The organism is Burkholderia sp. Tr-862, from assembly GCF_011753085.1.
GTDB lineage: Bacteria > Pseudomonadota > Gammaproteobacteria > Burkholderiales > Burkholderiaceae > Burkholderia > Burkholderia ambifaria.
Genome location: NZ_VWWG01000057.1, coordinates 1 through 40,856, shown reverse-complemented (window position 1 = coordinate 40,856; position 40,856 = coordinate 1). Strand labels below are relative to the sequence as shown.

General features: G+C 67.8%; 37 protein-coding genes and 1 pseudogene. 16 read left to right on the top strand and 22 right to left on the bottom strand.

What is annotated here, in order from left to right; genetic code table 11:
* From F3J14_RS17490 to F3J14_RS17475, 4 genes are all read right to left on the bottom strand, one after another.
* A partial coding sequence (locus tag F3J14_RS17490; RefSeq protein WP_166724065.1) for a hypothetical protein occupies nt 1-259 on the bottom strand: 259 nt, incomplete at its 3' end.
* A 42-nt stretch (nt 260-301) separates the two neighbouring features.
* Complete coding sequence (vgrG, locus tag F3J14_RS17485) at nt 302-3,115, bottom strand: type VI secretion system Vgr family protein (RefSeq protein ID WP_247682236.1); 2,814 nt, start codon at nt 3,113-3,115, stop codon at nt 302-304.
* Between the two features lie 134 nt (nt 3,116-3,249).
* Complete coding sequence (locus F3J14_RS17480) at nt 3,250-3,867, bottom strand: glutathione S-transferase family protein (RefSeq protein ID WP_166724064.1); 618 nt, start codon at nt 3,865-3,867, stop codon at nt 3,250-3,252.
* A 96-nt stretch (nt 3,868-3,963) separates the two neighbouring features.
* Complete coding sequence (locus tag F3J14_RS17475) at nt 3,964-4,332, bottom strand: YciI family protein (protein WP_166724063.1); 369 nt, start codon at nt 4,330-4,332, stop codon at nt 3,964-3,966.
* 82 nt (nt 4,333-4,414) lie between these two features.
* Between F3J14_RS17475 and F3J14_RS17470 the strand changes: the two genes are divergently transcribed.
* Nucleotides 4,415-4,882 (top strand): MarR family transcriptional regulator, encoded by a 468-nt coding sequence (locus tag F3J14_RS17470; protein ID WP_166724062.1) that lies wholly within the window; start codon nt 4,415-4,417, stop codon nt 4,880-4,882.
* Nucleotides 4,883-4,912: 30 nt separating this feature from the next.
* On the opposite strand, the gene F3J14_RS17465 is transcribed toward F3J14_RS17470, so the two are convergent.
* A complete protein-coding gene (locus F3J14_RS17465) occupies nt 4,913-5,506 on the bottom strand; it encodes a TetR/AcrR family transcriptional regulator (RefSeq protein ID WP_166724061.1) in 594 nt (197 codons plus the stop codon).
* 119 nt (nt 5,507-5,625) lie between these two features.
* On the opposite strand from F3J14_RS17465, the gene F3J14_RS17460 reads away from it, so the two are divergent.
* Nucleotides 5,626-6,681: a saccharopine dehydrogenase NADP-binding domain-containing protein gene (locus tag F3J14_RS17460; RefSeq protein WP_166724060.1), complete on the top strand. Its 1,056-nt coding sequence runs from the start codon at nt 5,626-5,628 to the stop codon at nt 6,679-6,681.
* Entirely contained in the window at nt 6,668-7,435 is a 768-nt protein-coding gene (locus F3J14_RS17455; protein WP_166724059.1) for an isocitrate lyase/phosphoenolpyruvate mutase family protein, read from the top strand. Before F3J14_RS17460 ends, F3J14_RS17455 begins: the two co-directional genes overlap by 14 nt.
* 144 nt (nt 7,436-7,579) lie before the next feature.
* Here F3J14_RS17455 and F3J14_RS17450 read toward each other — a convergent pair whose 3' ends face one another.
* Nucleotides 7,580-8,791 (bottom strand): MFS transporter, encoded by a 1,212-nt coding sequence (locus F3J14_RS17450; protein WP_166724058.1) that lies wholly within the window; start codon nt 8,789-8,791, stop codon nt 7,580-7,582.
* 70 nt (nt 8,792-8,861) lie between these two features.
* Between F3J14_RS17450 and F3J14_RS17445 the strand changes: the two genes are divergently transcribed.
* Entirely contained in the window at nt 8,862-9,896 is a 1,035-nt protein-coding gene (locus F3J14_RS17445) for an AraC family transcriptional regulator (RefSeq protein WP_166724057.1), read from the top strand.
* Between the two features lie 86 nt (nt 9,897-9,982).
* Here F3J14_RS17445 and F3J14_RS17440 read toward each other — a convergent pair whose 3' ends face one another.
* Nucleotides 9,983-10,150, bottom strand: coding sequence for a hypothetical protein (locus tag F3J14_RS17440; RefSeq protein ID WP_165752471.1), 168 nt, complete (start codon nt 10,148-10,150; stop codon nt 9,983-9,985).
* A gap of 76 nt (nt 10,151-10,226) precedes the next feature.
* Complete coding sequence (locus F3J14_RS17435; RefSeq protein ID WP_166724056.1) at nt 10,227-12,131, bottom strand: DUF3857 and transglutaminase domain-containing protein; 1,905 nt, start codon at nt 12,129-12,131, stop codon at nt 10,227-10,229.
* Between the two features lie 330 nt (nt 12,132-12,461).
* Here F3J14_RS17435 and F3J14_RS17430 point away from each other — a divergent pair, with 330 nt between their 5' ends.
* From F3J14_RS17430 to F3J14_RS17420, 3 genes and pseudogenes are all read left to right on the top strand, one after another.
* A complete protein-coding gene (locus tag F3J14_RS17430) occupies nt 12,462-12,647 on the top strand; it encodes a hypothetical protein (protein ID WP_166724055.1) in 186 nt (61 codons plus the stop codon).
* A 98-nt stretch (nt 12,648-12,745) separates the two neighbouring features.
* Nucleotides 12,746-13,026, top strand: a pseudogene (locus F3J14_RS36210) (hypothetical protein).
* Between the two features lie 45 nt (nt 13,027-13,071).
* Nucleotides 13,072-13,230, top strand: a complete 159-nt coding sequence (locus F3J14_RS17420) for a hypothetical protein (protein ID WP_166724054.1) — start codon at nt 13,072-13,074, stop codon at nt 13,228-13,230.
* Between the two features lie 112 nt (nt 13,231-13,342).
* Here the strand turns inward: F3J14_RS17420 and F3J14_RS17415 are convergent, their stop codons facing one another.
* The 3 genes from F3J14_RS17415 to F3J14_RS17405 all read right to left on the bottom strand — a co-directional run bounded on the left by F3J14_RS17415 (nt 13,343) and on the right by F3J14_RS17405 (nt 16,178).
* Nucleotides 13,343-13,663 (bottom strand): DUF1840 domain-containing protein, encoded by a 321-nt coding sequence (locus F3J14_RS17415; protein WP_166724066.1) that lies wholly within the window; start codon nt 13,661-13,663, stop codon nt 13,343-13,345.
* Between the two features lie 253 nt (nt 13,664-13,916).
* On the bottom strand, nt 13,917-14,102 hold the full coding sequence (locus F3J14_RS17410; protein WP_166724053.1) for a hypothetical protein: 186 nt from the start codon (nt 14,100-14,102) through the stop codon (nt 13,917-13,919).
* Between the two features lie 105 nt (nt 14,103-14,207).
* Nucleotides 14,208-16,178 carry an APC family permease gene (locus tag F3J14_RS17405; RefSeq protein ID WP_166724052.1) on the bottom strand — a complete coding sequence of 657 codons (1,971 nt, stop codon included), beginning with the start codon at nt 16,176-16,178 and terminating at the stop codon, nt 14,208-14,210.
* A gap of 434 nt (nt 16,179-16,612) precedes the next feature.
* On the opposite strand from F3J14_RS17405, the gene F3J14_RS17400 reads away from it, so the two are divergent.
* Entirely contained in the window at nt 16,613-17,476 is an 864-nt protein-coding gene (locus tag F3J14_RS17400; RefSeq protein WP_166724051.1) for a crotonase/enoyl-CoA hydratase family protein, read from the top strand.
* A gap of 54 nt (nt 17,477-17,530) precedes the next feature.
* On the opposite strand, the gene pdeR is transcribed toward F3J14_RS17400, so the two are convergent.
* The 4 genes from pdeR to F3J14_RS17380 form a co-directional block, all read right to left on the bottom strand.
* On the bottom strand, nt 17,531-19,534 hold the full coding sequence (pdeR, locus tag F3J14_RS17395; protein ID WP_166724050.1) for a cyclic di-GMP phosphodiesterase: 2,004 nt from the start codon (nt 19,532-19,534) through the stop codon (nt 17,531-17,533).
* Nucleotides 19,535-20,206: 672 nt separating this feature from the next.
* On the bottom strand, nt 20,207-23,845 hold the full coding sequence (locus tag F3J14_RS17390; RefSeq protein ID WP_166724049.1) for a hydantoinase B/oxoprolinase family protein: 3,639 nt from the start codon (nt 23,843-23,845) through the stop codon (nt 20,207-20,209).
* 118 nt (nt 23,846-23,963) lie between these two features.
* Nucleotides 23,964-25,268, bottom strand: a complete 1,305-nt coding sequence (locus F3J14_RS17385) for an MFS transporter (RefSeq protein ID WP_166724048.1) — start codon at nt 25,266-25,268, stop codon at nt 23,964-23,966.
* Between the two features lie 196 nt (nt 25,269-25,464).
* Nucleotides 25,465-26,238 (bottom strand): putative hydro-lyase, encoded by a 774-nt coding sequence (locus F3J14_RS17380; RefSeq protein ID WP_006749638.1) that lies wholly within the window; start codon nt 26,236-26,238, stop codon nt 25,465-25,467.
* 206 nt (nt 26,239-26,444) lie between these two features.
* On the opposite strand from F3J14_RS17380, the gene F3J14_RS17375 reads away from it, so the two are divergent.
* Nucleotides 26,445-27,377, top strand: coding sequence for a LysR family transcriptional regulator (locus F3J14_RS17375; protein ID WP_006749637.1), 933 nt, complete (start codon nt 26,445-26,447; stop codon nt 27,375-27,377).
* A gap of 44 nt (nt 27,378-27,421) precedes the next feature.
* Here F3J14_RS17375 and F3J14_RS17370 read toward each other — a convergent pair whose 3' ends face one another.
* The 6 genes from F3J14_RS17370 to F3J14_RS17345 form a co-directional block, all read right to left on the bottom strand.
* A complete protein-coding gene (locus F3J14_RS17370; protein WP_166724047.1) occupies nt 27,422-27,748 on the bottom strand; it encodes an antibiotic biosynthesis monooxygenase in 327 nt (108 codons plus the stop codon).
* 65 nt (nt 27,749-27,813) lie between these two features.
* Entirely contained in the window at nt 27,814-28,800 is a 987-nt protein-coding gene (locus tag F3J14_RS17365) for a YkgJ family cysteine cluster protein (RefSeq protein ID WP_166724046.1), read from the bottom strand.
* Nucleotides 28,794-29,603, bottom strand: coding sequence for a MetQ/NlpA family lipoprotein (locus tag F3J14_RS17360; protein WP_166724045.1), 810 nt, complete (start codon nt 29,601-29,603; stop codon nt 28,794-28,796). Before F3J14_RS17360 ends, F3J14_RS17365 begins: the two co-directional genes overlap by 7 nt.
* The gene (locus F3J14_RS17355; RefSeq protein ID WP_166724044.1) at nt 29,600-30,649 is read right to left on the bottom strand and encodes a formylglycine-generating enzyme family protein; all 1,050 of its coding nucleotides are present in this window, start codon (nt 30,647-30,649) and stop codon (nt 29,600-29,602) included. The genes F3J14_RS17360 and F3J14_RS17355 overlap by 4 nt, the downstream gene beginning before the upstream one ends.
* A gap of 10 nt (nt 30,650-30,659) precedes the next feature.
* Nucleotides 30,660-32,609, bottom strand: coding sequence for an arylsulfatase (locus F3J14_RS17350; protein WP_166724043.1), 1,950 nt, complete (start codon nt 32,607-32,609; stop codon nt 30,660-30,662).
* 147 nt (nt 32,610-32,756) lie between these two features.
* A complete protein-coding gene (locus F3J14_RS17345; protein ID WP_166724042.1) occupies nt 32,757-33,476 on the bottom strand; it encodes an SDR family oxidoreductase in 720 nt (239 codons plus the stop codon).
* 262 nt (nt 33,477-33,738) lie between these two features.
* Between F3J14_RS17345 and F3J14_RS17340 the strand changes: the two genes are divergently transcribed.
* The 7 genes from F3J14_RS17340 (at nt 33,739) to F3J14_RS17310 (ending at nt 39,248) form a co-directional block, all read left to right on the top strand.
* A complete protein-coding gene (locus F3J14_RS17340; RefSeq protein ID WP_006749630.1) occupies nt 33,739-34,029 on the top strand; it encodes a co-chaperone GroES in 291 nt (96 codons plus the stop codon).
* A 12-nt stretch (nt 34,030-34,041) separates the two neighbouring features.
* Nucleotides 34,042-35,682, top strand: a complete 1,641-nt coding sequence (gene groL / locus F3J14_RS17335; RefSeq protein WP_166724041.1) for a chaperonin GroEL — start codon at nt 34,042-34,044, stop codon at nt 35,680-35,682.
* Nucleotides 35,683-35,861: 179 nt separating this feature from the next.
* Nucleotides 35,862-36,476: a LysE family transporter gene (locus F3J14_RS17330; protein WP_166724040.1), complete on the top strand. Its 615-nt coding sequence runs from the start codon at nt 35,862-35,864 to the stop codon at nt 36,474-36,476.
* Between the two features lie 529 nt (nt 36,477-37,005).
* Nucleotides 37,006-37,377: a DUF6697 family protein gene (locus F3J14_RS17325; protein ID WP_166724039.1), complete on the top strand. Its 372-nt coding sequence runs from the start codon at nt 37,006-37,008 to the stop codon at nt 37,375-37,377.
* 56 nt (nt 37,378-37,433) lie between these two features.
* Entirely contained in the window at nt 37,434-37,652 is a 219-nt protein-coding gene (locus F3J14_RS17320) for a hypothetical protein (RefSeq protein ID WP_011356211.1), read from the top strand.
* 132 nt (nt 37,653-37,784) lie between these two features.
* The gene (locus F3J14_RS17315; protein WP_166724038.1) at nt 37,785-38,306 is read left to right on the top strand and encodes a PTS sugar transporter subunit IIA; all 522 of its coding nucleotides are present in this window, start codon (nt 37,785-37,787) and stop codon (nt 38,304-38,306) included.
* 48 nt (nt 38,307-38,354) lie between these two features.
* On the top strand, nt 38,355-39,248 hold the full coding sequence (locus F3J14_RS17310; protein WP_166724037.1) for an acetylglutamate kinase: 894 nt from the start codon (nt 38,355-38,357) through the stop codon (nt 39,246-39,248).
* A 57-nt stretch (nt 39,249-39,305) separates the two neighbouring features.
* Here F3J14_RS17310 and F3J14_RS17305 read toward each other — a convergent pair.
* The coding region (locus F3J14_RS17305) for a family 2A encapsulin nanocompartment cargo protein cysteine desulfurase (protein WP_166724036.1) at nt 39,306-40,856 on the bottom strand (1,551 nt) is incomplete at its 5' end.

Sequence of the window (40,856 nt, the reverse complement as noted above, 5' to 3'; positions counted from 1 at the left end):
GCTCGCTGCAGATCCGGTAGATATCGACGCCGACGTCGTACAGCGACATCGCATTGCCGACGAACGGCACCATGTACAGGCACTGCACGAAGATTTCGAGGCCGTGATTGCCGACCGCTTCGGCGTCGGCCGAGATCAGCGTCGGCGACGTCCCGGGCGCGGGAACCGGGCTGACGATGACGCGCCGTGCTTCGGCATTCTGAAGAAGTGCCTTCGGAATCTGGCGCTGAGGGGTGGAAGGTGCGGCGGTTCCGGTCATGGTTGTTATCTGTCTAGAACGGGAAAAAACGCGAAGCGTGAATCAACGCGACACGGTGGTTTTGACGAGCGCAGGCGTGACATCGGATACCGAGGCCGTCGCACGGTTGGCAGCGGCATTCGCAACCGGCCGGCCGACCGGGTCGAGTGCGGCTCGAGCAAGCGCGGCGCCATCGCCTTTCGCGACGCCAGCCGCGGCGCCGGATATTGCCGCCCCGATAGAGGCAGCCGCATCCAGTCCCTGCTTGACTGCGTCGCTTTCCGGCACCGCCGCCGCCATCACTGCCCCGACGAGACTAGGCATCGCCTGGCCGGCATCGCGATCAACCGCCGCAAACAGCGCCGTCCCTTTCGGGTCGACCCACTTGCGCGCCTTGTCCTGAATATCGTGGTCTTCTTCGAGATACTCGACCGCGCCGCCGCCACGCGGCACATTCGCTACCGTGCCCCTGCCGTTGGCATCGAGCCGGCCCTCGCGCCACGAACCGTCCGGAAACGTCACGCGATACGGCGCGTTCCTGACCGGCTCGCCATTCGGGTACGCATGCCAGAGTTGCATGCCCGTTTGTTCCTGCTCCGGCATCAGCGGCAACGCCTGCCTCAGGGTCGCGGATGGCCCGACGCTCAATGGCCCTTTCACCCGGATCTCGCCCGCACTGCCGATCTCGACGATTCCGCCTTCGAGCTTGATATAGGCGCCGCCGCACATCAGCGTCAGCGCCTTCTGCGCATTCAGCGTCACCGCATCCGATGTGCTCGCGATCATCACGCCCTTCAGCGCCGTGAGTTCGAGCGCGTCTGCCTGCGCCTGCACGTCGACCTTGCCAGCGCCCGCGTACAGCTTCATGCCCTGCGCATTCGCATACATCGATACCGCATTGCCGGCCGCGACCGTGAAATTGCCGCCGATCGCCGCATCCGCATTGCCGCCCGTCGTCGTGAACAGATGCCCGCCGGCGGCCAGTTGCATGTGCTCGCCGCTGGTGATCGCCACACCGCGTGGCGCAGACGCGAGCAAAACAGCCGCTTCGAGATCCTTGATCTGCGACTCGAGCAATGCCTGCTGTGCGTCGCATGCGGCCACCGTTGCCCGTGCCTTCTCGACCGCTTCGGCCAGGCTGCGCATGCGGGACTTGGCCGCGTCGAGTTGCTGGCGAGCCGCCGTCATGTCGAAAGCCTGTCCGCCCGCGTTCGACTGGACATCGGCCGTCAGGAACAGCCCCTTGCCCGCACGCAGTACCCCGCGCTCGTCGGTCCTGACCTCGAACCCTTCACCGCGCGTCGCCCTCCGGCTGTCGACGAGATAGCCGAGATTGACCTGAGTCTTGCCGCCGTAGTCCGTCGACAGCTTGATGCCTTCGCGTCCTTTCCGATCCTCGAAACGAAGCTTGTTGTTGGCCCGCGTGCGGATCACGTTGCGCGTATTGAATTCGTCCCGGCTCGTCACCAGGTCGGCCGCCTGACTGTGATGATGCGCGTGCGCGATATAGGGCCGATTTGGATCGCCACCCACGAATGCAACCGCCACCTCCGTATCGACGAGCAGCGGGAAATGGAATCCTGTCTGGTTGTCACCAGCGAACGGTTTGGCAAGCCTGAGCGGCACGGATTCACCACCGGCCGCCCAGTCGTCGAAGTCGAAATCGAATCGTACGGTGTAGAGGCCAGCGCTCGTCAGATGCGCATAGGGCGAAGCATCCGGCACCGTGACGCGCGCCGACAGCGTGCCGGCGATCGCCGGCCAGCGCCGTTCGTCGAGCTTCAGGCGGAACGGCCGGCCACTGGGAATCGCGTCGAACGTGTTGATGTACGACGCATCCCGACCGCCTTCGTGACGCACGGCAATGACGACGATCCCGTGCGGCGCCTCGGCCGGCTTCTCGTCGAGCTTCGCGACGAGCCCCGGTGCGAAATCCACCACCGAACTCGTGCCGGAATACACGACCTGCCACGCAACCGCGGCTTCGTGACGCAACTGCGCTTCGCGCCGGGCTTCGTTGCCGTCCAGGTGATGCGTGCCGAAGACGTAATGCCGGCCCCACGTCGTCGGATCGTCGCGAACGATATTCACTTCGGCATTGAAGCGGTCGTAGGCCTTGTCCGGGTTGTAATCGGCAACCTTGACCGACTGCGGAATTGTTTCGCTCAGCGACTCGAGCGACAGCACGGCTTCGTGACCGGTTTCGAGACCGCTTGCCTCACGATACGGAATCACGACATCCGGACGATACGTATAGGCATCGACGTCGTCGCCGAAATGCAGTTCGTCGCCATGCTGCCCGGCACGGAAAAAGCAGAACAAGCCCGTCTGTTCCATCAGCAACCTGATGTAGTCCCAGTCGGACATCCGGTACTGCATGCGGAACGCGAGACGCGGATAGGCGCGCCGCAGCTTGAAAGAGAACTGATGGGAGCGGAATTCGTGCCGCTTCAGGATCGATTCGATGATCTCCGGCACGGACCGCTGCTGGTAGATGCGTGATGTTTCGACGAGACGCAGGCGAGCGACGAACGGCTCGACAACGATGCGATACGACACGAAATCGCGGGTCTTGCGAATCTGGCCGAATGCGGTGATGCAGCCGGCGAAAGTACGCTGGGCGTCGACGGCGCCGTCCGCTCCTGCCGGCTCGATCGCGAAGATCGCCGGGCGATTGAGATAGTCCGTACGCGCGAGCGGGGCCGGGCTGGTCAGTGTCAGGTCGATTCGATAGGGCTCGCCGAGCCGCTCGTCGAGCGCGAACGACATAATCGACAGGTCCTGCGCCCGAGGCGCCCCCGGCACCTCCAGGAAATACGACTGACGACCGGTTATCCATTGCGCGAGCGCACCCTGTGCACTTCGTTGTCGAGCCATGTTTTTCTCTCAGCCACTGATTTTTTTGTGGAAGCTGAGGGATAAAGGATGGCCACGTTCTCGTCCAGCGAATGGCAACAGTCCGCAACAATGTTCGTGGTCGACCCGGCGCTCAAGCCGGATCAACCACCCGCTCACGCCGCCTTGCGCGCCTCCGCAATCCGCTGCGGCGCCTTCGGCCGCGCATACAACCGTTCGAGATACGCGCGCAGTTGCGGGAACGGTTCGATCAGGTTGCATTCGCTCGCCCAGTCGATCAGATACGCCGTCACGCAATCGGCCACCGTCAGCGTATCGCCGACGATGAATTCACGCCCTTCGAGATGCTTGTCGAGGATCGTAGCCATCGCCTTGAAATCCTCACGCGCCAGTTCGATGTCGGCCGGCGAGCGCTTCTCGGGCGGATAGATGAACGTATGCCGCGTGATGCGCCACAGCGGCTGCTCGAGTTCCGTCACCGCGAACATGATCCATCGATAGGCCTCGGCACGCCGCGCGAGATCGGCCGGCAGCAACGCCTTCTCCGGATACTTGTCCGCGAGATACAGCACGATCGCGGCCGACTCGGGAATCACGAGGTCGCCGTCCACCAGCACGGGCACCTTCCCGGCCGGATTGAGGTGCAGGAATTCGGGCCGCTTATGCTCGCCCGCGAGCAGGTTGACGGACACGAATTCGAAATCCGCGTCCAGTTCCTTCAGCCCCCACAGCGCACGTTGCGTGCGGGCGCCGGCAAATCCGTAAAGCTTCATTGCAGTGTCTCCATCCAGAATGTCGGGAAAGGGTCCCCATGCAGGCCGCGGCGCACCGACGACGCGCGGCACCCTGCATGGTTCATGGTTGATCGTTCACATGCCGGGCACCGCGAGCACCGGCATCACGTCGATCGTGTCGCCGGGGAACAGCGTGAAATGCGGATGGCCTTCGAACAGCGCGGCAGCAGCGTCATGCGATGCGGCGCGCACGACGGTAAAGCCGCTCATCGCATTGGCGGTGTCCGTGACGCCGCCCTTGCCGACGGTCTTAGTCTTGCCGAGCGGCCCGCCGAGCTCGACGATCGCGTCACGATGCCGGTCGACCCACGCATGCCACGCGGCGATCCCTTCCCGCTCCCGTGTGCGCCGCTCCTCCTCCGGTAGCGCCATCCACGCCTTCATGGCCGGGCTCTCCTTGCTGCCGAGGAATACCGCGAGATACAACTGCTGCTGAGCACTCATGCTTCCTCCGTCCGATCGCGGGAACGGCGGGCTGCCACTCCTCGCCCTTGACAAGATAGGTTGATATCAACACAATTGCAACATGGCACGCAATGAAAAGCTTCCTTTCGAAACGACGCTGATGGTGCGCGATTGCTGCCTGTGCCTGCACATGCAGCGCGCGGCGCGCAATCTCGCGCGCATCTTCGACGATGTGCTGCGTCCGCTGGATCTCACCAACGGCCAGTTTTCGCTATTGATGTCGCTGAACCGGCCGAAACCGGCCGCGATGAAATCGGTCGCGTCGCTGCTCGCGATGGATCGCACCACCTTGACCGCCGCGTTGAAACCGCTCGAGCGACGCGGGCTGGTCACGATCGTGCAGAATCCGGACGACAAGCGCAGCCGCCTGCTCGAACTGACGTCGGCCGGCCATCGTCTGCTGGCCGACGCGTTCCCGCTGTGGCAACAGACGCACGCCGAGATCGAACAGCCGTTCGCGGCGGGAGAAGTCGATGTGTTGCGCGATCAGTTGCGCACGCTGTCGGAGGATCCAGCTACGCGCGGCTGAAGCCGCGCGCGGCCCGGCACTACCCGCGCTTCACTTCCTGCCCTTCGCGGGCATCAGCAGTTGCGCGAACTCCTGCAGGAAGCGCACGGGGCCGTGCGCGTGCAGCGCGTGCCCGCTGCTGAGCGCGCCGTCGATGACGGTCGCGAGCCGCAGCGCGTAAGTCTGCGGTTCGTCGATCCCTATCGCGCTCGCCAGTTCCGTCAGCCGGCGCCGCAATTCCTGCTTGTGCGCGACGGCGACCTTGCGGGCCGGATGATTGCCGTCCGCGTACTCCGCGGCGATGTTGATCTGCGGACAGCCGCGATAACCGGGCCGTTCGATGCGCTCGCCGATCCACTGCAACTGCGCATCCAGTTCCTCGCGCGGCGTACGCCGGTACCGCGCGGCCACCGCGTCCCAGTGCGCCCAGAAATCCGCATCCTCGCGCAGCAGAAACGCCTCGATCAGGTCGTCCTTCGTCGCGAAATGCCGATACAGGCTCGTCTTCGCGACGCCCGCCTGTGCGACGATCAAATCCACGCCGACCGCCCGCGTCCCTTCCCGATAGAACAGCGCGCTGGCCGTTTGCAGAATGCGCTCGCGCGTATCGGGCGCGCTCCCCTTCGTGTCTGTTCCCTGTTTCATCCAAGCCCGGCCGCCGAGGGCCGCCTGTCCCGCAAAAGTGCATCCGATGATAGCACCGCGGGGTTGACGACGCTACAGGTCTGTACTATAAAACAAACCGGTCTGTATCGGAGTGGATCATGGACGGTCGAATGACGGTTGCAGTGTATGGCGCCACGGGTCACACCGGGCGGTTTGTCGTCGCCGAACTGGAACGGCGCGGCCTCGGCGCGATGCGCATCGGGCGCGATGCCGCGCGGCTCGCGAAGGGCGGCAACGACGCGGCGCCGTGGCGCGTCGCATCGGTCGACGATCCGGCCGCGCTCGACGCCGCCTTGCGCGGCGCGCACGCGGTGATCAACTGCGCGGGCCCCTACCTCGATACCGCGCTGCCGCTCGCCGATGCGGCGTTGCGCGCCGGTATCCCGTATCTCGACCTGACGGCCGAGCAGCCGTCCGTTCAGACACTGACCGATCAGCGCGACGCCCGCGCACGCGCCGCCGGTGTGACGCTCGTGCCGGCCGCCGCGTTCTACGGCGGCCTGGCCGACCTGCTCGTGACGGCCGTCGTCGACCCGCACCGGCCGATCGAGCGCGTCGACGTCGCGACCGGCCTCGACAGCTGGCATCCGACGCGCGGCACGCGCGTGACCGGCGAGCGCAATCACGCGATCCGGCTGATTCAGCAGGACGGCAAGCCGACCGCGGTGCCGTCGACGGCACGCGAGCGCCGCTGGCCGTTTCCGTCACCGCTCGGCGACGTCGACGTGACACTGCTGCCGTTCTCGGAAGTGATGACACTCGCGCGTCATCTGCGCATCGATACGATCGAGTCCTGGCTCGCGACGCTCGCACTGCGCGATGTCCGCGATGCCGGCACGCCGCCGCCGCAACCGGTCGACGCGCTCGGCCGCTCGGCGCAGCAATTCGTGATGGACGCCGTCGTCGTGCAGAACGGCATCACGCATCGCGCGACCGCGTCGGGACGCGACATCTATGCGGTCAGCGCGCCGATCATCGTCGAGGCGACGGTCCGCCTGCTGAGCGGCCGTACACTGACGTCGGGCGGCGTACGCAGCCTGGGCGAACTGTTCGACGCGCGCGATTTTCTCGCGGCGCTCGACACCATCGACGTATCGTTCGATACGATCACCGATCGGCATTTCAACCGGAGGGACGAGCATGAGTCGCAATAAGAAGGAAAAAGCCGCGTATTTCCGTTCGCTTCATCGCGCGGGCGAGCCGCTCGCGCTGTTCAACGTGTGGGACGCCGGCAGCGCGCGCACGGTGGCCGACGCGGGTGGCGTCGCGCTGGCGACGGGCAGCTGGTCGGTCGCGGTCGCCAACGGGTTCGCCGACGGCGAGCAGATGCCGAAAGCGCTCGTGATGGAAGTGCTCGCGCGGATCGCGCAAGCGACCGACCTGCCCGTCACCGTCGATCTCGAAAGCGGGTACGGCGAGCGGCTGGAAGAGGTGGCCGACACGATCGCGCGCAGCATCGAGGCCGGCGCGATCGGCTGCAATCTGGAGGACAGCTTTCCGGCGACGGGCGAACTGCGCACCGTCGACGACGCGGCCGCGCGTCTCGCGGCGGCCCGGCAGGCGGCCGATCGCGCGGACATCGGCTACTTCATCAACGCGCGCACCGACGTGTTCTTCAAGGCCGCGGCCGACACGCACGACGAACGGCTTCTGGACGACGTGCTGACCCGCGCACGCGCGTACGCGGCGGCGGGCGCCGACGGCCTGTTCGTGCCGGGCCTGCAATCGCCGGCGCTGATTCGCGCGCTGACGGCCGCGTCGCCGCTGCCCGTGAACATCATGCGCGTGGCCGACACGCCGACGCTCGCCGAACTCGCGCAGTACGGCGTTGCGCGCATCAGTCACGGACCGTACCCTTACCTGCAGGCGATGAAGGCGCTTGCGGCGGTGGTGAAGCAAGGCGGCTAGCCGTTGCCCGGGGCGGACCGCGGACGATTACATCCGATGCAATCGCCGTCCCAAACTTCAGGTGTCGCGCCGCCATTCCGGCGGCGCGCATCGCACGAGCAGCGGGCCGATGCGCGATCGCGCGCGCCGGCCCGCCGCGATCCGTCACTCGGCCAGCGCCCGCGCGACGTCCACCCGCTTCGGCACGCCGGTCACGATCGTCGCGACCGCGACGGCCAGCACCGCGGCCGCGCCCAGGAACACGCCGCCCGCGCCGTTCGCGTCGAACACGACGCCGCCGGCCGCCGCGCCCGTCGCGATCGCGAGCTGGATCGCCGCGACGATCAGGCCGCCCGCGCTCTCGGCTTCATCGGGCACGGTGCGCGTGACCCACGTCGACCAGGCGACCGGCACGCCGCCGAACGCCATCCCCCACAACGCGACGAGCACCGCGTCGATCATCGGCGCTCGGCCGAGCGCGACGAGCGCGATGCCGAGCACGACCATCAGCGCCGGCATCCCGATCAGCATCGGCCGCAGCCGGTGTTCGAGCACGCGGCCCGCGAGCGACGTGCCGACGAAGTTCGCGATCCCGTAGCCGAGCAGGATCGCCGACAGCCCGTTCACGCCGACGCCGGCGACCTGTTCGAGGAACGGCCGCAGATACGTGAAGAACGCGAAATGCCCGGTGAACACGAGGATCGTCGCGAACATTCCGAGGCCGACGGTCGGCCGACGCAGCACGTCGACGAGCGTGCGCAGCCGCGTCGTGCCGCTCGGCGGCATCGACGGCAGCGTCATCACCTGCGACACGAACGCGACGCCGCCGAGCCCGGCCGCGATCAGGAACACGTTGCGCCAGCCGATCAGGTGCCCGAAGTAGCTGCCCATCGGCGCCGACGCGATCGTCGCGACCGCCACGCCGCTGAAGATGATCGACAGCGCGCGCGGCACCATCGCAGTCGGCACGAGCCGCATCGCGGTGGCCGTCGCCATCGTCCAGAAACCGCCGAGCGCGACGCCGAGCACGACGCGGCCGATCAGCAGCGTCGTCAGGTCGGGCGCGAACGCGACCGCGAGATTCGATGCGACGAGCAGCAAGGAGAACGCGAGCAGCACGCGCCGGCGGTCGATCGTGCGCGTCAGCGCCGAGATCAGCAGGCTGGTGACGAGCGCGACCGTCGCGGTGGCCGTGACGGCCTGGCCGGCCACGCCTTCGGTCACGCCGAGGCTGTCGGCCATCGGCGTGAGCAGGCTCGCGGGCAGGAATTCGGCGGTGACGAGGCCGAACACGCCGAGCGTCATCGCGAAGACGGCACCCCAGGCCGGGGCGCGGGGAGCCGCCGGGGCGGCGGCAGAGGAGATTCCGGGGTTCATGCGTCGTTCCGAGTGATATAGGGAAAATACTGATGACGGCCTATCGTAGGGAACCACGGCAGGACGGTCTATGACATACAATCCGTTCTTGTTGATCGATCGTCCGAATCTCAAAATGGCCGAGCCCCTGCTTCCCCCCGTGCCCGACGTGCACGACCTCGTCAGCGAGTTGCTGCTGGGCATGCGCCTGAGCGGCGTGCAGTACCGCCGGATCCAGGTGCCGCGGCCGTTCGGGCTGAGCTTCGGCCATGCGCCGGGCCGCGCGCAGTTCCATTTCGTCGGGCGCGGGCCCGTGCTGCTGCGCGACGCGGCCGGCACGATGGTGCGGCTCGAGGCCGGCGACGCGATCCTGCTGCCGCACGGCCGCACGCATGCGCTGGTGTCCGATCCGGATGCGCCGTGCCGCGAGATCGGCGGGTTCGAGGTCGCGAAGATCTGCGACACGGTCGCGTCGGTGGCCGCGACGTCGTGCGCCCCGGCGGAGCCGGCCGCCGGCGACGCGCTGATCTTCAGCGCGTGCATGGAGCTCGATCTCGGCGGCATGCAGCCGCTCGTCGGGACGATGCCGGAGTTCATGCACGTCGGCACGCTGCTCGCGCGCTACCCGGAAATCCGTCCGATGCTCGACGCGATGGAGCGCGAATCATGCGCCGAACGCGCGGGCTTCGCGGGCATCCTCGCGCGGCTCGCCGACGTGGTCGCCGCGTTCATCGTGCGCGGCTGGGTCGAGTGCGGATGCGGCGACGCAACGGGCTGGGTGCAGGCGCTGCGCGAACCGAAGCTCGGCCGCGCGATCGTCGCGTTGCATCGCGATCCGGGGCGCAACTGGAGCGTGTCGGAACTGGCCGCCGAAGCGGGCGTGTCACGCTCGGTGTTCGCGGAGCGCTTTCTCGCGGCCACCGGGATGACGCCCGTGCGCTACCTGACCGAGCTGCGGATGCGGCTCGCCGCGCAGTGGATCGCACGCGACCGCGAGACGATCGAGGCCGTTGCGTACCGGCTCGGCTACGGGTCGCTCGCCGCGTTCAGCCGGGCGTTCAAGCGCGTGGTCGGACGGCCGCCGGGCGCGGTGCGCGCGGAAGGCGACACGCACGCCGACGTGTAACGCGTCACATACAACGCGGGCCTGGGCGAACACCTGTCGAGTCGCCCCGGCTTCGCTCGCTCCGTCTTCGCCTGCGTCGACTCCGCTCAGCCGCTGCGTGCTTCAAGCCGATCGACCAACGCGGTCGCGCAGCGCACGGCCAGCGCCGCGCACTGTTGCGCATCCACCGGCGCGCCGCTCATCATCGCGCCCTGCACGATCCGGCCCAGCAATTCCTTCGACAGGTCGGCGATTTCCTCTTCCCGCTTCGTCATGTTCGTCTCCCGCGCGTCGGCCGAGTCCGGCCGCGCGTCCGATCGTGCCGAGCGCCGCATGCGCCGCGCCCGGCGTTCAACGTTGCCTTGCCCGCACGACGATCTGCGCCTGCGTGTCGCGCTCGATGCGTTCGAGCGACGCGCGCAGCGCCGTGAACTCGTCGGGCGTGCAGACCTGCCGGCCGAACGTCGCCGTCATCCGGCGCGTGACCTGCACGACGTGCGCGGCCGCATCGAATACGTAGTGCGACGTGAAGTCGACGAAGCGGTCGTGCACGGCCGTATCGGTCGGCAGGTCGGTCACCGCAACGCCGGCCGGCAGCGCGATCTGGCCGGTCTCGTCGAACGTGCCGCCGAGACATACCCACGGCTGCGTGCGCACCGGTTCGGCCAGCCACCCCTCGACCTGCGTCGCGATGCCGCCCGTGACGCTCGACAGCGCGGGCACGGCGGTCGTGCCGTCCGGCCACACGACGTGATCGAGCGTGCCGTCATACGTCACGTCGAACGGCCCGTCCGTCGCGCGGCGATCGCCGGTCGAGATCCGTGCGCGGCCCCGCAAGCCGCTTTGCCGCAGGCGTTCGTTCGCGAGCTGCCGCACGCGCTCGGGCGGCGCGCGGCGAAACAGCGTGCGTTCGAGCTCCGCGGTCCAGCCGTCGTCCACGACGAGCGCGTGAAACCGCGCGGCGCCCGGTTGCGCCGCATCGATCTCCACGCGCGCGGTGCGGCGCTTCGGCTGCGTGGCCGGCGTGCGCGACAGCACGCCGGAGTCGACGAGCAGCGCCGGCCGGTCCATCACGATCGGCGGTAGATAGCCGAACGCGATGCCGCTCGTCGTGGTGTCCGCGTAGAGGCCGAGACCGGGCAGCCACGTGATCGCATGATTGATCGCGCCGCCGCCGTAGCCGGGCACGGAGGGCAGCGTGTACACGGAGCCGAGGTTGATCAGCACCGGTTCGCTGCGGATGCCGACCGCCGCGAGCAACGCGCCGAACAGCGCGACGTGGTCCTTGCAGTCGCCGTAGCGGTTGCGCAGGATGTCCGTCACGCGATGCGGCGCGGCGGCCGTCTCGCCGAGAAAAAGCGCGACGTAACGCACGTTCGCCTGCACCCAGTCATACAGGAGGCGCGCCTTGTCGTGCGGATCGGCGGCGTCGGCGGTGAGCGCGCGCGCCAGCTGCACGACGGCCGGATCGTTCGCGCCCGGATCGACGGCCGCGTTGCGGTAGCGCCCGGCGAACGCCGCATAGTCGGGCAGCGTGGACACCACGAGCCGGTCGCCGTAGGTCGGATAGCCGACCGAGCCGCTCTCGATCCGGTCGTACGCGCCGTGCCGGTAATCGAACGTATAGCGCGTGCGGCCGTTCGCCGTGACAGGCGGCAGCGCGACGTAGCCGCGCGCGTCCGCATGCAGCGGCATGTCCGCCGGCACGTCGAAGATCAGCCGCTGGTTCTCCACCGGCTCGCGCGACGGTTCGACGTAGTAGCCGAAGTAACCGGCGTTGACGGGCTTCGTGCGCGCCTTGCGGAACGCGATGCGCGTGCTCGACCCGGCCTCGACGCCGGGAAACACGACGGTGCGCAGCAGGCCGTCCTGGAAGGTCGGCGCGCCGGCCGAACGCGGCTCCTGGACGTCGCGGATGCCGTCGGGCCCGACCGGATGCGCGACGCCGCCGCGATCGATCGTCTCGGCCGCGACCAGGTCGACCTTCTCCAGGTTCTTGTCGAACCAGACGTAGCGCTGCGCGATCGCGTCGATCCCGTTCGCATCGTTCGCGCGCAGTGTCGAATCGTCTTCCTCGTCGAGCGAGCCGTCGTGCTGTATCACGAATACGTGGACATCGCTGACGAGCGTGACAGGCGCTTCGTCACCCGAATCGGCCAACGCGGGACGCGCGAGCGCGGCAACGGCGGCGGCCACCGCGAACGCGGCGGCGCCGTGCGGCAGGCGGCCGGTCGGTCGGAACGGAAAACGCACCACGTCGAAGCTCTCCGCGCGTTCGTGTTCATGTCGGGATGCGACGGGCACGCATCCGCGCGCCGCGCCCCGTCGTTCAACCCAGTGTGGTTGACGTGCCCGCGAGCGTCAAGCCGCGGCGCGGCCGGCCGCGCGGGCACGCACGATGCGGGGGGAAAGCGCCGCACGCGTGATGCAGGCCGGCGGTCGTACTTTCACGATCCGCTCCGTGTACGACCGCTTTTTATATCATGTTGTGACACATAATTCAGACAGTGAAAACGTGCGTGCGACGTCGCCGAAACGAATGACGATCCCGCGAATTCGACACGCCTGCATGGGGAAGGAGACAACATGCTGATCAACAACGATTTCGAAATCGGTTATCTAGTGATCGCGTTCGCGCTGCTGGGCGTGATCCTGATCGGGGCGCTGCTCATGGCGCTGCATCTCGAGCGGTGGCATCCGAAGCTGGTCGGCGCCGCGATCGGCGCGCTGCTCGGGATCGCGCTGATCGAAGCGATGCCGATGCTGACGTGAATGCGGCCCGGCCCTCGTTCGTGCGCCGCGCGCCTGCTGCCACGTGCGCGTTCGCGGCGCGGGGTCGGAACGCCCGCCGCCCGTGAAGGGAATCAGAAATGGAGTCGGCGCTCTGTCTGACCTACCATCAATATGAGATCCGCGCGGGCGCGCGGGTCGATCCGGTGGCCGGCGAAGGCCTCCCGCTCGGCGCGGTACCCGCCGCTCGCCGTCGTGTGCCGGCGCGATGCCGGCGGGCCGGCACGACGCGCATCTGCTCTCCCCCGGCCACCACGTGTTCCGCAACGACGCGGATGCGGTCCGGGTCGCGATCGCACTGGCCAAGCGCTTCATCGATACGAAGCTCACCGGCCTCGTGATGCCCATGCCGACCGGCTGACGCCGGCCGATGGCATCCATCGCTCCCCAACCTGCCGGAGGCGACATGGAAAACGGTATCGTCGCGATCATCCTGCTGCTCGCGGTCCTCATGTTCGCGGTGCTGTTCTTCGCGGAGCAGCGCAGCCGCGAGCGCATACGTGACCGGCTCCTGCACCGGACGTCGCGGCGCTCGGAACGCTCGCATACGCACCACCATTCGTAAGCGGAAAGCGCCCCGCGCAAAAAAACGGCCGACGGTATGGCGTCTTGCGACGCCACGCAGTCGGCCTTGCAGCGGAGGTCCGGTTCCCGGGCAGCCGGCGCGCGTCGCGCGCCTACACACCCCACATCACGTGCCGGCCCTGTTCGTGGGCCGCACGCATCATGTCCAGCAGCGGCCACGCGCGTTGCGCGAGCCCGCCCGCATGCGGCGGCAGTTCCGTGCGCAGCGCCTGTGTTGAACGCTCATGCGCGCTTTCCCGCACCACGTCATCCCTGATCGCCTGCTCGAGCCGCGCGATCGCGCCCGGCAATTCGTCAGTGGAAATCACCCCGCGAACGTCGAGCTCCTTGCCGACGAGTCCCAGCAGGTACTGCGCCAGATCGCGCAACATCGCGATGTCCGGTGCGGCGGATGACCGAAACGTGACCATCATCGTCATTTGTTCCCTCGTCTTCGCGAGACTGTGCGGCGCTAGCCGCCGTCGGTGTCGCGGCAAGGCCTGCAGCCATCCCCCGTTCTCCTGAACCGGACGTTCGCCCGGCACCCTGCGCGTATCGCGCGGCCGGTTCGTTTGCGGCGTAGAGGCCGGATGGCACGAAGGCCTATTTCTATTTTATGTAACGCCGTGATGCATTCAAGCCCGCGGCGCGAGAGTGGCCGTATGTGTGTGTCGCGAGATCGATGCATCAGCAGCAATCGCCAACGCGCTTGCCGCGCTCCTGTTCGCGCGCACAGGCCAGCGCGATCTTCCGCGTGGTGCCCGCGCAGCTCCCGTTCGTGATCGTGCAGTCGACGTTGTCGCGCTGCACGCGCGACTCCCTCGTCTTGCGCAGGTTCTTCGCGTCCGCGTCGGTCAGGCACGGGTCCGGCATCGGGTCAGCGCGTTGCGGCAGCGGCTTGGCCGTTCAGCGTGTACGCGATTTCGTCATGCCGGACGTCGTGTTCATCGGCCCGCAGTCGCCGTTTCGCCCGCACCGCTACCCGACGTTCATCGGCAACAGCACCATCTGCCTGCCCTCGACATGCAGTCGCGCCTGCAGTTCGACCGGCGTCTGGTTGTGGAGCCACGCGGTCATGAAATTCACGCGCCGGAAGATCAGCTTGCTCGCGAAGCACACGGCATTCGGATACGCATCGAGCGTCGACGACGCGAGGTTCATGAATTCGACCACCGGGTTGGTGCCGAATGCGATCCGGTAGTCGGCCGCGATGCCGTTGCGGCGGCAGTGTGCGACGTAGTAGTCGAGCGCCTCGGTGATCGTGTGACGCAGCCGCTCGAGATGCTCGTGCCCGTCGTACGCCTTCGCGTCGACCTCGCCCACCGCGAGGAAGATCACGTTGCGGAAGTGCCCCGGAAACAACCGATTGACCCACAGCAGCGCGTGCATGCTGGCACCGCGATGCTTGCCGACCAGCAGCACGGCCGTCGGCTGCGACGGATCGGGCCGGCCGGGCGCGGCGGCCTCGTCGACTTCCGGCGGCGCTCCCGAGAACAGCGCATCTTCCTTCGCGAGCTGCGCACGCGTGTACGCGTAGTGGCGGTTGATCATGATGCACAGCGCGATCACCGCGCTCGTCACGAGCACCGTGAGCCAACCGCCGGCGGTGAATTTCTCGATCAGCGTGATGACGAGCACGGTCGCCGTCACGCTGAACCCGAGTGCCGACAGAAAGAAGTGCTTGAACCAGCCGCGCTCGCTGCGATGGCGCCACCAGTACGTGCACAGCCCGAGCAGCGACAAGCTGAACGTGAGAAATACGTTGATGCTGTACAGCACGACCAGCACGTCGACGCTGCCGTGCGTCCACAGCAGGATCAGGAGGCCCGACAGGCCGACGACCACGATGCCGTTCTGCCGCACGAGGCGTGTCGACAGGTCGCGGAAATGGCGCGGCACCCACGAGTCCGACGCCATGTTCGACAGCACGGCCGGCCCGTCGAGGAACCCCGTCTGCGCGCCGACCAGCAGCAGCCCGGCCTCGAACGCGAGCACGGCCGCGAGCAGCGCGTGGCGTGCGAAAGCGGAGCCGAGCCCGAGATGGTCGATCACGCTGCCGAACACGACCGCGTTGAGCGTCTGCCCGTCGACGGGCCGCGCGTGCCACAGCATGTACAGCAGGATGATGCCGCCGGCCGTGAACGCGAGCGACGTCGACATGTACCACATCGTCACCTTGCCGTTCGGCACGCGCGGATCGGCGAGCATGTTCACGTTGTTCGACACGGCCTCGAGGCCCGTATAGGTGCCGCCGCCGAGCGAGAACGCGCGCATCAGCAGCGCGAGCATCACGAACACACCGAGCGATTGCGACATCCCGTGCGCCTCGTGCACGGCGTCGGGCACGACCGTCGCGAGGTTGCCGCCGTGCACCGCGACGCCATACACGATCAGCCCGAAATGCAGCACGACGAAGCCGATGAAGATCGGCAGCATCACCATGATCGATTCGCGCATCCCGCGGAAGTTGAGCCCCGTCATCAGCAGGATCAGCACGATCTCGGTGGCGAGCTTGAACGCCTGCGCACTGACCGGCAGCAGGCTGAAGAACGCGTCGACGCCGCTCGCGAGCGACGTCGCGACGGTCAGCACGTAGTCGACCAGCAGCGCAGCGCCCGACACGAGGCCCGGCTTCGAGCCGAGCAGCGACGTCGCGACGCGATAGCCGCCGCCGCCGGTCGGGAACAGTTCGATCACCTGATTGTAGCCAAGCGCAATGATGAACACGGTCGCGGCCGTGGCGAGCGCCAGGAACAGCGCGAGCGGCGTGTGGTGCGCGAGCGCGAGGAATGCCTCCTCCGGGCCGTAGCACGACGACGACAGGCCGTCGGCGCCGAGCCCGACCCAGGCCAGCAACGGCGTCACGGCGATCGCATGGCGCGTGCGCGGATCGAGCGGGTCCAGCGGCTTGCCGACGAGCAGCTGCCACATCTTCTGGAGTGCGGTCATGGTCCCCTCCCGGAGCGCCGGGCGCGGCGGCGTCATCCTCTAACGCTAGCCGACACCCGGCCGCCGCACCAGTCCGCACATTCCATGAGACGCGATCGACGGCGCGGCGTCGCTTTCAGCGCGTAAGCGACCGACACGCCACACGTCTCCCCGGACGGCGTGCCCGCGCCGATCGTCATCGCCTCGTCACACTGCCTCGCCTCACCGCCTCCCCCCATGTTCTCCCGCCGAGCGATCGCATCGATCCGGTCGCTCGCACGGTTCGCATCGAACGCGCTGCCCTTCCGCGTCCCGGTCGTGCGTTGTTCCCCGCATTTCGGCTTTTGTGTGCGCGCAACAATGGCGGTGCCTCGCGGCCGGCGGCGTGCGGGGGCATTTGTCCACGGCGCCGGCCGCGGTGCTCTTTGCAAAACCACATTTCACGAGGACCTACCATGCAACTCCAATCTCATCCGGCGTGCCGTCCGTTTTACGAAGCAGGTGAACTCACGCAACTGACCGCGTTCTACGAAGAAGGCCGCAACGTCATGTGGATGATGCTGCGATCGGAGCCGCGGCCGTGCTTCAACCAGCAACTCGTCACCGACATCATCCATCTCGCGCGCGTCGCACGCGACTCCGGCCTGCCGTTCGACTTCTGGGTGACGGGTTCGCTCGTGCCCGAGCTGTTCAACGTCGGCGGCGACCTGAGCTTCTTCGTCGACGCGATCCGCAGCGGCCGCCGCGATCAGTTGATGGCCTACGCACGCTCGTGCATCGACGGCGTGTACGAGATCTACACGGGCTTCGGCACCGGTGCGATCTCGATCGCGATGGTCGAGGGCAGCGCGCTGGGCGGCGGCTTCGAAGCCGCCCTCGCGCACCACTACATGCTCGCGCAGAAGGGCGCAAAGCTCGGCTTTCCCGAGATCGCGTTCAACCTGTTCCCGGGCATGGGCGGCTACTCGCTGGTCGCGCGCAAGGCGGACCGCGGGCTCGCGGAATCGCTGATCTCGTCCGGCGAGGCGCATGCGGCCGAGTGGTACGAGGATCGCGGGCTGGTCGACCAGACGTTCGAGCCGGGCGACGCGTATCTCGCGACGCGCACCTTCATCGACGTGACGAAGCCGAAGCTGAACGGCATCCGCGCGATGCTGCGCGCACGCGAGCGCGTGTTCCAGATCACGCGTTCCGAGCTGATGGACATCACCGAGGAATGGGTTCACGCGGCGTTCACGATCGAGCCGAAGGATCTCGCGTACATGGAACGCCTGGTGATGCTGCAGAACCGGCGCGTGTCGAAGCTGCGCACGGTGTGACGTGAGTGGCGCGCGCCGCCGCGTAGCGGGCGGCGCGCCGTCTTGCGGGGAGGCTCAGGCGATCAGCCTGAGCTTTCTCGTTTCCGCGAGCCAGGCCTCGAACGCCTGGGCCGGCATCGGCCGCGCGAAGTAGAAACCCTGCGCGTGGTCGACGTCGATCTGCTTGAGGAAATCCGCTTCCCCATGCGTCTCGACGCCTTCGGCGACGACCGAGAAACTCAGCGCCCGCGCGAGCGACACGACCGAGCGCACCAGCGCCTGCGAGCGCGGGTTGCGGTCGATGCCCGTGATGAAGCTGCGATCGAGCTTGATCGAATCGAGCGGCAGCCGTGACAGCTGCGACAGCGACGAATAACCGGTGCCGAAATCGTCGAGGTGAATCTTCGCGCCGAGTTCGCGGAACTCCTTCATCAGCTCGTGCGCCGATTCTTCGTCCTCGATGAAGCTGCTTTCGGTGAGCTCGATGTCGACGAGGCTCGGCTTCAGCCCCGCACCGGCGAGAATCGACGCGAACTGATGGACGATGTTCATGTCCTGCAGTTGCCGGGCGGACACGTTCACCGCGATCCGCACGTCGAGCCCCTTCGCCTTCCATGCGGCGGCCTGTGCAGCCGCGGTGCGCATCACCCAGCGTCCGAGCGGCGCGATCAGCCCCGACTCCTCCGCGAAGTGGATGAACTCGACCGGCGCGACGAGCCCGCGATCGGGCGACTGCCAGCGGATCAGCGCCTCGACGGCGTGCACGTCGCCGGTCGCGAGGTCGATGACCGGCTGGTAGTGCAGCACGAACTGCTCCTCCTCGAGCGCCTTGCGCAGGTTCGTGTCGAGCCACATGTACATCGCGACCTTCTGGTTCATCTCCAGCGAGAACACGCGATACGTATGCTTGCCTTCTTCCTTCGCGACATACATCGCGGTGTCGGCGCTGCGGATCAGCGTTTCGAGCGAATCGCCGTGCTGCGGATACATCGCGATGCCGATCGAGCAGCTCGTGTAGACCTCCATCAGCCCGAGGTGGATCGGCGTGCGCAGCCGTTCGAGGATGATCTGCGCGGTCGCTTCGAGCAGCGGCCGCGTGCCGTGCTCGAACAGCACCAGGAACTCGTCGCCGCCGAGCCGCGCGAGCGTCGCACCGGACGGCAGGCAGCCGCTGATGATCGTGGACACGTCCTGCAGCAGGCGGTCGCCGGTGATGTGCCCGTAGTGATCGTTGACGCGCTTGAAGTTGTCGAGATCGAGGAACAGGATGCCGACCTGGCCGCGCATGTCGGTACGATCCGCGGCCAGCGCCGCGCCGATGCGCTCGCTGATCGCGTGGCGGTTCGGCAGGCCGGTCAGCATGTCGGTGTTCGCGAGTTCGCTGAGCCGCAGCTGCGCGTTGCGCTCCTCGGTCACGTCGATGCCCGAGCAGATCAGGTACTGCTCGTCGATGCCGCTGCCGCTCTGCACGAACTTGTTGCGGAACTGGAACAGGCGCGGGCCGTTGACCGTGTTGATGTAGCGCTCGACCGCGAACGAACGGTTGCTCGCGAAAAAGCCGGTGATGTTGGTGCGCGACTGCGCGCCCTGCTCGGGGCTCATGAACAGCTCGAACGCGCTGCGGCCGATCACGTCGACCTCGCGCTTGCCCGTCACCTCCTCGCACAGGCGATTGAAGCGCTGCACCATGCCGTTGCGGTCGAGGATCACGACGAGCGAATTCACTTCGGACACGACCTGCTCGGCGAACGCGAGCCCATGCGAGAGGTCGCTCGCAACCGACTGGGTATCGGAATAGGCGGAGGCCGTGCCGGCCCAGTTCGAGGTATCGACCTTCCGGCCGACCAGATGAAGGCTGACCGTGTCGCCGAACAGCGCAAGGTCGAGCACGAGATGCGACGTGACGCCGGTGAGCGCGCGGATCCGCGCGGCCTGTTCGCTGGTCAGCGCCACCGCGACGTTGGTCAAGCCGCGAACGGCGGCCAGCTCCAGCGCATTGCTGTCGCTGCCGAGACGCCAGCAGGGGCTGCGCGTACCGACGTGCGCTTCAAGCACCGCGCTATCGTTTTCGTCATCCATGGACACGCCCCGATCCAGAAAAAACGCACAGTGTAGACGGAGGCGAGCTGGCCGCTCCCGATCCCCCGGCGCGCAGCGCGCGTACCCGGCGGGGCAGTCGTGACGGCCCTGACAGCGGCCCTCGTTCCGTAATTGTTTCCAACCAATGCGACCCGGCGTTTGCGCATGTCGCGCACAGGTTTTTCCAAACGAATGATGGAACCCATCTTATCAAATGACAATCAAGAATGGCACTCACATTCGGAAGGGGGTGTCAAGGAATCGGGACTCGATTGGCACAGCAGCTTTTTCGTGATTGGCGGGATGTGCGCGGGCCGGCGCAGGGCCCCGAAGCCGGCCGGCAGGATCAGCCGAGAACCCCGCCGGACGGGCGTTTGCGGGAAATTTCGATCGCCCCGCACCGCTCGGCCATAACGCATTCCGCGGGGGTCGGATCGCATTGAGCCGAGCGTGGAAGCGCGGAATTTCCATTTCCGTTTATGCGGGAATGCGCGTCTTTATTCCCATACGCGTGGCAATATCGCGCCGATCGATGCAAGTGAATATATCGTCGGCGCGCACCGGCATTGCCGCGCCCATGAATGGAACCGGTACGATCGCCCCGCCGCGACGCGCGAAAACCGTCCGGCGGGCACGCCGCCGCACCACTTCCGCACCGTTGCGGGGCGCCGCTCAGCCCGCCGCGCCGTAACCGCCGCCGCCCGGCGTTTCGACGACGAACACGTCGCCCGGCGCCATCTGCGCGCGGCCGATATGCTCGAGCGTCTCGACCGTGCCGTCGGCCCGCTCGATCGTGTTGCGGCCGAGCGCGCCGGCCTCGCCGCCCGCCGCGCCGAACGGCGCATGGATCCGGTTGTTCGACAGGATCGACGCGGTCATCGGCTCGAGGAAGCGGATCCGCCGAACCGCGCCGTCGCCGCCGCGCCAACGCCCGCCGCCACCGGAGCCCGCGCGCAGCCGGTGCGAGTCGAGCCGCACCGGGTAGCGCCATTCGAGCACTTCCGGGTCGGTCAGGCGCGAGTTCGTCATGTGCGTCTGCACCGCGCCGACGCCCGCGAAGCCCTCACCCGCGCCGCTGCCGCCCGCGATCGTCTCGTAGTACTGGTACTGAGCGTTACCGAATGTGAAGTTATTCATCGTCCCCTGGCTCGACGCGACGCCGCCGAGCGCGCCGTACAGCGCATTGGTGATCGCCGACGACGTCTCGACGTTGCCCGACACGACCGCCGCCGGATACTCGGGGTTCAGCATCGAGCGCGCCGGCACGATCACCGTCAGCGGCTTCAGGCAGCCGGCGTTCAACGGGATGTCGTCGCCGACCAGCGTACGGAACACGTACAGCACCGCGGCCATGCAGACGGCCTTCGGCGCGTTGAAGTTGTTGTCGAGCTGCGCGGAGGTACCGGTGAAATCGATCTCGGCGCGCCGCGCCGCGCGATCCACGCGGATCGCGACGCGAATCTCCGCGCCGTTGTCGAGCGGATAGCGGTACGCGCCGTCCTGCAGCGCGCCGATCACGCGCCGCACCGCCTCTTCCGCGTTGTCCTGCACGTGCCCCATGAACGCGAGCACGACGTCGCGGCCGAACTGGGCGACCATCCGCCGCAGCTCGTCGACGCCCTTCTGGTTCGCGGCGACCTGCGCCCGCAGGTCGGCCATGTTCTGCTCGACGTTGCGCGCCGGGTAGCGGCCCGACGCGAGCAGCGCGCGCGTGTCCGCATCACGCAGCACGCCGGCCGACACGAGCTGCCAGTTGTCGATCAGCACGCCCTCTTCGTCGATGTGCGTCGAATCGGGCGGCATCGAGCCCGGCGTCGTGCCGCCGATGTCCGCGTGATGGCCGCGCGAGCCGACGTAGAACAGCGGCGTGTCCGAGCCGTCCGCGAACACCGGCGTGATGACGGTGACGTCGGGCAGGTGCGTGCCGCCGTGATACGGGTCGTTCAGCATGAACACGTCGCCGTCGCGCATGCGGCCGCGGTTGCGCTCGATCACCGTGCGAATGCTCTCGCCCATCGATCCCAGGTGCACGGGCATGTGCGGCGCGTTCGCGATCAGGTTGCCGTCGCCGTCGAAGATCGCGCACGAGAAGTCGAGCCGCTCCTTGATGTTCACCGAGTACGCGGTGTTCTGCAGCCGCAGCCCCATCTGCTCGGCGATCGACATGAACAGGTTGTTGAAGATCTCGAGCCGCACCGGATCGGCGTCGGTGCCGAGCGAGCGGCGCGTCGGCAGCGGCGTCGTGCGCGTCAGCACGAGGTTGCCCTGCGCGGTCATCCGCGCGCGCCAGCCGGGTTCGACGACGGTCGTGCCGTTCTTCTCCGCGACGATCGCCGGGCCGTCGATCGTGTCGCCGGCGAGCAGCGTGTCGCGCACGTACAGCGCCGCGTCGTGCCATTGGCCGCCGGATTGGAACCGCACGGCGCTGTGGGCCTGCGGCGCTGCCCCCTCGTCGCGCGGCACGAGCGGCGCGATCTCGACGGGCGCATCGGAGCGGCCGATCGCCTCGACCGAGGCCAGTTCGGCGACCAGCGGCGTGCCGGGCATCAGGAACGCGTAACGCTGCCGGTACGCGGCTTCGAACGCCTGCTGCATCGCGGCGACGCTGCCGGCCGGCACGTCGAGCGCGGAATCGGTGCCCTGGTAGCGCAGATGCACGCGCCGCTCGGTCGCGATGCGTTCCGGCGGCACGCCCTGTTCGAGCAGCGCGCCGACCGCGTCGTCGGTCAGCCGGTCGAGCGTCGCGTTCAGCGCCGGCAGCGACGCGTCCGACAGCACGGCCTCCACCGCGCGCTCGCGCATCGCGGTCTGGTCGGCGAGACCCATCCCGTAGGCGGACAGCACGCCCGCGAGCGGATGCGCGAACACCTGCGTCATCCCGAGCGCATCGGCCACGCCGCACGCGTGCTGGCCGCCCGCGCCGCCGAAGGTCGTCAGCACGTAGCCCGACACGTCGTGGCCGCGCTGCACCGAGATCTTCTTGATCGCGTTCGCCATGCTGCCGATCGCGATCTCCAGGAATCCTTCGGCCAGCGCCTCGGGCGTCTCGCGCCGCCCGGTCGCGGCGTGGATCTCGTCGGCGAGCGCCGCGAATTTCGCGGCGACGCCGTCGCGGTCGAGCGGTTGGTCCGCGTGCGGGCCGAACACGCGCGGGAAATGATCGGGCTGGATCTTGCCGAGCATCACGTTGCAGTCGGTCACGGTCAGCGGGCCGCCGCGCCGGTACGCGGCCGGCCCCGGGTTCGCACCGGCCGATTCGGGCCCGACGCGCAGCCGCGCGCCGTCGAAGCCGAGCACCGAGCCGCCGCCGGCCGCGACCGTGTGGATGCTCATCATCGGCGCGCGCATCCGCACGCCGGCCACCTGCGTCTCGAACACGCGCTCGAATTCGCCGTTGTAGTGCGACACGTCGGTCGACGTGCCGCCCATGTCGAAGCCGATCACGCGGTCGAAGCCGGCCGCGCGCGCGGCGCGCACCATCCCGACGATGCCGCCGGCCGGGCCGGACAGGATCGCGTCCTTGCCCTGGAACGCATCGGCGCGCGTCAGGCCGCCGCTGCTCTGCATGAACTGCAGGTTCACGCCGGGCATCTCGTGCGCGACCTGCTCGACATAGCGGCGCAGGATCGGCGACAGGTACGCGTCGACCACGGTCGTGTCGCCGCGCGACACCATCTTCATCAGTGGCGACACCTCGTGCGACACGGACACCTGCGTGAAGCCGATCCGGCGTGCGAGTTCGGCCAGCGCGCGCTCGTGCGCGGTGTAGCGATAGCCGTGGATCAGCACGATGGCCAGCGCCTGCACGCCCGAGTCGAACACGCGGCGCAGCTCGGTTTCCGCGCCTTGCACGTCGAGCGGCACGACGACGTCGCCGTGCGCGCCGATCCGCTCGTCGACCTCGACGACGGTCTCGTACAGCGCATCGGGCAGCACGATGTCGAGATCGAACAGGCGCGGCCGGTTCTGATAGGCGATGCGCAGCACGTCGCGAAAGCCGCGCGTCGTCGCGAGCGCGGTGCGTTCGCCCTTGCGTTCGAGCAGCGCGTTGGTTGCGACCGTCGTGCCCATCTTCACCATGTCGACGCGTTCGGGCGTGATCGGCTCGCCGTCGGGCAGGCCGAGCAGGTGGCGGATGCCGGCCACGGCCGCATCGCGATACTGCTCGGGATTCTCCGACAGCAGCTTGTGCGTGACGAGCGCGCCGTCGGGCCGGCGCGCGACGATGTCGGTGAAGGTGCCGCCGCGGTCGATCCAGAATTGCCAGCGCGCGGCGTCGGAGGAAACGGGGAAAGTGTGTCGGTCAGTCATGGCGATGAACTCGATGCGTCGTTGAAGCGAAGGACGAGCGCCGCCGCACGGCGCGCGTCGCGCGCCGCGTGAGGGCTTCGATTTAAGGGAAGAGGTAAGGCGGCGGGCCGGCGCCCGCTTATGCGGCGTCGAGTTCGCGGCCGCGGGTTTCGGGCAGCGTCAGCGCGGCGACGATCATCACGCCGTAGGCGGCGACCGCGAAGATTCCGATGCTCGCGCCGAGCCCGTAGTGCTTCGACAGCGCGCCGATCAGGAACGGGAACAGGGCGCCGACCGCGCGGCCCACGTTGTAGCAGAAGCCCTGCCCCGAGCCGCGCACCCGCGTCGGGAACAGCTCGGTGAGGAACGCGCCCATCCCGGAGAAGATGCCCGACGCGAAGAACCCGAGCGGGAAGCCGAGCCACAGCATCGATGCGTTCGTGAGGTTCAGCACCGGCGACGTATAGGCGAACGCGATCACCATGGAGCCGAGCGCGAACAGGATGAAGTTCGGCTTGCGGCCGAGGCGGTCGGTCAGGTAGGCGCTCGTCAGGTAGCCGACCCACGAGCCGATGATGATCATCGCGAGATAGCCGCCCGTTCCCATCACGGTCAGGTGCCGCTCCGTCTTCAGGAACGTCGGCAGCCAGGTCGTGATCGCGTAGTAGCCGCCCTGTGCGCCGGTCGTCAGCAGCGCCGCGCGCAGCGTCGTCGACAGCAGCTTCGGCGCGAAGATTTCCGTGAGGCGCGGCGCGTCGGCCACCTGCGCCTGCGCGGCCTTCTCCTTCTCGTAGACGTCCGGTTCCTTCACGTAGCGGCGGATCACGACCACCAGCAGCGCCGGCGCGAGGCCGACGAGGAACAGCGCGCGCCATGCCTGTTCGGCCGGCAGCACCGAGAACAGCAGCGCATACAGCAGCGCCGACAGCCCCCAGCCGATCGCCCAGCCCGACTGCACGAGGCCGACCGCCTTGCCGCGATCGCGCGCGCGGATCACCTCGCCGATCAGCACCGCGCCGGCCGTCCATTCGCCGCCGAAGCCGAAGCCCATCAGCGCGCGCGCCGCGAGCAGCTGGTGGTAGTTCTGCGCGAGCCCGCACAATGCAGTGAATACCGCAAACCACAGCACGGTCAGCTGCAGCGTGCGCACGCGGCCGATCCGGTCGGACAGGATGCCGGCGAGCCAGCCGCCGAGCGCCGACGCGAGCAACGTCATCGTGCCGATGAAGCCGGCGTCCGCGAGCGAGATGCCCCAGGTCGCGACGAGCGTCGGGATCACGAACGACAGCATCTGCGTGTCCATCCCGTCGAGCATGTAGCCGACCTTGCAGCTCCAGAACGCGCGACGCTCGCGCGGCTGCGCGTCCGCATACCATCCGAACAGGCCGTTGCGCGCGGGGCCCGCGGGGTCGGCGGCGGGCGCCGCGAGGATCTTGCTTTCCATGGTGAAGCTCCTGTCGAAATGTGCGGTCAAAACCGTGCTCGTGATACGTGCGGCGCGTGCGGCGCGCGTGTCGTGTGTGCGTCGCGATTCATCAGCCGCGGCTGCGCGCTGAGGCCGGGCGAATCGTCTGCGGTCGCGGCGTGCCGCCGCGGCGGGGCCGGACCAGCGGCCGGACCGGCCGCGGGCGCCGACCGGGTCAGAACACGGCGAGCGACGCGTTCGTGATGTCGGTCATCAGCATGTAGCCGGGCGTATGCGCGATCGCGAGCGGCAGCTTCGCTTCCATCAGCGCGGTTTGCGGCGTCACGCCGCACGCCCAGAACACCGGCAGCTCGCCGTCGCGCACCGTCACCGCGTCGCCGAAATCGGGCGTGCCGAGATCGGCGATGCCCAGTTCCCGCGGATGGCCGATATGGACCGGCGCACCGTGCACGCCCGGGAACCGGCTCGTGATCTGCACCGCGCGGATCGCGTCGGCGCCGCGCAGCGGCCGCATCGACACGACCAGCTGGCCGCCGAATATCCCCGCGCGGCGGTTCGGGATCGACGTGCGGTACATCGGCACGTTGCGACCCTCTTCGATGTGGCGCAGCGCGATGCCCTCACGCGCCAGCATGTCCTCGAACGAGAACGAGCAGCCGATCGCGAACACGACGAAATCGTCGCGCCACAGCGCTTCGAGCGATTCGACCCGCTCGGTCAGGCGGCCGTCGCGGTATACGTTGTAGCTCGGCACGTCGGTGCGGATGTCGAGATCCTCGCCGAGCACGTCCAGCCGGAACGCGCCCGGCTCGCCGACGCCCAGCAGCGGGCACGCCTTCGGGTTCGCCTGACAAAAGCGCAGGAAATCGTGCGCATACGCGTTCGGCAGGATCGCGAGATTCGCTTGCGCGAACGGGCCGCACTGGCCGGCGGTCGGCTGGCGGAACGCGCCGCTGCGTACGGACTGGCGGAATTCGGAAGGCGTCATGATGGTCGTTGGCGGATCGGGGATGTCGTCGGGCCAACGCAATTGCGTCAGCGGATACGGCCAAGAATAGAAAAGAAAAAATTTTGCCGCCAACGAGTTTTTTTGCGCCTGATGTATAGAATTTCTTAACGTGTCTCCGGGTTTTCCCCGGTCCCGTTCACTTTTCTTCACCGGCAAGCTGCGCGTCCACCGTCCCGCCGACCGCCATGAACACGCGTTTTCTCGAAACCTTCGTCACGCTCGCGAAGCTGCGCAACTTCCGCACGACGGCCACCGCGCTGCACGCGACGCCGGCCGCGATCTCGCAGCGCCTGAAGGCGCTCGAGGATGAATTGCAGACCGTGCTCGTCGATCGCGACAGCCGCGAGTTCCGGCTCACGCCGAACGGCGAGTACCTGCTCGGCTATGCGAAGGCCGTCGTCGAGGCGACGCACGAGCTGCAGGCCGCCGCGGCCGGCGAAAGCGCGCTGCGCGGCAAGCTGCGGCTCGGCGTGATCGAGACGGTCGTGCACAGCTGGCTGCCGCACTACCTGCGCCGCCTCGCCGCCGACTATCCGCAACTGGAGGTCGACCTGACCGTCGACGTCAGCGTCGTGCTGCAGCGCCGGCTGATGGCCGGCGAGCTCGATCTGATCATTCGCGTGGAGGGCAGCGACGAGGCGTCGGTCGTCTGCGACGCGCTCGCGAACTATCCGGTGCGCTGGATCGCGCGCGCGGGGCTGCTGCCGACCACCCGCACGGGCCTCGCGCGCCAGGTGCTGCGCCAGCCGATCCTGACCTACGGGCGCGGTACCGCGCCACATCGTGCGCTCGAGGACATCGTGCGCACGCTCGCGCACGCGCATGGCGTGCCGCTGTCGGAGACGCGCATCACCGGCTCGCCGTCGATCTCGGTGATCGTGCAGCTCGTGCGCGACGGCTTCGGCGTCGCCGCGATTCCGGTGCTGTTCGTCGATGCGCTGATCGCGAGCGGCGAAGTCGTCGAGCTGCCGCTGCAGCCGTCGCCGCCGTCGATCGTCGTGTCGATGTCGCGCCGCGCCGACGCGCCGAAGTTCGTGCACGGCGCGTCGATCGCCGCGCGTGCCGCGTGTCACGAGTACTGCGAAAAGAGCAACCGGTTGCTGGTCGAGGCGCTTTGACGCGGTGCGCGCAGAACGCCCGACGCGCCGGTTCGGCATTCAATTCACGCGGGCTGCCCCGCATGCGGTTGCGTGAGCTTGCCGTCGCCGTACTCGCGCAGCACCTGCGAGATCACCACGCGATAGCCGTCCAGCCAGCGCGCCTGCTTCGCCTTCGCTTCCCGATGCGCGGGGTGCTGGATCAGCTGCTGCAGCGCCGCCTCGGATTCCCAGTAGTAGACATTCTGGATCAGCCCGGCTTCCGCGTTCTCCCAGGTTTCCTCGCCGAGATAGCCGGGGGTCGCACGCGCCATGTCGGCGATCTGCTGGTCGAGCCGATGGAATTCGTCGTCGTATTGCCCGGCGCGGAAAATGAAGGTCGATGCGTACATGCGCGCTCCGTCGGAAACGATTGAAAGAGCATCAAGTGTAAGGCACGCATCGCGTGCCGCTGTCGTCACGCGGTGAGCGTGACGGCGTCGTGCCGATCGTCGAGCCACGCGTCGATGCGGGGTGCGTCCGTGCGGGTGGCTGACGTGGCTGTCGGCATCGCGGCGAGTGCGTGACGCGCACGTCCGAGCGCTTCCGCGAAACCGCGCAATTCGCGCGTCGCCGAGCGGTCGTCGAGACGCCGGCGCGCGAGCGCCGCGTCGACGCGGGCATCGATCAACGCGCGTTGCGCATCGATGAAGTCGATGCATCGCGCCCGGCAATGTGCGGAGACCGAGGCGACGGCCAGCAGCACCGGCACGATCGACATCGTCAGGTAACCGCCGGGTGCAAGCCGCGACAACGCATCGCGAACTTGCGGTCCACCGTCGATCAGCGATGCGAACACTGCGTCGCGCCACACCGCACGCTCGAACGCGAGCGCGTCGCGAAACGCGTCGAGCGCCGCGCGGTCGGCGACCTGCCCTGCCGTGACCAGCGGTATCGCCGATACGCCATCGACCGAAGCCGCGCCGTCGTGCGCACCGACGATGCAGTTCGCACCGAGCCACGCCGTGTCCTCGCGCCGCCGCGCGAGCACGCGAGACTGCAACCGGTCCGGCAGCATCGGATCGAGCGGCACCGCGCCGCAGATCGACGGCTTGTCCGCATGCACGCTGCAGCGTCCGTCGTCGGCCAGTGCCGGGCACCGCCCGAGCGACGGATAGTCGTAGCCTTGCAGCGTCAGTGCGATCCATTCGTCGTCCGTGCCGCGCGCGCGATGGAACAGCGTGTTCGCGAGCGCATCGAACGCGGCGACGTCGTCGGCGTCGAGCGCCTGCTCGCGCTCGCCCGTGCGCGATCGTTCGCCGATGCGCCGCTTCGGCACGCGATGGATCGTCAACGCGCCGACGAAGCGATGCCGATGCCGGAACAGTTCGCGCAACGACAGCGTCGGCGCGCTGTTGCAGCAGCGGCCGCACGCATTGCACGCGAGGCGGTAGTCGTCTACCACGGCCGCCGCACCGAGTCCTGATAGCGCGTCAGGATGAAATGCGCGACGTCGTCCGAGTGATACGCGGCGACCAGTTGCGCGACCCACGGCTTCGTGCGATCGGCGTCGCGCACGGTCAGCACGTTCGCATACGGCGAGCGCGCGTCCTCGAGGTTGATGCTGTCGCGCGCCGGTTGCAGGCCCATTCGCGTGGCGTCGTCACTGTCGATCGCGACGAACGCGGCCGAGTCGAGTGCCGCATGGAGCCGGTCGCGACGGAGCGCAACGAATTTCAGCGCGAGCCGGTTGCCGGTCACGTCGTGCAGCGTCGCATGCAGGCCGGCCTTGGCGCGCAGCGTCACCAGCGTGTCGTTCTGCAGCAGCACGAGCGCGCGCGCCATCCCGCGCGGATCGGCCGGGATCGCGACCGTCGCGCCGGGCTGCAGTTCGTTCAGACGCCTCAGCTTGCGCGAATAGAGCGCCATCGGCAGCGTGACGGTCGGTGCGACGGCGCTCAGCGCGTAGCCTTTCGCCGTGCGGGTGGCGGCGAGACGCTGCGCGTCCTCGAAGCTCGCCGCGTCGATCTTGCCGTCCGCAAGCGCGGTATCGATGCGCGATGCGTCGTCGAATGCGACGACGTCGACATCGAGCCCGCGCGTGGCGGCGACGCGTTTCACCGCGTCGAGGATCTCCGCATGCACGCCGCGCGTCACACCGACGCGCACCGTGCGCGTGGCGGTTTCCGCGGCAACGGCCCACCCCGGATGAACGAGGCCGCATGCAACGGCCAGCCATACGGCGATGCAATGTGCGACGCGTTTCACGATGCATCCCTCAGAATCGTGCGGAATCCGATATGCGACGCGCCGAGGTCGGCTTCCTGTTGTTCGCGCGACGACGCGCGATAACGCACGCAGTAATCGCGCGAGCACAGGAACGAGCCGCCCTTGATCACCATCGGCGTGTCGTGCCGGCGCGTCGGCGGCGCCACGGCCGCCGTGTCGCCGTTCGTGTGCGACTGATGCGGGCCCGTGTACGCGTCCTTCGTCCATTCCCATGCATTGCCGATCATGTCGTACAGGTGGAAGCCGTTCGCCGCGTAGCAGCCGACCGGCGCCAGGCCCGCATGGCCGTCCTCGGCCGTATCGAGTACCGGAAACGCACCCTGCCAGTAGTTCGCGGCCGGCTTGCCCTGCGCGTCGCGCGGCGCCGCGTCGAGCGACGCGTCGTCGCGACCGGCCTTGCCCGCGTATTCCCATTCGGCTTCGGTCGGCAGGTCGCGGCCGAGCCAGTGCGCATACGCGAGCGCGTCGCGCTGCGTGACGAGCGTGACGGGCAGGTTGCCGAGCCGATCGACGCTGCTGCCCGGGCCGCGCGGCTGCCGCCACGACGCGCCCTTCACCCAGCTCCACCACGCGAGGTCACGTGCATTCAGCGCGTCGCGCGTCGGCACGTGAAACACCGCCGCGCCGCCCTGCTGCTCGGCCTCGGTCACGTAACCGGTCGCCTTCACGAAGGCGGCGAACTGCGCGATCGTCACGTCGGTCTGGTCGATCCAGAAGCCGCCGACGCGCGTCCTGCCGTCGCCGGCCGGACGCTCGTCCGCATAACCGCGCGTGCTGCCGAACACGAACGCGCCGCCGCTCAGGTGCACCATCCCGGCCTTCGGATCGTCGCGCCACGCCGCGGGCAAGCCCGAGTAGCGCTCGCACTGCCGCTCCGAGCCGAGCGGCGCGAGCGGGCGGCCGCGATTCGCGTCGTCGAAGGCGCCGGCGGGCGACGCCGACGGGCTCGCATAGCCGGCCGCGAACGCAGCCGCGAACAGCGTGGCCGCGAGCGCCCCGCCGAGCGTCCAGAAGCGCAACCGCATCGTGTCGTCCTCAGTAGTAACCGCGCGGACGCAACGGCTCGACGCCGCCGACGTTGCTCATGTAGGTCTTCCACTGGTCGACCAGCGTGCCGATCACCGACGGGTTCTGCGCGGACACGTCGGTCGTCTCGCCGCGGTCCGCCGCGAGGTCGTACAGCTGCCAGTGACCATCGAGCGGGCCGAGCGGCGGCTCGGTCCACAACGCCTTCCAGCGACCGTCGGCGCTGCGCAGGTACGCGCGGCCGTAGGCTTCGTCGCCGAACGGCGCCGTATGCACTTCACCCGTCGCCGAGCCGGTCAGCACCGGCAGCAGCGACTGGCCCGTCACCGGATACACGTAGCGGTTGTTGTAGACGACCTTGCCCTTGTTCTGGTCGATGCCGGTCAGCGTGTTCACGAGCGGCGGCGCCGGCTGCGACGGCGGCGTGACGCCCGCGACCGCGAGGAACGTCGCCGTGTTGTCGGTCACGTGCGTGAACGCGCGCAGCGTCGGCAACTGCTGCGTCTGCCCGGCCAGGCGCACGATCGTCGGCGTCGACACGCCGCCTTCGGCCGAATAGCCCTTCGTGAGCCGGAACGGCGTCGCGCTCACTTCGGCCCAGCGCAGCCCGTATTGCAGCCGCTGCGCGTTCTGCTTGCCGTTGTCGGTGCCGAGGGTCGAGTAGATCGGCGCCTGCCCGTTTGCGGTGTCGGTCGCCGTAGGGTCCGCGCCCGAGTCGATCGGCCAGCCTTCCGCGCCGTTGTCCGACTGGAACATGATGAACGTGTTGTCGTATTCGCCGATGTCCTTCAGGTGCTGGATCAACAGGCCGATGTTGTAGTCGAGGTTCTCGACCATCCCCGCGTAGATCTCCATGTAGCGCGCCTGTGCACGACGCTCGGCCGGGCTCAGGCTCGCCCACAGCTTGTCGACCTTGCCGGTGCCGTAGTCGGCGTAGCCGTCGGCGGCCGAATGCACGGCGCTGATGTACTTCGCGTTCGCGGTGCCGTTGTTCGCCGTGGCGGGCGACGCCGACGTCGTTTCGGGCAGGCCGTCGAACGGCTTGAAGTCGGCCGGAATCAGACCGAGCGCCTTCTGCCGTGCGATCCGTGCGTTGCGGATCGCGTCGTAGCCGGCGTCGTACACGCCCGCATACTTGTGCAGCCACGGCTCCGGCACCTGCAGCGGCCAGTGCGGCGACGTGTATGCCGCGTACGCGAAGAACGGCTTGCCGTCCTGCTTGTTCGAATCGATGTACGCGATCAGCTTCTGCGTATAGAAGTCCGTCGAGTAGAACACCGCCGGACTGCCGCCCACGCCACCCGGTTGTCCGGGCTGGCCGGGCTGCACGTAGCGGCCGTCTTCCGTGTAGTTCGACGAGCCGGCCGGCTCGTGCGCGAAGTGGTTCGTCGCGGCGCCGCCGAGCAACACGTAGCTGCGCTCGAAGCCCCACTGGTCCGGCGTCTGTCCGCTGCCCGTCGTGCTGCCGACGATCCCCGAGCCGATGTGCCACTTGCCCGCGATGTACGTGTGATAGCCGGCGTCCTTCAGCAGTTGCGCGAACGACAGCGCGCGATCGTTCAGGTAGCCCTCGTAGCCCGGCAGGCCGCGCCGCTCATCGGTCGGCACGCCCATCGTGCCTTCGCCGACGAGGTGATGATCGGTGCCGGAAATCAGCATCGCGCGCGTGATCGCGCACACGGTGCCGGTGTGGTGGTTCGACAGGATGCGGCCCGACGCGACGAGCGCGTCGAGGTTCGGCGTGTTGATCTCGCCGCCAAATGCATGGATGTCGGAATAGCCGAGATCGTCGGCCATGATGTACAGGATGTTCGGGCGCTTGGCCGCGGGCGTCGCATTCGCCTGCGGCGGCGGATCGCTGTCGACGCCGCCGCACGACGCGAGCGACAGCGCACCCGCGATCGCGGCGCACACCACACGGAAACGAAAGGCAAGCAAGGGCGAAGCGGACTTTTTCATTGTTGTTGATCGCACGATCTACGGGATCGGCGATCTTAGCGTCGCCCACGCGGCGCCCAAAGTCGGATTCGTCACATGCTAACGGGGCAGGAGAATATGCGGCACGGGCCCGTGTTTTACGATTCGCGACGCGATGGTTGCGTTGCGTCAGCTGCGTCCGCCGAGGCTGCCGCCGCCATCCACCGCGAGCACCTGCCCCGTGACGAAGGCCGCATCGTCGGACAGCAGGAACGCGATCGCCGCGGCCACATCGTGCGGCGTGCCGAGACGGCGCGCGGGGATCGTTGCCAGCACCTTGCGTTCGGCTTCGCTGCCGACCGGCCGCGTCTGGCGAAACAGTTCCGTCTCGATCGGGCCCGGCGCGACCGCGTTGACCGTCACGCCGTGCTCGGCGAGTTCAAGCGCCCATGTACGCGTGCAACCGACGAGCGCGCTTTTCGCGGCCGAATACGCGGTGCGATCGAGGCTGCCGAAGATTGCGCGGCTGCATACGTTGACGATGCGGCCATATCCGCGTGCCTTCATCGCGTCGGCGAAATGCTGCGTGACCTGGATCGCCGCGCGCACGTTGAGGTCGAACACCGCCTGCAGCGACGCGAAATCGACCTTGCCGAGCGGCTGTGGCAACGCGATGCCCGCGTTGTTCACGATGCCGTCGATCTCGTCCGATGCGCTGATGCGTGCGAGCGTCGCGGCCGTCCGTTCGATATCGGCGAGATCGCACGCGATCAGTTCGCCGGGAAAGTCGATGCCTTGCGCATGCCGCGCAAGACCGATGACGCGATGGCCGCGCCGGGCGAGCAGTGTGCTGGTCGCGAAGCCGATGCCGCGCGACGCGCCGGTAACGAGATAGGTGCGGGATGACATGATTCGTGCCTCTGACGAAAGAATCGAAGACGGTGCGGTGCGCGCTCGCGCGCGCAGCGCATGCATGACGTGATCGATTGTGCGTCAGGCGGGGAAAACGCGTACGGTCGCCTGGCTCCGACGTTCGATGGCCGCATAGCGCATCCATGCAAATGCTTTTCCGAATCCGTTATTGGATCGCGCCGTCGCGCGTTCTTATACTCGTCAGCACTCTCCGATAAAGAGTGCCAACCATTTCGACGCAACAGAACAGGACGGACAGATGAGCCTACGCCCCTTGCACGACCGGGTCATCGTGAAGCGACTCGACCAGGAAACCACCACCGCCTCGGGTATCGTGATCCCCGACAGCGCCGCGGAAAAGCCCGACCAGGGCGAAGTGATCGCCGTCGGCCCCGGCCGCAAGGACGCGGACGGCCAGCGCCTCGTGCCCGACCTGCAGGTCGGTGAGCGCGTGCTGTTCGGCAAGTACGCAGGCCAGGCCGTCAAGGTGGACGGCAACGAATTTCTCGTGCTGCGCGAGGAAGACATCGTCGCGGTCGTCAATCAATAACGGAGCGCAATCATGGCAGCAAAGGAAATCATTTTCAGCGACGTCGCGCGTACCAAGCTCACCGAAGGCGTCAACATTCTCGCGAACGCGGTGAAAGTCACGCTCGGGCCGAAAGGCCGCAACGTCGTGCTCGAGCGCAGCTTCGGCGCGCCCGTCGTCACGAAGGACGGCGTGTCGGTCGCGAAGGAAATCGAACTCGCGGACAAGCTGCAGAACATCGGCGCGCAGCTCGTGAAGGAAGTCGCGTCGCGCACCAGCGATGCCGCCGGCGACGGCACGACGACGGCCACCGTGCTCGCGCAGGCGATCGTGCGCGAAGGCCAGAAGTACGTCGCGGCCGGGCTCAATCCGCTCGACCTGAAGCGCGGGATCGACAAGGCCGTGGCATCGGCCGTCGACTCGCTGAAGAAAATCAGCAAGCCGACCACCACGAGCAAGGAAATCGCGCAGGTCGCGACGATCTCCGCGAACGGCGAGGAATCGATCGGCCAGCGCATCGCCGAAGCGATCGACCGCGTCGGCAAGGAAGGCGTGATCACCGTCGAGGACGGCAAATCGCTCGCCGACGAGCTCGATGTGGTCGAAGGGCTGCAGTTCGATCGCGGCTACCTGTCGCCGTATTTCATCAACAATCCCGACAAGCAGATCGCCGAGATCGAGAACCCGTACATCCTGCTGCACGACAAGAAGATCTCGAACATCCGCGACCTGCTGCCGGTGCTCGAACAGGTCGCGAAATCCGGCCGGCCGCTGCTGATCATCGCGGAAGACGTCGAGGGCGAAGCGCTCGCGACGCTGGTCGTGAACAACATTCGCGGCATCCTGAAGACGGTCGCGGTCAAGGCGCCGGGCTTCGGCGATCGCCGCAAGGCGCTGCTCGAGGACATCGCGATCCTGACCGGCGGGCAAGTCGTCGCGGAGGAAACGGGACTCACGCTCGAGAAGGCGACGCTCGCCGAACTCGGCCAGGCGAAGCGCATCGAGGTCGGCAAGGAAAACACGACCGTGATCGACGGCGCGGGCGACGCGAAGAACATCGAGGCGCGCGTGAAGCAGATCCGCGTGCAGATCGAAGAGGCGACCTCGGACTACGATCGTGAAAAGCTGCAGGAGCGCGTGGCCAAGCTGGCGGGCGGTGTCGCGGTGATCAAGGTCGGCGGCGCGACCGAAATCGAAGTGAAGGAGAAGAAGGACCGCGTCGACGACGCGCTGCACGCGACGCGCGCGGCCGTCGAGGAAGGCATCGTGCCAGGCGGCGGCGTCGCGCTGATCCGCGTGCGGCAGGCGATCCGCGAACTCAAGGGTGCGAATGCCGACCAGGACGCGGGCATCAAGATCGTGCTGCGCGCGCTCGAGGAACCGCTGCGCCAGATCGTCACGAATGCGGGCGAGGAAGCGAGCGTGGTCGTCGCGAAAGTGGCGGAAGGCTCGGGCAACTTCGGCTACAACGCCCAGACCGGCGAATACGGCGACCTCGTCGAATCGGGCGTGCTCGACCCGACCAAGGTCACGCGCACCGCGCTGCAGAATGCGGCGTCGGTGGCCGGGCTGCTGCTGACGACCGATGCGACCGTGTTCGAGGCGCCGAAGGATGCGGCGCCGGCCGCGGCTCCAGGTGGCCCGGGTGCGGGCGGGCCGGGGTTCGATTTCTGACGGTGTGACGCGTGTGCCGGTTCGCCGGCATGCGTGCAAGCAATACATAGTGATACAACGCGTGGCGACGAAAGTCGCCACGCGTTTTTGCATTGGATCGGCGAATCAGAGCAACGTGCCGGCCCGCCGGCGCGCTCGGGTAAGATGAAAGCCCGTCCCGTCGCGCTGCCCTTCACGCCATGTCGACCACCCTCTCCACCTTGCTGCCGCTCGCCGGCGTCCTCTTGCTGAGCGTCGCCAGCCCGGGCCCGAACTTCGTGATCGTCACGTCGACCGCGGTCGAGTCGCGCCGCGCCGGTGTGATGACGGGCCTTGGCCTGGCCGCCGCGTCCGGCACCTGGGCGGCGATCGCGATCGCCGGGCTCAGCCTGCTCGTCACGCATGTCGCATGGGTACACACGGCGCTGCGGCTCGCGGGCGCCGCCTACCTGATCTGGCTCGGCCTGAAAATGATCCTGACCGCGCGCAAGCCATTGACCGTCGCCGCACCGGCCGCCGCGTCCGACTGGCACGCCGCGAAAAATGGCTACGTCGTCAGCATGACGAATCCGAAATCGGTCGCGTTCTACGGGAGCATCTTCGCGCTGATGGTGCCGGCCCACGCACTGTTATGGCTCGATCTCGCGGTCGTCGCGCTGTCGGTGGCGATCTCGGCCGCGTGGTATTGCACGATGGCGCTGCTCGCGTCGCACCCGTCGGTGCGCGGGCTGCTGGTCCGTCGCAAGGCCGTGCTCGATACGACGGCCGGCCTGCTGCTGATGGGTGTCGGCGGGCGGATGCTCGCCGGACGTTGATCCACCGCGTTTCCGCTCACACAGGCGCACACGCTTCGTCCCACCCGCCGCCTCTCCGCCATGCCGACTGCACAATCCAGCATCTCTGGCAGTGCACGGTCCCGCACGGGTCGCGCAACCTTTACGACCTTTTTACTTGCGCCCGCGCATGCGTTCACTAGAATGTGTTCGCAACCCATCCCTCACCGAGTACGCACATGCGCATCCGAAGTCCTCGCCCTCCGAGTTGCTTTTCTGCCTGACAGGCAGGACGCCTGCGTCTCTTTTTTCCCGAGCCACCGTCCTGCCAGCAGGCGGACGGTGCGCGCCGTAGTCATTCCCGTGCACGCTTGAACACGACGTCGATGCGTTGATCGCGCATCGTGCGGGAAAGCGTGTTCGCGCGGAAATTCCCGTGCCACGACGCGCCATCGATCCGCCGCCCCGGCAACGATCGATCGGCATGCATCGCATCCCGCATGTCGACCCAGTTTCATTATTTTGCATACCTGATTTAACCCACGGAAGTTTCCGATACCGGAGCCCGGTCATGTTCGAGATCGACAAGCAGTACACCCGCGAATTCATCCACGCCGCGTGCGGCGGCAGCAAGCAGGCGTTCCTGCCGACGAAGAACGGCAAGGTCGTGGCCGCCTGCCTGCGCACGGACCTCAACCCGCACGCGCCCGACGTGATCCTCTGCGACGGCAGCGCGTCCGCGCGAGCGGCCGGCAGGACGCTCGCCGCGCAACGCGATGCGATTCCGGTGTTCATCCGCATGGCAACGGACGCGTACCGCTTCGTCGGCCAGTACGTCGTCAGCGAATCGCTCACCGCACCGCTCGACTGCGCACCTTACGCGCGCAACAGCAGCTTCACGTCCGGGCAGATCTCGCGCGTGCTCAAGCTCAAGCGCTGCTGATACGCATGCGGGGCGCATCGCGCCCCGCTCCGGCCATCTTTCATACAGGAGCAATCATGCTTGGCCTGACGTTCTGGAAACACGTGATCGGTGCGCGGACCGATGCAATCCGCGATGACAGGGCGGCTGCACACGACCGGCACCGGCGGGTGTCGAGAACGCTCGTGCTGACCAGCGCCGCGGTGGCGTTCGCGGCGATCGCGTTCGGCGCGCCGGTGGTCGGCATTTCGGTGTTTCTGCTGACGACGCTGCCGTTCGTGCTGTCGGGCACCTGAAGCGGTGCGTATCGGGCCCGGTTCCATTGGCAATCGATACACAATTTTAATACCGGGCCCCCGCGTATCTGACACCGTCTTTACGCGGTTTTGTCTAGGATTTCCCTGTCATCCCGACACGGAGAGATCCGCATGCAAACGCAGCAGGCCGCCGCTGGCGGCCAACCCGACCTTCCCTACCGACGCGGCGGTGCACCGTTCGCGGCCCGGCTGGCCGACGCCTGCCCGCCTGACAACGTCCTGCTCGACGTACCGGTCGAAAGCGCGATCCAGTTGTTCGACCTCGTCGCGCGATATATCGAGCGCAGCAGCGGCGTATCCGCGGAGCGCATCAGGACCGAACTGATCAAGCGCGAACAGCTCGGCTCGACCGGCCTCGGTCAGGGCGTCGCCATTCCGCATGCGCGTGTCGAAGGGCTTCGCTCGGCCATCGCGCTATTCGTTCGCGCGCAGTATCCGTTCACCTTCAACGCACCGGACCGCAAGCCCGTGCGCGAATTCATCGTGCTCGTTCTCCCGAAAGAAGACGATCGCACGCATCTCGAACTGCTCGCCGACGCGGCGCGGTGTTTCAGCGACCGCGCGTTCCGGCAGGCATCGCGCGACGCGTTGACGCCAAACGAGATTCACCACCTGATGCGACGCACGCATTGATGCCGCGCCGTGCGGCGACAGGTACGCCCTTCATCCATTCGGATTCCCATGTTCCCAGATCCTGAAAGTCCTACTCTTACGTCGCGTCACGTGGCCGGCCTGGCCCGCTCGCTGCCGTTCATGCAGGCCCTGCACGGGCAGACCGTCGTCATCGTCGAGGGCGGCGCCGCGAGCGATGCGCGCGCCCGTCAGGCGTTCGCGCAGGATGTCGCGCTACTCGCACTCACCGGCGTTCGTCCGATCGTCGTCCAGCGTGTGCCGGCTGAGTCCGGTACGCCATCGATCCACGCCGTTCACGCGGCGATGGCGGGCGTCAATCATGAACTGGTGCGCCTGATCGGCAGTCATGGCGCCAAGGCGATCGGCATCGACGGTCATGATGGCGGCCTGCTGGTTGCGAGTGCGGACTCCGGCCGCACCGGCAGGAGCGCGGTCGGCCGGTTCGACGGCGCCACGCTGAACGCCTTTCTGGCAAACGGACTCGTGCCTGTCGTGATGCCGGTCGCACCGGACGACGCGGGCCATGATTGCCTGCTGAACCCGGAACGGCTCGGCAGCCTCTTCGCGCAGCGCACGGGCGCCGTCACGCTGGTGATGATGGTCGAAAGCACATTGCTGCGCGAACTCGGCGAGCTCGCCGGGCTCTACGGCATCACCGAACTCGAGCAATGGCTGGCCGAGCACCCGGCAGCCGCCGCAGCGCCCTGCGTGCGGGAAGCGCTCGATGCGCTCGCGCACGGCGTGCAGAACGTCCATCTCGCCGATGTCGGGCAACCCGAATCGCTGATCGACGAACTGCTGACGGAAGAAGGATCGGGGGTGGTGTTCTGCCGTCGCGGCAACACCGACCTGCTGTCGGAAACCCGCCGCTACTTCGCGGATTCGGCGAGCGTGCTGCGTGAAGGCTTCAACGTCGAGCAGAAGCAGATCGTGCGGTTCTGACTTGCGTAGCAACGGAACGCTTGCGGCGACCGCGAGGGCCGCCGCAAGCGAACGACGTCAGCGCCGCGTCGCGAGACGCCGCACGACGCTCACCAGCGCATCGACTTCATCGCACGTGTTGTAGAACGCCAGCGACGGCCGCACCGTCGCCTCGAGCCCGAAGCGCCGCAGGATCGGTTGCGCGCAGTGATGCCCCGAGCGCACCGCGATGCCCTCTTCGTTCAGCGCCTGACCGACTTCTTCCGTCTCATAGCCCTTCAGCACGAACGACAGCACGCTGGCCTTGTCGCGCGCGGTGCCGACGAGCCGCACGCCCGGCACCGGCTCGAGCACGCTCGTCGCATAGGCGAGCAGATCGTGCTCGTAGCGCGCGATGTTTTCGATGCCGACGCGGCTCACGTAGTCGAGCGCCGCACCCAGCCCCACCGCATCCGCGATGTTGCCGGTGCCGGCCTCGAAGCGGTTCGGCGGCGGCTGGAACACCGTGCGCTCGAACGTCACGTCCGCGATCATGTTGCCGCCGCCCTGCCAGGGCGGCATGTCGTCGAGGATCGCGCGCTTGCCGTACACGACGCCGATCCCGGTCGGCCCGTAGATCTTGTGCCCCGAGAACACGAAGAAATCCGCGTCGAGCGCCTGCACGTCGACGCGCATGTGCGAGATCGACTGCGCGCCGTCGACGAGCGCCTTCGCGCCCGCGCGATGCGCCAGCTCGACGATCTCCTTCACCGGCACGACCGTGCCGAGCGCGTTCGACACCTGCGTGACGGACACGATCTTCGTGCGGTCATTGAGCAGCGTGCGGTACTCGTCGAGCAGCACCTGCCCCGAATCGTCGACCGGAATCACGCGCAGCTTCGCGCCCTTGAGCGCCGCGAGCTGCTGCCACGGCACGATGTTCGCGTGATGCTCGAGATGCGACACGACGATCTCGTCGCCTTCGCCGACGTTCTGCACGCCCCACGTCTTCGCGATCAGGTTGATCGCCTCGGTCGTGCCGCGCACGAACACGATCTCGTCCGGCGAGGATGCGCCGATGAAGCGCCGCACGGTGTCCCGCGCATGCTCGTAGGCATCCGTCGCGCGGCCCGCCAGCGCATGCGCGGCGCGGTGGATGTTCGAATTCTCGTGCGCATAGAAATACGCGAGGCGGTCGATCACGGCCTGCGGCTTGTGCGTCGTCGCCGCGTTGTCGAACCAGACGAGCTGCTTGCCGTTCACGCGTTCCTGCAGGATCGGGAAGTCGCGGCGGATCGCGTTCACGTCGAACGGCGGGTGCGCGCCGCGGTGCGGGTTGCCCTGCGGTTCGGCGGCGTGCGTATCGTCGATGAAGTAACGCGACACGTCCGTGCCCGACGCTCCCGATGCACGCGCGGCCGGCACGTCGCGCTGCACGGCGAGCAGGTCGCGCAGCGCGTCGTCGCCCGGCAGCCCGAACGCTTCCGGCGACGCAAGGCCGTTCGACGGCACGACGATGTCGTGCGGTGTCGCGTGCCATCCCTGCAGCGAGCCGTCGGTGAAGTAATACGGCGACGCAGCCGGCGCCGCCTTCGCCGCGCCCTCCGACACCGCGGCATTCGCCTGCGGCACGCCAAGCGCCGCGCCGCC

Bases quoted from the DNA above. Each gene is read 5' to 3' on its own strand.
- F3J14_RS17390 (WP_166724049.1), bottom strand. From the start codon at position 23,845: ATGACTGACCGACACACTTTCCCCGTTTCCTCCGACGCCGCGCGCTGG.
- F3J14_RS17465 (WP_166724061.1), bottom strand. From the start codon at position 5,506: ATGAAACAGGGAACAGACACGAAGGGGAGCGCGCCCGATACGCGCGAG.
- F3J14_RS17420 (WP_166724054.1), top strand. From the start codon at position 13,072: ATGGAAAACGGTATCGTCGCGATCATCCTGCTGCTCGCGGTCCTCATG.
- F3J14_RS17340 (WP_006749630.1), top strand. From the start codon at position 33,739: ATGAGCCTACGCCCCTTGCACGACCGGGTCATCGTGAAGCGACTCGAC.
- F3J14_RS17430 (WP_166724055.1), top strand. From the start codon at position 12,462: ATGCTGATCAACAACGATTTCGAAATCGGTTATCTAGTGATCGCGTTC.
- groL (WP_166724041.1), top strand. From the start codon at position 34,042: ATGGCAGCAAAGGAAATCATTTTCAGCGACGTCGCGCGTACCAAGCTC.
- F3J14_RS17470 (WP_166724062.1), top strand. From the start codon at position 4,415: ATGGCACGCAATGAAAAGCTTCCTTTCGAAACGACGCTGATGGTGCGC.
- pdeR (WP_166724050.1), bottom strand. From the start codon at position 19,534: ATGGATGACGAAAACGATAGCGCGGTGCTTGAAGCGCACGTCGGTACG.
- F3J14_RS17405 (WP_166724052.1), bottom strand. From the start codon at position 16,178: ATGACCGCACTCCAGAAGATGTGGCAGCTGCTCGTCGGCAAGCCGCTG.
- F3J14_RS17380 (WP_006749638.1), bottom strand. From the start codon at position 26,238: ATGACGCCTTCCGAATTCCGCCAGTCCGTACGCAGCGGCGCGTTCCGC.
- F3J14_RS17370 (WP_166724047.1), bottom strand. From the start codon at position 27,748: ATGTACGCATCGACCTTCATTTTCCGCGCCGGGCAATACGACGACGAA.
- F3J14_RS17455 (WP_166724059.1), top strand. From the start codon at position 6,668: ATGAGTCGCAATAAGAAGGAAAAAGCCGCGTATTTCCGTTCGCTTCAT.
- F3J14_RS17445 (WP_166724057.1), top strand. From the start codon at position 8,862: ATGACATACAATCCGTTCTTGTTGATCGATCGTCCGAATCTCAAAATG.
- F3J14_RS17415 (WP_166724066.1), bottom strand. From the start codon at position 13,663: ATGATGGTCACGTTTCGGTCATCCGCCGCACCGGACATCGCGATGTTG.
- F3J14_RS17410 (WP_166724053.1), bottom strand. From the start codon at position 14,102: ATGCCGGACCCGTGCCTGACCGACGCGGACGCGAAGAACCTGCGCAAG.
- F3J14_RS17400 (WP_166724051.1), top strand. From the start codon at position 16,613: ATGCAACTCCAATCTCATCCGGCGTGCCGTCCGTTTTACGAAGCAGGT.
- F3J14_RS17315 (WP_166724038.1), top strand. From the start codon at position 37,785: ATGCAAACGCAGCAGGCCGCCGCTGGCGGCCAACCCGACCTTCCCTAC.
- F3J14_RS17330 (WP_166724040.1), top strand. From the start codon at position 35,862: ATGTCGACCACCCTCTCCACCTTGCTGCCGCTCGCCGGCGTCCTCTTG.
- F3J14_RS17450 (WP_166724058.1), bottom strand. From the start codon at position 8,791: ATGAACCCCGGAATCTCCTCTGCCGCCGCCCCGGCGGCTCCCCGCGCC.
- F3J14_RS17440 (WP_165752471.1), bottom strand. From the start codon at position 10,150: ATGACGAAGCGGGAAGAGGAAATCGCCGACCTGTCGAAGGAATTGCTG.
- F3J14_RS17460 (WP_166724060.1), top strand. From the start codon at position 5,626: ATGGACGGTCGAATGACGGTTGCAGTGTATGGCGCCACGGGTCACACC.
- F3J14_RS17350 (WP_166724043.1), bottom strand. From the start codon at position 32,609: ATGAAAAAGTCCGCTTCGCCCTTGCTTGCCTTTCGTTTCCGTGTGGTG.
- F3J14_RS17355 (WP_166724044.1), bottom strand. From the start codon at position 30,649: ATGCGGTTGCGCTTCTGGACGCTCGGCGGGGCGCTCGCGGCCACGCTG.
- vgrG (WP_247682236.1), bottom strand. From the start codon at position 3,115: ATGGCTCGACAACGAAGTGCACAGGGTGCGCTCGCGCAATGGATAACC.
- F3J14_RS17480 (WP_166724064.1), bottom strand. From the start codon at position 3,867: ATGAAGCTTTACGGATTTGCCGGCGCCCGCACGCAACGTGCGCTGTGG.
- F3J14_RS17310 (WP_166724037.1), top strand. From the start codon at position 38,355: ATGTTCCCAGATCCTGAAAGTCCTACTCTTACGTCGCGTCACGTGGCC.
- F3J14_RS17320 (WP_011356211.1), top strand. From the start codon at position 37,434: ATGCTTGGCCTGACGTTCTGGAAACACGTGATCGGTGCGCGGACCGAT.
- F3J14_RS17385 (WP_166724048.1), bottom strand. From the start codon at position 25,268: ATGGAAAGCAAGATCCTCGCGGCGCCCGCCGCCGACCCCGCGGGCCCC.
- F3J14_RS17475 (WP_166724063.1), bottom strand. From the start codon at position 4,332: ATGAGTGCTCAGCAGCAGTTGTATCTCGCGGTATTCCTCGGCAGCAAG.
- F3J14_RS17375 (WP_006749637.1), top strand. From the start codon at position 26,445: ATGAACACGCGTTTTCTCGAAACCTTCGTCACGCTCGCGAAGCTGCGC.
- F3J14_RS17325 (WP_166724039.1), top strand. From the start codon at position 37,006: ATGTTCGAGATCGACAAGCAGTACACCCGCGAATTCATCCACGCCGCG.
- F3J14_RS17345 (WP_166724042.1), bottom strand. From the start codon at position 33,476: ATGTCATCCCGCACCTATCTCGTTACCGGCGCGTCGCGCGGCATCGGC.